General features: G+C 67.0%; 55 protein-coding genes (2 of these 55 cut by a window edge). 34 read left to right on the plus strand and 21 right to left on the minus strand.

Going from position 1 to position 56343, the window contains the following annotated elements:
- The 6 genes from KEC55_RS29735 to KEC55_RS29760 all read left to right on the plus strand — a co-directional run.
- Window positions 1-158, plus strand: partial view of an aromatic ring-hydroxylating oxygenase subunit alpha gene (locus KEC55_RS29735; protein ID WP_282508639.1) — the final stretch only. 1084 nt of this gene lie to the left of the window's left edge; the window shows 158 of its 1242 coding nt (coding positions 1085-1242); its start codon lies beyond the left edge, outside the window; the stop codon is at window positions 156-158.
- Window positions 159-187: 29 nt separating this feature from the next.
- Complete coding sequence (locus KEC55_RS29740; protein WP_282508640.1) at window positions 188-1336, plus strand: hybrid-cluster NAD(P)-dependent oxidoreductase; 1149 nt, start codon at window positions 188-190, stop codon at window positions 1334-1336.
- Window positions 1337-1470: 134 nt separating this feature from the next.
- Window positions 1471-2334: a glycine betaine ABC transporter substrate-binding protein gene (locus tag KEC55_RS29745; protein WP_282508641.1), complete on the plus strand. Its 864-nt coding sequence runs from the start codon at window positions 1471-1473 to the stop codon at window positions 2332-2334.
- A 178-nt stretch (window positions 2335-2512) separates the two neighbouring features.
- A complete protein-coding gene (locus KEC55_RS29750; protein ID WP_282508642.1) occupies window positions 2513-4168 on the plus strand; it encodes an APC family permease in 1656 nt (551 codons plus the stop codon).
- Window positions 4169-4382: 214 nt separating this feature from the next.
- Window positions 4383-4994, plus strand: a complete 612-nt coding sequence (locus KEC55_RS29755) for a TetR/AcrR family transcriptional regulator (RefSeq protein WP_282508643.1) — start codon at window positions 4383-4385, stop codon at window positions 4992-4994.
- Between the two features lie 167 nt (window positions 4995-5161).
- On the plus strand, window positions 5162-6154 hold the full coding sequence (locus KEC55_RS29760; protein WP_282508644.1) for a DMT family transporter: 993 nt from the start codon (window positions 5162-5164) through the stop codon (window positions 6152-6154).
- Between the two features lie 21 nt (window positions 6155-6175).
- On the opposite strand, the gene purU is transcribed toward KEC55_RS29760, so the two are convergent.
- Complete coding sequence (purU, locus tag KEC55_RS29765) at window positions 6176-7060, minus strand: formyltetrahydrofolate deformylase (RefSeq protein WP_282508645.1); 885 nt, start codon at window positions 7058-7060, stop codon at window positions 6176-6178.
- A gap of 260 nt (window positions 7061-7320) precedes the next feature.
- Window positions 7321-8226 (minus strand): choline sulfate utilization transcriptional regulator, encoded by a 906-nt coding sequence (locus KEC55_RS29770; RefSeq protein WP_282508646.1) that lies wholly within the window; start codon window positions 8224-8226, stop codon window positions 7321-7323.
- Between the two features lie 239 nt (window positions 8227-8465).
- Between KEC55_RS29770 and betC the strand changes: the two genes are divergently transcribed.
- From betC to KEC55_RS29790, 4 genes are all read left to right on the plus strand, one after another.
- On the plus strand, window positions 8466-10001 hold the full coding sequence (gene betC / locus KEC55_RS29775) for a choline-sulfatase (protein WP_282508647.1): 1536 nt from the start codon (window positions 8466-8468) through the stop codon (window positions 9999-10001).
- 44 nt (window positions 10002-10045) lie between these two features.
- On the plus strand, window positions 10046-11011 hold the full coding sequence (gene choX, locus KEC55_RS29780; RefSeq protein WP_282508648.1) for a choline ABC transporter substrate-binding protein: 966 nt from the start codon (window positions 10046-10048) through the stop codon (window positions 11009-11011).
- 258 nt (window positions 11012-11269) lie between these two features.
- Entirely contained in the window at window positions 11270-12409 is a 1140-nt protein-coding gene (locus KEC55_RS29785) for a porin (protein WP_282508649.1), read from the plus strand.
- 242 nt (window positions 12410-12651) lie between these two features.
- Window positions 12652-13902 (plus strand): MFS transporter, encoded by a 1251-nt coding sequence (locus tag KEC55_RS29790; protein ID WP_282508650.1) that lies wholly within the window; start codon window positions 12652-12654, stop codon window positions 13900-13902.
- 6 nt (window positions 13903-13908) lie between these two features.
- Here the strand turns inward: KEC55_RS29790 and KEC55_RS29795 are convergent, their stop codons facing one another.
- The 5 genes from KEC55_RS29795 to KEC55_RS29815 form a co-directional block, all read right to left on the minus strand.
- Window positions 13909-14271 carry a YbjQ family protein gene (locus KEC55_RS29795; protein WP_282508651.1) on the minus strand — a complete coding sequence of 121 codons (363 nt, stop codon included), beginning with the start codon at window positions 14269-14271 and terminating at the stop codon, window positions 13909-13911.
- A gap of 175 nt (window positions 14272-14446) precedes the next feature.
- Entirely contained in the window at window positions 14447-15700 is a 1254-nt protein-coding gene (locus KEC55_RS29800; RefSeq protein ID WP_282508652.1) for a M20/M25/M40 family metallo-hydrolase, read from the minus strand.
- A gap of 79 nt (window positions 15701-15779) precedes the next feature.
- Entirely contained in the window at window positions 15780-17492 is a 1713-nt protein-coding gene (locus KEC55_RS29805; RefSeq protein WP_282508653.1) for a M36 family metallopeptidase, read from the minus strand.
- A 483-nt stretch (window positions 17493-17975) separates the two neighbouring features.
- Window positions 17976-18920: a GlxA family transcriptional regulator gene (locus KEC55_RS29810; RefSeq protein WP_282508654.1), complete on the minus strand. Its 945-nt coding sequence runs from the start codon at window positions 18918-18920 to the stop codon at window positions 17976-17978.
- Window positions 18921-19045: 125 nt separating this feature from the next.
- The gene (locus tag KEC55_RS29815; RefSeq protein WP_432626319.1) at window positions 19046-19990 is read right to left on the minus strand and encodes a helix-turn-helix domain-containing protein; all 945 of its coding nucleotides are present in this window, start codon (window positions 19988-19990) and stop codon (window positions 19046-19048) included.
- Window positions 19991-20252: 262 nt separating this feature from the next.
- Between KEC55_RS29815 and KEC55_RS29820 the strand changes: the two genes are divergently transcribed.
- From KEC55_RS29820 to KEC55_RS29850, 7 genes are read left to right on the plus strand one after another with little or no spacing between them, the layout of a single operon-like run.
- The gene (locus tag KEC55_RS29820; RefSeq protein ID WP_282508656.1) at window positions 20253-21410 is read left to right on the plus strand and encodes an amine dehydrogenase large subunit; all 1158 of its coding nucleotides are present in this window, start codon (window positions 20253-20255) and stop codon (window positions 21408-21410) included.
- Between the two features lie 7 nt (window positions 21411-21417).
- Window positions 21418-21972 carry a MauE/DoxX family redox-associated membrane protein gene (locus KEC55_RS29825; protein WP_282508657.1) on the plus strand — a complete coding sequence of 185 codons (555 nt, stop codon included), beginning with the start codon at window positions 21418-21420 and terminating at the stop codon, window positions 21970-21972.
- On the plus strand, window positions 21969-22595 hold the full coding sequence (gene mauD / locus KEC55_RS29830; protein ID WP_282508658.1) for a methylamine dehydrogenase accessory protein MauD: 627 nt from the start codon (window positions 21969-21971) through the stop codon (window positions 22593-22595). The genes KEC55_RS29825 and mauD overlap by 4 nt, the downstream gene beginning before the upstream one ends.
- 39 nt (window positions 22596-22634) lie before the next feature.
- Complete coding sequence (locus KEC55_RS29835; RefSeq protein WP_176048352.1) at window positions 22635-23171, plus strand: methylamine dehydrogenase light chain; 537 nt, start codon at window positions 22635-22637, stop codon at window positions 23169-23171.
- Window positions 23168-23668, plus strand: coding sequence for a c-type cytochrome (locus tag KEC55_RS29840; protein WP_282508659.1), 501 nt, complete (start codon window positions 23168-23170; stop codon window positions 23666-23668). The genes KEC55_RS29835 and KEC55_RS29840 overlap by 4 nt, the downstream gene beginning before the upstream one ends.
- On the plus strand, window positions 23665-24213 hold the full coding sequence (locus KEC55_RS29845) for a c-type cytochrome (protein ID WP_432626304.1): 549 nt from the start codon (window positions 23665-23667) through the stop codon (window positions 24211-24213). The genes KEC55_RS29840 and KEC55_RS29845 overlap by 4 nt, the downstream gene beginning before the upstream one ends.
- 33 nt (window positions 24214-24246) lie before the next feature.
- Entirely contained in the window at window positions 24247-25752 is a 1506-nt protein-coding gene (locus KEC55_RS29850; protein ID WP_282508660.1) for an aldehyde dehydrogenase family protein, read from the plus strand.
- 68 nt (window positions 25753-25820) lie between these two features.
- On the opposite strand, the gene KEC55_RS29855 is transcribed toward KEC55_RS29850, so the two are convergent.
- Window positions 25821-26264, minus strand: a complete 444-nt coding sequence (locus KEC55_RS29855) for a DMT family transporter (protein ID WP_282508661.1) — start codon at window positions 26262-26264, stop codon at window positions 25821-25823.
- A 121-nt stretch (window positions 26265-26385) separates the two neighbouring features.
- Here KEC55_RS29855 and KEC55_RS29860 point away from each other — a divergent pair, with 121 nt between their 5' ends.
- Window positions 26386-27267 carry a LysR family transcriptional regulator gene (locus KEC55_RS29860; RefSeq protein WP_282508662.1) on the plus strand — a complete coding sequence of 294 codons (882 nt, stop codon included), beginning with the start codon at window positions 26386-26388 and terminating at the stop codon, window positions 27265-27267.
- 36 nt (window positions 27268-27303) lie between these two features.
- On the opposite strand, the gene KEC55_RS29865 is transcribed toward KEC55_RS29860, so the two are convergent.
- A complete protein-coding gene (locus KEC55_RS29865) occupies window positions 27304-27471 on the minus strand; it encodes a hypothetical protein (RefSeq protein WP_282508663.1) in 168 nt (55 codons plus the stop codon).
- A 337-nt stretch (window positions 27472-27808) separates the two neighbouring features.
- On the opposite strand from KEC55_RS29865, the gene KEC55_RS29870 reads away from it, so the two are divergent.
- From KEC55_RS29870 to KEC55_RS29895, 6 genes are all read left to right on the plus strand, one after another.
- Window positions 27809-28762, plus strand: coding sequence for a choline ABC transporter substrate-binding protein (locus KEC55_RS29870; protein ID WP_282508664.1), 954 nt, complete (start codon window positions 27809-27811; stop codon window positions 28760-28762).
- A 61-nt stretch (window positions 28763-28823) separates the two neighbouring features.
- Window positions 28824-29753, plus strand: coding sequence for a 3-keto-5-aminohexanoate cleavage protein (locus KEC55_RS29875; protein ID WP_089448200.1), 930 nt, complete (start codon window positions 28824-28826; stop codon window positions 29751-29753).
- Window positions 29754-29839: 86 nt separating this feature from the next.
- Window positions 29840-30805 carry an L-carnitine dehydrogenase gene (locus KEC55_RS29880; RefSeq protein ID WP_282508665.1) on the plus strand — a complete coding sequence of 322 codons (966 nt, stop codon included), beginning with the start codon at window positions 29840-29842 and terminating at the stop codon, window positions 30803-30805.
- Window positions 30806-30815: 10 nt separating this feature from the next.
- Window positions 30816-31304: a thioesterase family protein gene (locus KEC55_RS29885; protein WP_282508666.1), complete on the plus strand. Its 489-nt coding sequence runs from the start codon at window positions 30816-30818 to the stop codon at window positions 31302-31304.
- A 50-nt stretch (window positions 31305-31354) separates the two neighbouring features.
- Complete coding sequence (locus tag KEC55_RS29890) at window positions 31355-32311, plus strand: alpha/beta hydrolase (RefSeq protein WP_282508667.1); 957 nt, start codon at window positions 31355-31357, stop codon at window positions 32309-32311.
- A 22-nt stretch (window positions 32312-32333) separates the two neighbouring features.
- A complete protein-coding gene (locus KEC55_RS29895) occupies window positions 32334-33533 on the plus strand; it encodes a TauD/TfdA family dioxygenase (protein ID WP_282508668.1) in 1200 nt (399 codons plus the stop codon).
- Window positions 33534-33725: 192 nt separating this feature from the next.
- Here the strand turns inward: KEC55_RS29895 and KEC55_RS29900 are convergent, their stop codons facing one another.
- From KEC55_RS29900 to KEC55_RS29910, 3 genes are all read right to left on the minus strand, one after another.
- Entirely contained in the window at window positions 33726-34025 is a 300-nt protein-coding gene (locus tag KEC55_RS29900) for a DUF4148 domain-containing protein (RefSeq protein WP_176048343.1), read from the minus strand.
- 215 nt (window positions 34026-34240) lie between these two features.
- Window positions 34241-35227, minus strand: coding sequence for an oxidoreductase (locus KEC55_RS29905; protein WP_282508669.1), 987 nt, complete (start codon window positions 35225-35227; stop codon window positions 34241-34243).
- A 167-nt stretch (window positions 35228-35394) separates the two neighbouring features.
- Window positions 35395-35685 carry a DUF3331 domain-containing protein gene (locus tag KEC55_RS29910; RefSeq protein WP_006484717.1) on the minus strand — a complete coding sequence of 97 codons (291 nt, stop codon included), beginning with the start codon at window positions 35683-35685 and terminating at the stop codon, window positions 35395-35397.
- Window positions 35686-36351: 666 nt separating this feature from the next.
- Between KEC55_RS29910 and KEC55_RS29915 the strand changes: the two genes are divergently transcribed.
- The 9 genes from KEC55_RS29915 (at window position 36352) to KEC55_RS29955 (ending at window position 45566) form a co-directional block, all read left to right on the plus strand.
- Complete coding sequence (locus tag KEC55_RS29915) at window positions 36352-37116, plus strand: SDR family oxidoreductase (protein ID WP_282508670.1); 765 nt, start codon at window positions 36352-36354, stop codon at window positions 37114-37116.
- Between the two features lie 57 nt (window positions 37117-37173).
- Window positions 37174-38016, plus strand: a complete 843-nt coding sequence (locus KEC55_RS29920) for an ureidoglycolate lyase (RefSeq protein ID WP_282508671.1) — start codon at window positions 37174-37176, stop codon at window positions 38014-38016.
- 23 nt (window positions 38017-38039) lie between these two features.
- Window positions 38040-39317: an L-fuconate dehydratase gene (locus KEC55_RS29925; RefSeq protein WP_282508672.1), complete on the plus strand. Its 1278-nt coding sequence runs from the start codon at window positions 38040-38042 to the stop codon at window positions 39315-39317.
- 43 nt (window positions 39318-39360) lie between these two features.
- Window positions 39361-40137 (plus strand): SDR family oxidoreductase, encoded by a 777-nt coding sequence (locus KEC55_RS29930; RefSeq protein ID WP_282508673.1) that lies wholly within the window; start codon window positions 39361-39363, stop codon window positions 40135-40137.
- 12 nt (window positions 40138-40149) lie between these two features.
- Complete coding sequence (locus KEC55_RS29935) at window positions 40150-41688, plus strand: sugar ABC transporter ATP-binding protein (RefSeq protein ID WP_282508674.1); 1539 nt, start codon at window positions 40150-40152, stop codon at window positions 41686-41688.
- A 27-nt stretch (window positions 41689-41715) separates the two neighbouring features.
- Complete coding sequence (locus KEC55_RS29940) at window positions 41716-42753, plus strand: ABC transporter permease (protein WP_176048336.1); 1038 nt, start codon at window positions 41716-41718, stop codon at window positions 42751-42753.
- 77 nt (window positions 42754-42830) lie between these two features.
- Entirely contained in the window at window positions 42831-43772 is a 942-nt protein-coding gene (locus KEC55_RS29945) for an ABC transporter substrate-binding protein (protein ID WP_059239325.1), read from the plus strand.
- Between the two features lie 67 nt (window positions 43773-43839).
- The gene (locus KEC55_RS29950) at window positions 43840-44730 is read left to right on the plus strand and encodes an amidohydrolase family protein (protein WP_282508675.1); all 891 of its coding nucleotides are present in this window, start codon (window positions 43840-43842) and stop codon (window positions 44728-44730) included.
- Window positions 44731-44798: 68 nt separating this feature from the next.
- The gene (locus KEC55_RS29955; protein WP_282508676.1) at window positions 44799-45566 is read left to right on the plus strand and encodes a FadR/GntR family transcriptional regulator; all 768 of its coding nucleotides are present in this window, start codon (window positions 44799-44801) and stop codon (window positions 45564-45566) included.
- A 23-nt stretch (window positions 45567-45589) separates the two neighbouring features.
- On the opposite strand, the gene KEC55_RS29960 is transcribed toward KEC55_RS29955, so the two are convergent.
- Window positions 45590-46831 carry an NAD(P)/FAD-dependent oxidoreductase gene (locus KEC55_RS29960; protein WP_282508677.1) on the minus strand — a complete coding sequence of 414 codons (1242 nt, stop codon included), beginning with the start codon at window positions 46829-46831 and terminating at the stop codon, window positions 45590-45592.
- A 199-nt stretch (window positions 46832-47030) separates the two neighbouring features.
- On the opposite strand from KEC55_RS29960, the gene KEC55_RS29965 reads away from it, so the two are divergent.
- Window positions 47031-47756: an SMI1/KNR4 family protein gene (locus tag KEC55_RS29965; protein WP_282508678.1), complete on the plus strand. Its 726-nt coding sequence runs from the start codon at window positions 47031-47033 to the stop codon at window positions 47754-47756.
- Window positions 47757-47769: 13 nt separating this feature from the next.
- Here KEC55_RS29965 and KEC55_RS29970 read toward each other — a convergent pair whose 3' ends face one another.
- The 8 genes from KEC55_RS29970 to KEC55_RS30005 all read right to left on the minus strand — a co-directional run.
- Window positions 47770-48495, minus strand: a complete 726-nt coding sequence (locus tag KEC55_RS29970) for a maleate cis-trans isomerase family protein (protein WP_282508679.1) — start codon at window positions 48493-48495, stop codon at window positions 47770-47772.
- A gap of 14 nt (window positions 48496-48509) precedes the next feature.
- Window positions 48510-49892, minus strand: coding sequence for an amidohydrolase family protein (locus KEC55_RS29975; protein WP_282508680.1), 1383 nt, complete (start codon window positions 49890-49892; stop codon window positions 48510-48512).
- 87 nt (window positions 49893-49979) lie between these two features.
- On the minus strand, window positions 49980-51353 hold the full coding sequence (locus tag KEC55_RS29980) for a nucleobase:cation symporter-2 family protein (RefSeq protein WP_282508681.1): 1374 nt from the start codon (window positions 51351-51353) through the stop codon (window positions 49980-49982).
- Between the two features lie 61 nt (window positions 51354-51414).
- Window positions 51415-52539: a CobW family GTP-binding protein gene (locus tag KEC55_RS29985; protein ID WP_282508682.1), complete on the minus strand. Its 1125-nt coding sequence runs from the start codon at window positions 52537-52539 to the stop codon at window positions 51415-51417.
- A complete protein-coding gene (locus KEC55_RS29990) occupies window positions 52536-53138 on the minus strand; it encodes a UbiX family flavin prenyltransferase (RefSeq protein WP_282508683.1) in 603 nt (200 codons plus the stop codon). Before KEC55_RS29990 ends, KEC55_RS29985 begins: the two co-directional genes overlap by 4 nt.
- Entirely contained in the window at window positions 53135-54529 is a 1395-nt protein-coding gene (locus KEC55_RS29995) for a UbiD family decarboxylase (protein ID WP_282508684.1), read from the minus strand. The genes KEC55_RS29990 and KEC55_RS29995 overlap by 4 nt, the downstream gene beginning before the upstream one ends.
- 81 nt (window positions 54530-54610) lie before the next feature.
- The gene (locus KEC55_RS30000; protein ID WP_282508685.1) at window positions 54611-55516 is read right to left on the minus strand and encodes an amidohydrolase family protein; all 906 of its coding nucleotides are present in this window, start codon (window positions 55514-55516) and stop codon (window positions 54611-54613) included.
- Window positions 55517-55550: 34 nt separating this feature from the next.
- A protein-coding gene (locus KEC55_RS30005; RefSeq protein WP_006498781.1) for an amidohydrolase family protein crosses the window boundary here: on the minus strand, window positions 55551-56343 show its 3' portion. The gene runs 110 nt beyond the window's last position; 793 of the gene's 903 nt are visible here — the last part of the coding sequence; its start codon lies off the right edge, out of view; the stop codon is at window positions 55551-55553.

Here is a 56343-nt window from a genome sequence, read left to right on the forward strand (position 1 = left end):
CGACCAACGACCAGGATCGCGCGCTCGTCGAGTTCTCGCAGCGCGGCGCGACCAGCAGTGCGTATGAGCCGGGCCCGTATTCGCCGTTCACGGAAGGTCTCGTTGAAAAATTCTCGGCCTGGTACATCGGCCGGCTCGCCGAAAAAACCGGCGAATAGTACTTAGCAGTGTACAAGCGGAGTCAGACATGATGCGAGATGCGGCCAACTTCGAGCCGACGGACAGCCGGGTTACACGCCCGGCGTTCTGGAACGCCCTTCCCGAGCGCTGGACGAGCGACGTCGAGGAAACGCTGGTGTGCTGCCAGGTGCGGCAGGAAACGCACGACGTGAAGAGTTTCTTCTTCCGTTCGCCGCAGGGCCGCTCGTTCTCGTTCGAGCCCGGGCAGTTCCTCACGCTCGAGCTCGACATCGACGGCGAAACGATCAACCGCTGCTACACGATCTCGTCGTCGCCGGCGCGGCCGCACACGGTGTCGATCACGGTGAAGCGCGTGCCGGGCGGCAAGGTGTCGAACTGGCTGCACGACAACCTGCAGCCGGGTGCCCCGGTGCGCGTGCTCGGCCCGGCCGGCGAGTTCACGTGCGCACGTCATCCGGCGCGCAAGTACCTGTTCCTGTCGGCCGGCTCGGGCGTCACGCCGCTGATGTCGATGAGCCGCGCGCACCATGATCTCGCGGAAGATCGCGACATCCTGTTCGTGCACAGCGCGCGCACGCCGGACGACATCATCTTCGCGCGCGAGCTCGACCTGATCGCGTCGAATCATACGAACTTTCGCACGTCGTTCGTCGTCGAGCGCCTGGGCGCGCGCACGAACTGGCCGGGCGTCACGGGCTTCCTGACACTGCCGCTGCTGAAGCTGATCGCACCGGATTTCATGGAGCGCGAGATTTTCACGTGCGGCCCCGCGCCGTACATGAAGGCCGTGCGCGACCTGCTCGACGAAGCCGGCTTCGATCGCCAGCAGTATCACGAGGAGAGCTTCTCGTTCGAGACGCTCGCGCAGACCGCAAGCGACGAGCTGCTCGCCGATCTCGCGCCGCCGGCCGAAGGCGGCGACGCGGACACGAAGCAGTACACGGTCAGCTTCGCGAAGAGCAATCGCGAGATTGCGTGTGGTTCGGAGCAGCACGTACTCGATGCGGCGCGCCAGTCGGGCGTGCGGCTGCCGGCGTCGTGCACGCAGGGCATGTGCGGCACCTGCAAGGTGAAGCTCGTGTCGGGGCAAGTCGAAATGAAGCACAACGGCGGCATCCGCCAGCGCGAGATCGACCAGGGGATGGTGCTGCTGTGCTGCAGCAAGCCGCTGTCGGATCTCGTGATCGACAAGTAGTCGAAGCCCGCCATCGGCTGTCCGGGTGCGTCGCACCCGGACAAGCATCCGTCGGAAAACAACGATACCGCGGATTTGTGGTTGAAGAACCTAGAGAGACAACGCGCACGGTGCGCATATCAAGGAGATCGACCATGAAGCTGTTCGGAAAACTGATGTGGACCGGCGCACTGTCGGCGATGGTGGCACTGAGCGCATCGGCGCTCGCCGATACGAAGCCGACGCTGAAGATCGGTTACGTCGAAGGCTGGGACGACAGCGTTGCGACCTCGAACGTCGCGGCGCGCGTGATCGAGAAGAAGCTCGGTTACCAGGTCCAGCTCGTGCCGGTCGCCGCCGGGATCATGTGGCAGGGCGTCGCGCGTGGCGATCTCGATGCGACGCTGTCCGCGTGGTTGCCGGTCACGCACGGCTCGTACTGGGATGAATACAAGGCCAAGGTCGTCGACCTCGGCGCGAACTTCCCCGATGCCAAGATCGGCCTGATCGTGCCCGCATACGTGAAGGCGAAGAGCATCGACGACCTGAACGCGGAGAAGGGCAGCTTCGGTGGCCGGATCGTCGGTATCGACGCAGGTGCGGGCGTGATGCGCAAGACCGACGACGCGATCAAGAGCTACGGGCTGAGCTACACGCTGATGCCGAGTTCGGGCAGCGCGATGACGGCCGAGCTGTCGCGTTCGGTCAATGCGAACAAGCCGGTGATCGTGACGGGCTGGGCGCCGCACTGGATGTTCGCGAAGTGGAAGCTGCGCTTCCTCGAGGATCCGAAGAAGGTGTTCGGCGGCGCGGAACACGTCGACAGCGTCGTGAATCCGGGGCTCGAAACGAAGGCCAAGCCGGTTGTCGCGTTCCTGAAAAAATTCCAGTGGAAGCCGGGTGAAATCGACAGCGTGATGCTCGCGATCCAGAACGGCTCGAAGCCGGAAGCGGCCGCCGACGCGTGGATTGCGGCGCATTCGGACCGCGTGAATTCGTGGACGGAAGGCGCGCAGTAAGTACCAGACGATACGTCATACGAACCATTAAAGAGACACGCCGGGAGTGGTACGCAGGAATCCGAAATAATCGTGATGCAATGCGGCCACTTCCAGGAATTGTTTTTCTGATTCTGCAAAAAAGCGCGTAAGTTGTTACACTAGCGCCCTTGTGCGGAGTCATCACAGGAGGAATTGGATGAGTCAGGCAGGACTGCGTGCGAACAGCACCAGTGATGTTGAGGCAACCATCTCACATGATTCGACGGGCCACACGCTGCATCGTGGCCTGACTTGGAAAGACGCTTTTTGGGTAACGAGCGGCGTGCCGGCTGGCGTGCTGTTCACGATCGGTGGCGTATGCGCGACGATCGGCCAGCCCGCGTGGGCGATCTGGATCGCCGCGATCACGATGGGGCTGATTCAAAGCGCGACTTATGCGGAAATATCGGGACTATTTCCCCATAAATCGGGCGGCGCGTCCGTGTATGGCGCGATCGGCTGGGTCCGTTACAGCAAGCTGATTGCCCCGGTTTCCGTGTGGTGCAACTGGCTCGCGTGGTCGCCGATGCTTGCGCTCGGCTGCGGCCTCGCGGCGAGCTATGCGCTCACGAGTCTCTTTCCCGCCAACGCGGCGGTGCTGCAATGGCAGCTCAAGATCGCGGATCTCGGGTTCATCAAGCCGGGTCTGTCCCTGCGGATCAATGCGACGTTCATCATCGCGACGATCCTGCTTCTCATCACGTTCAGGCTTCAACACAGTGGCGCATCGAAGGCGGCGCGTACACAGCGCATCCTCGGTATTGCGTCGCTCACGCCGCTGCTGATCGTCGGCATCGTGCCGTTCGTCACCGGCGACGTGCCGATGTCGAACCTGCTCCCGCTGCTGCCGCTCGGCCACGACGCGCACGGCAATCTCACGACCGCGACTTTCGGCTCGTGGAACGGGCAGGGCGTCACGATGGCGCTTGGCGCGATGTTCATGGCCGGCTGGGCGTCGTACGGCTTCGAAACGGCCGTCTGCTACACGCGTGAATTCCGCGATCCGCGCCGCGATACCGCGAAGGCGATCTTCTGGTCGGGCGCGCTGTGCCTCGTCGTGATGACGCTCGTACCGATGGCTTTCCAGGGCGCGCTCGGCACGCAGGCGATGCTCGATCCGTCGATCGGCGACGGCACCGGTGTGGCGGCCGCGATGGCGAAGATCGTCGGCGGCGGCGCGTGGGTCGCGAATGCGGTCGTCGTGATGCTGATGCTGTCGATCCTGTTGATCGTGATGACGTCGATGATGGGCTCGTCGCGCACGCTCTATCAGGCATCGGTCGACGGCTGGCTGCCCAAGTACCTGTCGCACGTGAACGAGCACGGCTCGCCCACACGTGCGATGTGGACCGATCTCGGCTTCAACCTCGTGTTGCTGATGATGTCGGACTACATGACGGTGCTGTCGATCTCGAACGTCTGCTACATGCTGTTCGTATTCCTGAATCTTCAGTCGGGCTGGATCCACCGGATGGATCGCGGCAACTGGGATCGGCCGTTCCGCTGCCCGACCTGGCTGCTCGTCGCAGGCTCGATCTGCGGCTACGCGAACCTCGTCTATGTCGGCGCGGGCGCGAACCTGCAGGGCGACGGCACGCTGCGCAACGGGCTGATCGCGATGCTGCTGATCGTGCCGGTGTTCCTGTTCCGCCACTACTGGCAGGACCGCGGCCGTTTCCCCGCGCAGATGCAGCGCGACATGGAGCTCGAAGTGCCGAAGCGCGCGATGTGGCTGAACCTGATGCCGTATGCCGCACTGATCGGCGCGGGGCTCACGATCTGGTTGTCGTATTACTTCGCGTGGGTGAAGTGACGCATCAGGCCGAGTAACGGTGCGCGCCGCCCGGAAACCGCACACGGGCGTCGCGATCGGGTTCGCGGCAAGCAACGAAGCAACGAAGCCCGACCGGCTTGCTACCGGTCGGGCTTTTGTCGTTCAGGGCCGGCGCCATTGCAGGCGCAGGTCGCGCAAGGAAGTGATCGAGGGCGCTTGATTTTGGGAATGATCGGTTCTAATATCCGGACTCATGAGCCCGACTTCTCCCGGCTCCCGTGACAGGGGGCGTCCACGCGAATTCGACACCGACGAGGTGGTCGATGCCGCCGCACGCGTGTTCTGGGAGCAGGGGTATCACGCGACGTCGATCGACACGCTGTGCGAGGCGACCGGTGTGTTTCGCGGCAGCCTGTACCGGACGTTCGGCGACAAGCACGGGTTGCTGGTCGCCGCATTCGACCGTTACGCGGAAGGCGCGATCGCCCGGCTCAAGGAGCGTCTCGCGGCGGATCTCCCGCCGCGGCAGGCGCTCAGGGAGGCGCTGCTGTACTACACGGAAATCGGCGTACGGCTGTCGGAGCGCCGCGGTTGCTTCATCACGAATTCGGCTGTCGAACTGCTGCCCGGTGACGACGCGTTGCGGCCGTATATCGAATCGACGCTGCTGCGCATCGGTACGCAATTCAGCCTCGCCATCGCGCGCGGCCAGCAGTCGGGCGATTTCGACCGGAATCTCGATCCGGAAGAGGTCGGCCGATTCCTGCTGTGCCTGGTCCAGGGCATGCGCGTGCTGGGCAAGTCGAGCGCGTCGGAGGCGGAGTTGGCCTCGATCGTCGACGTCGCGATGCGGGCGCTGACCTGATTTTTTTTGATTATTTTGAGAATGAGCGGTTTCAAATTGTGCGTATTTGGCGCACGACCGTCGAGACCGTGAAGGGCAGGCAGATTCGGCAAGGAAGTTGAAGCGATCCCGCCGCTACGCGCAGCCGTACCGGCGTCGTTGTTCAATTAATTTGGGAACGATCGGTCATGAATGGTGCAAATTTCGCGGCACCCGCCGCCAGCGCGTACGGGAAAGGCATCGCGGCATGTGTCTGCGCGACGATCCTGATGGGCGTGATGTTTCCGGTGATGACCGACGCGTTGCGGTACATCGATCCGTTCACGTTCACGTCGCTGCGCTATCTGATCGCCGGCACTGCGTTCGTCGTGTTGTTGCGGATCGTCGAAGGGCCGAGCGCATTCCGCCCGGCCGGCGAATCCGTGGCGCTTGCATGGCTGCTCGGCTCGATCGGTTTTTGCGGGTTCGGATCGTTCGTGTTCCTGGGCCAGCAACTGGCCGGCGACGAAGGGGCGCTGAGCGCATCGATCATGATGGCGACGCAGCCGATGATGGGGCTGCTGCTCAACGCACTGGTGCGGCGCGTCGCGCCCGCGCCGGTGTCGGTGCTGTTTGTCGTGTTGTCCTTTGCCGGCGTGGCGCTCGTCATCACGCGCGGCGACGTGATCGCCGCGCTGCACGAACCGCAGCACTACGCGGCCAATGCGCTGATCGTCGTCGGCGCGTTGTGCTGGGTTGTCTACACGTTTGGCGCGGCGCGCTTCACCGGCTGGTCGGCATTGAAATACACGACCTTCACGACGTGCCTCGGCCTGACCACGATCGTCGCAGTCAATCTGGTGCTGATCGTGACGCACGCAATCGCGGCGCCGTCGTGGTCCGCCGTACGCGCGGTGCTGCCGCATCTCGCGTACATGGGGCCGGTGGCCGGCTTCGGCGCGATCCTGCTGTGGATGACGGGCAACCGGATTCTGGGGCCGATGAACGGCGTGCTGTTCATGGACGTCCTGCCGATCACCGCGTTCATCGTGTCCGCGGCGACAGGCGTGGTGCCCAATCGCGCGCAGATCGCGGGCGCCGCGCTGACCGGCGTGGCGCTGATTCTCAACAACCTGTACCTGCGGCGCCGGGCGCGGCGCGTCGCCACGGCGCCCGTGCGCGTGCCGTCGGCTTCCGCATGACGGACGGCCGTGGCCGCCCGGTTACGAAAACACCACCGTCCGGTCACCGTTCAAAAACACGCGCCGCTCGATGAACGCTTTCACCGCGCGCGCGAGCGTGATGGATTCGACATCACGTCCGACCGCGAGCAGTTGCTCGGGGCGCAGCGCATGATCGACGCGCTCGACGACCTGCTCGATGATGGGGCCTTCGTCGAGATCGTCGGTGACGAAGTGCGCGGTCGCGCCGATCAGCTTCACGCCGCGCGTGTGCGCCTGGTGGTACGGCTTCGCGCCCTTGAAGCCGGGCAGGAACGAATGATGGATGTTGATCGCGCGGTTCGCGAGCTTCGCGCTCGTTTCCTGCGACAGCACCTGCATGTAGCGCGCGAGGATCACGAGCTCGGCGCCGCTCGATTCGAAGAAGTCGAGCCACTGCGCTTCCTGCTGCGCCTTGGTGTCGGCCGTGATCGGGAAATGCCGGAACGGCAGCCCGTGCTGCGCGGCGAGCGGCTCGAAATCGGGGTGGTTCGACACGATGCCGACGATGTCCATCTTCAGCTCGCCCATCCGCCAGCGGAACAGCAGGTCCGCGAGGCAGTGCTCGAGCTTCGACACCATGATCAGCACCTTCGGCCGCGCGTTCACGTCGTGGATCGCCCATTGCGTGTCGCCTTCGCCGCCGCCGAGCGCAGCCGCGATCGGCGTGAATTCCTGGCGCAGCGCGTCGATCTGCAGCGTTTCATCCGTCGGATGAAACACGCAGCGCACGAAGAAGTGGTTGCTGAGATCGTCGTCGAACACGTTCAGCGCATCGACATAACAGCGATGGCGCTCGAGAAAGCCGACGACGGCGGCGACCTGGCCGGCCGCGCTCGGGCACGACAGCGTCAGGACGAATTGATCGGGGCGTGAGTCGGCGGTCATGAGATTCCTCGGATGTCGTTGAACGCAACCCGCGCGGTGGCGCGACGGGGCGCCACGCTACGCGGGTAGCGGGAGGCTCAAGTAAATCAGGACGATATGGGCGCGGATAGAACCAACCCGCCGTGTGGCTGGTATCGGCGCGCCAGCGCGGCCGGGCGGCGACGGGGCTTCAAACGGACGCTGGGGGAGGCGTCAGGCGGGGCGGGCGTGGCCGGTCCGGCGGGCGTCAGGCGGGTACCAGCCGGCCGGGCGGCGGCCGTTCAGGCCGGCGCGCACGCGTCGAGCAGCCAGCGCCGGAACACATGCGTTGCGTCCGGCTCGGGCCGCTGCGGCGGGCGCACCAGGAAGTAGCCGCGCGACGTGACGACGGGCGCATCGACGAGTTTCACGAGCTGGCCGGACGCGACGAGCTCGTCGACCAGCGGCGACCAGCCGAGCGCGACGCCTTCGCCGAGCAGTGCCGCATGGATCACGAGCGCGTAGCTGTTGAAGGTCACGCCGCGCGCGGCCGCCGGTGGTTCGAGGCCGTGCGCGTCGAACCAGCCGGACCACGACAGCCAGCGTTCGGGGCGCGTCGGCTGCACGTGCAGCAGCGGCAGCGCGAGCAGGTGGTCGGCGCGTGCGACATGCGGGTGCGCATCGCGGAATGCGGGCGAGCACACGGGCGTGACGGATTCCGGAAAGAGCCGCGCGGCCGTGCACGACGGCCAGTGACCGTCGCCGAACAGGATCGCGATGTCGCCGTGGTCACGCTGCGCGTCGTAATCCTGTGACGTGACCACCCGCACGTCGACGTCCGGCATCACGCGCTTCAACCCGGCCAGCCGCGGCATCAGCCAGTAGGTCGCGAAACCGAAATCGGTGACGATCGTGAGCGCGCCGTGTTCGCGGCGCGCGCGCAGCGTCGCGGTCGCGCCGCGCAGCGTGTCGAGGCTCAGCCGCACCGCTTCGTACAGGCACTGGCCGTCGGCCGTCAGCGTGACGCCGCGCGGGCTGCGGTCGAACAACGGCACGCCCAGTTCGGCTTCGAGCTGGTACACCTGCTGGCTCACGGCCGGCTGCGTCGAGCCGAGCTCGCGCGCGGCGGCCGTGAAGCTCGCGAGCCGGGCGGCCGATTCGAACGCGCGCAGCGCCTGCATCGACGGTAACGGTTCGGATTTCGACATAAGTCTCTCTAATGGCCCCATAAGGGCCGGACGCCTACCCGCGCGAATTCGGGCGGGCGATAGTGCATCGGACGGTACGGCACACGCGCTTCACGGCCGCCACGCAACGCATTCCGCGATTCTAGCCAGCGCGGCGCGCACGCGCGGCACTTTCTGCGGGCCGCTTCCGTCATGCCGGACGTCTCGCTGCCCGAGCGGCGCGCCGTTCCATTCGAACACCGCTTTCCCCACGCACGCCGATGACGAACCCGACACCCAACATCCTGATCCTGATGGCCGACCAGCTCACGCCGTTCGCGCTGCCGGCCTACGGCAACCGCGTCGCGCGCACGCCGACGCTCGACCGGCTCGCCGAGCAAGGCGTGGTGTTCGACGCCGCGTACTGCGCGAGCCCGCTGTGCGCGCCGTCTCGTTTCTCGCTGCTGACCGGCAAGCTGCCGTCGGGGATCGGCGCCTACGATAACGCCGCCGAATTGCCGGCGCAAACGCTGACGTTCGCGCACTACCTGCGCGCGGGCGGCTACCGGACGATGCTGTCCGGCAAGATGCATTTCTGCGGGCCCGACCAGTTGCACGGCTTCGAGGAACGGCTCACGACCGACATCTATCCGGCCGATTTCGGCTGGGTGCCCGACTGGGATCGGCCGACCGAGCGGCCGAGCTGGTATCACAACATGAGTTCGGTGCTGGAGGCCGGCCCGTGCGTACGCACGAACCAGCTCGATTTCGACGACGAAGTCACGTTCGCCGCGAAGCAGAAGCTGTACGACGTCGCGCGTGAGCGCGCGGCCGGGCACGATGCGCGGCCGTTCTGCATGGTCGTGTCGCTGACCCATCCGCACGACCCGTATGCGATCACGCGCGAATACTGGGATCTCTACCGCGACGACGAAATCGACATGCCGGCCGTGCGGCTCGACGCGACTGACAGCGACCCGCATTCGCAGCGGCTGCGCTTCGTCTGCGAGAACGACCGCACGCCGCCGGCCGACGCGCAGATCCGCGCCGCGCGCCGCGCGTACTACGGCGCGACGTCCTACGTCGACGCGCAGTTCGGCAGCGTGCTGGCCGCGCTCGAACAGTGCGGGTTCGCCGACGACACGATCGTGATCGTCACGTCCGACCACGGCGACATGCTCGGCGAGCGCGGGCTCTGGTACAAGATGACGTTCTTCGAAGGCGGCTGCCGCGTGCCGCTGATCGTCCATGCGCCGGGCCGCTTTGGCGCCGCGCGCGTGCGCGGGCCCGTGTCGCACCTCGACCTGCTGCCGACGCTCGTCGACCTGGCCGGTGCCGCGCCGGCCGGCGGCTGGCCGGACCCAGTTGACGGCGCGAGCCTCGTGCCGCACCTGCACGGCACGCCCGCACACGATGTCGCGATCGGCGAATACCTCGCGGAAGGCGCGGTCGCGCCGGTCGTGATGATCCGTCGCGGCGACTGGAAATACGTGCATTGCCCGCTCGATCCCGACCAGCTCTACAACCTGTCGGACGATCCGCGCGAGCTGGCGAACCTGGCCGGCGTGCCGGAAGCCGCCGACGTGCTTGCCGCGTTCCGCGCGGAAGCCGCGCGGCGCTGGGATCTGCCCGAGCTCGACCGGCAGGTGCGTGCGAGCCAGCGGCGCCGGCGCTTTCATTACACGGCGACGACACAGGGCCGAATCCAGGCGTGGGACTGGCAGCCATTCACCGACGCGAGCCAGCGTTACATGCGCAATCACATCGAACTCGACACGCTCGAGGCGATGGCGCGTTTTCCGCGCGTCGGGCGCTGAGCGCCCGCATCGCGAACCCAAACGAACGACGGAGGAAGCGGACGATGAAACGGCAATGCAATGCAGCAATCCGGATCGGCGCGGCGCTCGCCGCGGCCGCGTGCCTGGCGACGGCGCAGGGCGCGCGGGCGGCCGACCCGCAGACGTGCAGCGACGTGAAGATGGCGGCGCCCGGCTGGACCGACATCGACGCGACGAACGCGATGGCGGGCGTCGTGCTGAAGGCGCTCGGCTACCGGCAGGACGTGGCGAACCTGTCGGTGCCGATCACGTACCAGGGCTTGAAGAAAGGGCAGGTCGACGTGTTCCTCGGCAACTGGATGCCCGCGCAGGCGCCGCTCGTGAAGCCGTTCGTCGACGACAAATCGATCGACGTGCTGCACGCGAACCTGAGCGGCGCGAAGTTCACGCTCGCGGTGCCCGACTACGTGGCTGCCGCCGGCGTGCATACGTTCGCCGACCTCGCGCGCTACGCCGAGCGCTTCGGCGGCAAGATCTACGGGATCGAGCCCGGTGCGCCCGCGAACCAGAACATCAAGCGGATGCTCACCGACCACGCGCTCGGCGCGGCGAACTGGTCGCTGGTCGAATCGAGCGAGACGGGCATGCTCACGCAGGTCGAGCGCGCGGTGCGCGACAAGCGCTGGATCGTGTTTCTGGCCTGGGAGCCGCATCTGATGAACACGAAGTTCCATCTGACCTACCTGTCGGGCGGCGATGCGTACTTCGGCCCGAACTACGGCGGCGCGACGGTCAACACCGTCACGCGCTCCGGGTTCGCGGGCCAGTGCGCGAACCTTGCGCGGCTGTTCCGGCAGATGACGTTCTCCGTCGACGTCGAAAACCGGATGATCGCCGACATGCTCGACAACAAGACGTCGCCCGCGCTCGCGGCGCAGCATGCGCTGAAGACCGACCCGGCGCTGGTCGCCGGCTGGCTGGACGGCGTGACGACTGTGGCCGGTGCACCGGGCCTGCCGGCCGTGCGCGCGGCCCTCGACGGTCGCTGATTCCCTCCCTTCTGGCGGCCGGTTTTACCGCGCCGCCTGTCTACGTGTTTTCCCGACCGGTCGCATCGTGACCATTTAGTGTCGCCTTCAGACGGGTGATGCGAAATATGGGTTTGTATTTTTCGCCAATGGCTGCGTTATTGCGAAAAACGAAATGCCGAAGCCAGCGGGCGTATTGAATTCGAATCCACCGGCGCATCGCGGCACGCGCCGGGACGAGATTCTATCCATCGAACGGTTCAGGGAGGGTGGTCGACAATGAAGCACACGAAAGTTGCCGTAGCCGCCGCGCTTGCATGCGCGGCCTGCATTCCCGCCATCGGGCACGCGCAGAGCAGCGTGACGCTGTACGGGATTCTCGACGCGGGCATCACGTACGTGAACAACACGGGCGGCTCGCACGTCGTCAAGTTCGACGACGGCGTCGCGTACGGAAACCGCTTCGGCCTCAAGGGCACCGAAGACCTGGGCGGCGGCCTGAAGGCCGTGTTCACCCTCGAGAGCGGCTTCCGCCTCGGCACCGGGCAACTCGGCTTCGGCGGTTCCGAGTTCGGCCGCCAGGCGTACGTCGGCCTGCAGAACGACTGGGGCACGCTGTCGTTCGGCAATCAGCTCGACATCACGAACGAACTCGTGTCGATCTACAACATCTCGGCGTGGGGCAGCGGCTATGCGATCCACCAGGGCGACTTCGACCGCTTCAACGGCGACCGCCTGCCGAACTCGGTGAAGTTCCTGTCGAACGACCTCAGCGGCTTCAAGTTCGGCGCGATGTACTCGTTCGGCAACGTCGCGGGCAACTTCCACCGCAACAGCGCATGGAGCGCGGGCGCGAGCTACACGAAGGGCGACTTCTCGATCGGCGCCGCGTACACGCGCCTGAACAACCCGAACGGCATCTACGGGTTCGACCCGTACGCGATGATCGGCACGCACACGTTCCTCGGCCAGCAGACGGTGACCGTCGATCCGGCGACCGGCGCACGCACCGACCTGTTCGCGAACACGGCGATGGACGTCGACAGCCAGGGCACGTTCGGCATCGGCTCGAGCTACACGATCGGCAAGCTGACGCTCGACGCCAACTTCTCGTACACGACGATCAAGGGTTTCGGCCAGTCGTCGCACATGCAGGTGTATGAAGGCGGCGGTCTGTACCAGTTCACGCCGGCGTTGAGCCTGATCGCGGGCTACCAGCACACGCGCTTCGAGGGCCATCACTGGAACCAGGGCACGGCGGGCCTGCATTACATGCTGTCCAAGCGCACCGACGTGTATATCTCCGGCGACTACCTGCGCGCGTCGCAGGGTGTCGATGCGGTGATCGGCTACAGCTTCACGCCGTCGACGACGCAGACGCAGGCCGACGTGCGGATCGGGATGCGGCATTCGTTCTGAGCGGGGTGGTGTGGGGCGGCGACGTCCTCAGCGAGGTCTCTCTTTGGCGCGAACCGAGGTTCGCGCTTTTTTTTTGCCGTGCGTCGGGCGGGTACGGTCCGCGGCAGGCATACGGTCCGTTTTTCGAGGTTGGCATATCATCGCGGTTTGGCCGCGCCAGCACCGTCGTCGCGCGCACGCACCGGCGTGCGTCGTCGTTGTCCGAACGGCTGCCGTGCGCAGCGCCGACCGCCCAGACTCCGATGACCGACCCCGTGCCCGACTCCAGTCCTTTATCCCCGTTACCCGCGAACCTGTTCCGCCATGCGCCGTTCCAGCGTTTCTGGGGCACGCGCGTGATGTCTTCCCTGGCTTTCCAGATCCTGTCGGTTGCAATCGGGTGGTACGTCTACGCGCTCACGCACAGCGCGTTCGCGCTCGGTCTCGTCGGCCTTGCGCAGTTCGTGCCGATGTTCGCGCTGACGCTCGTCGTCGGGCAGGTGGCCGACCGCTACGACCGCCGGCGCATCGCGACGATCTGTCAGGGCGTCGAGGCGCTGGCCGCCGGCGTGTTCCTGCTCGGTGCGGTGCAAGGGTGGCTGGCCGCGCCGGCCGTGTATGCGCTCGCGGCGATCGTCGGCACGGCCCGCGCGTTCGAGTCGCCGTCGGTGTCGTCGCTGCTGCCAGCCGTCGTGCCGCGCACCGACCTGCCGCGCGCGACCGCGTTGTCGACGTCCGCGAACCAGGCCGCGCAGATTCTCGGGCCCGCGTTCGGCGGGCTGCTGTATGGCGTCGGCGCGCCCGTTGCGTTCGGCACGAGCGTCGTGGCATTCGCGATCGCGGCGGTGTTGAGCGGCACGATTCCGCTGCGCAGCGCACCGCCCACGCGCGAACCGGTCACGCTCCGGTCGGTGTTTTCAGGCATCGCGTTCATCCGGCGCGAACCGGCGATTCTCGGCGCGCTGTCGCTCGACCTGTTCGCGGTGCTGTTCGGCGGCGCGACCGCGCTGCTGCCGATCTACGCGCGCGACATCCTTCAGGTCGGGCCGTGGGGGCTCGGTGCGTTGCGCGCGGCGCCGGCCGTCGGCGCGCTTGCCGGTACGCTGTGGCTCACGCGTTTCCCGTTGAAAGGACGGCCGGGCCGCGCGATGTTCGGCGGCGTGATCGCGTTCGGCATCGCGACGATCGTGTTCGGGTTGTCGCGCCACTTCGCGCTGTCGCTCGTTGCGCTGGCCGCGCTTGGCGCATCGGATGTGGTCAGCGTCGTCGTGCGCCTGTCGCTCGTGCAGCTGCGCACGCCCGACGAGATGCTCGGGCGCGTGAGCGCGGTCAATTCGCTGTTCATCGGCACGTCGAACCAGCTCGGCGAATTCGAATCGGGCGTGACGGCCGCATGGTGGGGCGCGCCCACGGCGATCGTCGTCGGCGGCGCGGCGACGATCGCGGTTGCGCTTACATGGATGCGGCTGTTTCCTCAGCTCACGAACATGAAGTCGCTCGAGCGCGACGCGTGACTCGTGTCACGCGTTCTGCGTCACGCGCACGGCCGTGCCGTAGCAGATGACTTCCGTGACACCCGAACCGATTTCGGTCGAGTCGTAGCGCATCGCGACGATCGCGTTCGCGCCGAGCTTGCGCGCATCGGTCAGCATCTTGTCGAAGGCCTGCTGGCGCGCTTTCTCGCATAGCGACGTATAGAGCGTGATGTTGCCGCCGAAGATCGTCTGCAGCGACGCGCCGAACGAGCCGACGATCGAGCGCGAGCGTACGACGATGCCCTGCGCGACGCCGAGCGAGCGAACGGTCGTATGGCCGGGCAGGTCGAACGCGGTCGTGACACGCGCGGGCGACAGATCGTCGATGGAATGGGAGAAGTCGGTCATGGCGGGAAGCGCGTAGCGAAGTGGTCGAACGGGGATTCTATCCGGACGAGCCCGCGTTCCCGGTTCGACGACGGGAAAACGCCGCGACTGCGGAGAACGCCTCGTGACGAAAGCGTGTGCAAACCGCGAGCACACGCTTCCGCCCTTTCCGGCCGAACGGTTCGGCCGCGCGCCGTCAGCGCTTCACGGTCGCACTGCCATTCCCGCCGAGATCGACTGCATAGGCCAGCGCCAGCTTGCCGAACTTCAGCGCGTGGTTTGCCTGCCGGTCCGAGTTCTCCAGCGTGTCGTTCACCGTATGGATGTACGGGCTGTCGTTCTGGTCGGCCTCGAACGGGAACGATGCCGGATAGCCCTGCGCATTCCATGACGCGTGATCCGAGCACGCATACCCGCACTGTGACGTGCCGATCGCGAGTTCAGGAAGGTAAGTCTTCGCCAGATTCGTCAAGTACGTGTTCTGCGCCGCGTTCGTGTAGTCGGTGATCAGGTAGATATCCTTCGGATCGCCCTTGTAGTTCGTCATGTCGAGTTGCAGCACGCCGACCACGTTCGCGTTCTGCGTGCGGAACTGCTTCGCGATCGCCTTCGAGCCGAGCAGGCCGGCTTCCTCGGCCGCATATCCGACGAACTTGATCGTCCGTTTCGGCCGGTAGTCGTTCGCAAGCAGCACGCGCAGCGCTTCGGTGAGACTCGCGATGCCCGACGCGTCGTCGTCCGCGCCGGGCGAGCGCGTGTTCTCCGTCGTGCGGCCGACCGTCGAATCGAGGTGACCGCCGAGCACGATCGTGCCGGCAGCCGGATCGCTGCCGCGGATCGTCAGGATCACGGATTTCTGCGGAAAGCCGGTGTGCGCGAACTGCTCGACGGTGATGTCGGCGCGCGAGCCGGCCAGTTGCTTCCACTGCAGCGCGAGCCAGTCCGACGCAGCGACGCCGTGCGACGTCGTGTAGTAGCGGTTCGTGAAGCCGGACAGCGACGTGATCGTGCCGACGATATTGCTGGCCTGCAGCTGCTGGATCCAGGTACCGATCTGCGGCGCGTTCGATACCTTGTACGCAGGCGCCGCGGCCTGTTTCGCGAGTGTCGCCGGCAACGGTTGCAGCGCCTGCCGCGCTTCGTCGAACGAGTCGTGCACGACGTAGCCGGGCCCGTGGCCGCGCGTATGGTGGACGGCGTGGGCCAGCTCGCCGAGCCGTGAATCGTCGATCTCGACGACGTGGACGGTTTCGCGTCGCGTGGCGCCGTCGGCCGTCTTGCCGGCGTCGACGGTCGTGCTGTATTGCGCGGTGGCGCTTGCATCGATGCGCTGAAGCTGGCGGAACGCGGTGTCGCCGAGCGTGATCCAGACGGGTGCCGCGTGCGCGGCGGCGGTCAGCAGCATGGCGCCGAGCGCGGCGCTCAGGCGGGTGAGTTTCAGAGTAGGCATGTTCGATCTCGTGAGGATGGCGATGTCGATGATGGGAGCGCGCCGCAGGTCGTGCGCCACACTCCCGCCTGCTGCGGAATTACGACTTCTGCGGGACGGTCACGCCGTACGTGCAGCTCTTGTTGTATGCGTTGCCGATCGCGGTGAGCTGCGCGTTGCTGTAGCCGAGCGCGGAGGCGGCCGTCAGCACGGCCTGCGCGGCGGCCTTCTGGTTGGTCGAGCTGTTGGTCATCGACAGCCCCTTCAGGAACGCCTTGTCCATCGCCTGCGCGCCGATCGCATCGCGCGCGACGAGGTTGCACGACGCCCAGTATTGGCCGGCCGTATGGATCTCCGCGCCGCGCGCCTGCGCATACGTGCGCCCGACGTTCCAGTTGGTCACGCGGCCGCCCCAGTATTCGTTGTGGCCGTCCCAGTTGTAGACCCAGTGGTACTGCGCATCCGATGGGCTCCACTGGTTGAAGTCGCGGCTGTACGCGGCGGCGAGATAGTCGCCGGTGCCTTCCGACAAGCCTTCCTGTTGCGACAGGCCGCCGTTCGTCACCCAGTCGTGGATGCCGTGGCCGAGCTCGTGGATCACGACGTCCGCATCTTCCGCGTCGTCGACGCCGCCCTGGCCGAAGGTCAGCCGGCCGCTGCTCGACGAGTACGACGAGTTGTCGTCGCCCGATTCGCCGTGCGGGTCGTACTGCACGCCGCCCGTGTACTGATACGGCAGCGCCTTGATGCCGAGCGTCTGGTTCACGTAACGCAGGAACGTGTCGATGTGGTAGTACGCGTTCACGGCCTCGAAATACAGGTTGCCGCGCGTGAATTCGAACGCGGGCGTCGATTGCGCCGGGCATGCGTTGTCGAGCGGCGCATCGAAATCGATGCACGCCGCGTACGGGCCCGTCAGCGTGTAGCGCGAGCCCGACTGCGCGAGATCCTTCAGCGTCACGCGCACGCGCGCGGCCGTGAGCTGCGTCGAATCGGCGTCGTTGTTGTCCTTGTAGCCCGTGCTGCCGTAGCTGCTCTTGGTCGGCGAGAGCGGATCGGGCCGGAACACGAAGCCGGTGCCGTCGGTCGCATAGAACGCCTTGTCCTCGGCGCGCAGCACTTCGCCACTGCCCGAATCGATCAGCAGTTCCCAGTCGCCCTTCGGGCCGTCCTGCGGGCGGCCGCGCACCTTCCACGCGGTGTGCGTGCCGGTCTTGTCGACGAACGCGACGAGCTGCGCATCGAGATTCGCGAAGCCGCTCACGCCAAGATACGCACGGGCGCGGTCGAGCGCCTGCTGCTGGTCGACGGCCTGCGACTTGCGCGTCGTCGCGACCACGCCGTTGATCGTGTTGCTCGCGACGTACAGGATGCGGCCATCCTTCGCGACCGTCACCGCGATGTCGCTGCCGTACACGGGCAGTCCGGCGGCCTGCTGCTGCAGGCGCACGACGGTGAAGTCGGCATCGTTGCGTTCCGACGTGACGACGAGACTCGCGAGCGCGGCCGGGTCGAGCCCGAGCTGCGTCGCCTGCGACGCGACGAAGTCGCGTGCGGTCGCGGCGGGTGTCGAGGCGCTCTTCTTGACGCGATAGGCCGGGTTGTACAGCGTGACGGCGACGCCGTCCGCGCGGTACTGCCCGGCGGCCGTATCGGCCTTCGCGGCCGGCGGCGCGACGCCGCGCGTCAGGCTTTCGCGCAGGCTCGCGGCCTGCGGGTTCGAGACTTTCGTATCGGCCAGGGTGCCGCCGACGATGCCGAAACCGAGCGCGAGACCCAGGGCGAGCGGCAATGCTTTGCGTGATGTCTGCATACGTGATCCTCATCTCAACGGTTGGACACGCCCGCGCGCTCGTGGCGCGCAGGCACGACACGGCCCGCGCGCCGGTTCGATGGAACCGGTGCGGCGAAGCGGTGTTGGGAGTATCGACTGACTAAGGAATCCTGAATGTCAGGTCGAAAAGAAACAGGCGGGCGAAGAGGGGGACGCGGGAGACGCGCGTGAAGGGAAGCGAACGGCAGGCAGGTGCGGCGACGGCGAAGCGAGCATCGTCATGTCATACCCCTCGGATCGAATCGATATCGGTTGGCAGCCCGCCGGGATGCGGCATGCATGTCGTTAGGCTGCCTATCTAACTTTTTTTGATATGTTACAGAATATTTTCAACGACATTCCAATTTATTTTCGACGATCACTTCGGTTGGCAGATCAATCGCCGGCATTGTTCAGCGAGCGGCGGGAAACGCTGCCGGAACGCGCAATACCGCGCCGGATTGTGATTAAAAGCCGCGACGATCAGCGCGTTGCACGCCGGTCGCTGCGCGGGCTCACGCCGAATCGCGTGCGATACGTGCGCGAGAAATGCGACGGCGATTCGAACCCGCATGCGACGCACACCGACGTGATGCTCATGTCGGTCTGCTGCAGCAGTTCGCGCGCGCGATCGAGGCGCAGGTTCAGGTAGAAGTGCGTTGGCGTGTCGTTCAGCGTCGCGCTGAACAGCCGTTCGAGCTGACGCCGCGTGATCGACACATCCTGCGCGAGCGCGTCGGAGCCGAGCGGGTTTTCCATGTGCTGCTGCATCGTGCCGATCACCTGGATCAGCTTGCGGTTGTGCACGCCGTAGCGCGCGGCGATCTCGAGCCGCTGGCTGTCCGAACGCTGCCGGATGCGGCTGACGACGAACTGCTCGGAGATGGCGGCCGCGAGGTCGGCGCCGTGCCGGCGCCCGATCAGGTCGAGCATCATGTCGATCGATGCGGTGCCGCCCGCGCACGTGATGCGCCGGTCGTCAATCTCGAACAGCTCCTGCGTCGCGTTCAGGCCCGGATAGCGCTCGCGGAACGCGGCCAGCGCCTCCCAGTGCAGCGTGAGCGGTTGCGACGTGTCGAACAGCCCGGCTTCCGCGAGCACGAAGCTGCCCGTGTCGATGCCGCCGAGCGTTGCACCATGCCGGTGCTGGCGGCGCAGCCAGTCGGCGAGCGTGCGCGTGTAGCACACGAGCGGATCGAAGCCCGCGACGACGAACACGGTGTCGACCTGTTCGACGTCCGCGCACGCGGCTTCGGCGGCCACCGGAATGCCGTTGCTCGCGGCGACGGGCGCGCCGTCGGCGCTGATTACGTGCCAGCGATAGAGTTCGGTGCGAAAGCGGTTCGCGACGCGCAGCGGCTCGACCGCCGACATGAAGCCGAGCGCGGAGAAGCCGGGCAGCAACAGGAAGTGGAAATCCTCGGGCATCGGAGCAGGGGATCGAATCCGGTGGTCGTCACGTGTCGCACGAGGCGGCGATCGGTCCGGCACGCGCCGCGCCGGTTCGCACGCGCCGAACGGTCAGCGGGAGATTATCGCGGGTTTTGCGCGCGTCAGCGCGTTTTTGCGCCGCGCACGGAACGGCGCGCGGTGGTCGACGGCAGTTCGCCGAATTGCGCCTTGTACGCGTTCGCGAAATGACCGAGATGGATGAAGCCCCAGCGCGCGGCCGCGTCGCTGATCGGCAAGTCGGCCTGCCGCGTGTCGAGCAGCATTCGCCGCACCTGCGACAGGCGCAGCGAGCGCACGTAGTGCAACGGGCTCGTCTGCACGACCGACTGGAAGCTGTTCTGCATCGTGCGCCGGCTCACGCGCAACTGCGCGCACAGGCTCAGCACGTCGATGGGCGCTTCCGGATGCTCGATCACGTAGTCGTGCACGCGGCGCACGATGTCGGCGCGGCATGCGTGCGTGAGCCGGTTCGACGGCGCGGGCATCCGGTACGTGAGGAGATCGACGAGTACGTTGCCGACTTCGCCGCGCAGCTCGCGCTGCACGCGTGCGTCGGCGTACGTTTCGGGCGAGGACAGCACGCGTTCGAGCTGCGTCGCGATCTGCACGCTCGCGCGCATCAGCACGGCGGTCGGCATGTCGACGACACCGCGCCGCAGCGTCGTATCGTCGAGCCGCACATCGGCCGCATCCTCGACCTGCTGCAGCAGGTCGCCATCGACGACGACACCGATCAGCGACATGTCGTCGGGCGAATGCAGTTCGAACGGGGCGCCGCCGCGCGCCATCACCATCGTGCCGCGTTCGATACGCGCGCCGCCGAACGCGAACGCGCCCGAGCCGGTGAGCGGCATGCCGAACACCGTATGGCCGGGCGGCAGCCGGCCGCGCTGGATGATGCGCACGTTCGCGGCTTCCTGGAACAACTGCAGGCCGTCGAGCACCGCGTGCTTGACCGCGCTGCGGTACGAGCCCGGACCGATCTGGTCGTAGCGCTGGTTCCAGCCGCGCAGCGCCTCGGCATGCCGGTCCGCGTCGTCGAACATCTCGTGAAACACGAACACAGCGCCTCCGGGGGTATCGAGCAGGACCGCGAAAGATTAAACCGACCGAGCGGTCGGCGCAATAAGGGGGAGCGCTATTCCGCGGGCATTCTTCAGAGGGTCGGAAGGCGCTTGGCCATGAGGCTTTCACGCGCATTTCCAATATCCCGAATCGGCACGCACGCGTTGCCGGTCCGGGTGCTGACCGGATTTATTGTCGAACTACAGTCGCCCCACATTACGTGAATCCCCAACTGGAGGCGACATGAGGACAAGGCGACGAACCGCGGCGCTCGCGGCGACGCTGGCGTTCGCGGCGGCGTGGGCCGGCGGCGCGAACGCGACGGAAAAGCCCGAGGAGCTGGTCGTGCAGAAGATGCCGCCGTGGCATCCGCACGAGGTCTATATCGTCGACATCTCGATGCCGTCGATGACCGACGGGCGCATCTATGTGTACGACGCCGACGCGAAGAAGCTGCTCGGGCAGATCGACGGCGGCTTCGGCCCCGGCCTCGCGATCTCGCCGGACCATAAAACCAGCTTCGTCGCGACGACCTACTTCTCGCGCGGCTCGCACGGCACGCGCACCGATGTCGTCGAGATGACCGACAACACGACGCTCGATCACGCGGGCGAGATCGTGATTCCGCCGAAGCACGGGCAGCATGTACCGTCGCCGTACAACACCGCGTTCAGCGCCGACGGCAAGCGGCTGTACGTCGCGAACATCACGCCTGCCGCATCGATCACGGTGATCGACGCGGTGTCGAAGAAGGTGCTGTCGGAGATCGACACGGCGGCCTGCGTGCTGGCGTATCCGTCGGGCAACGACCGCTTCACCGCGCTGTGCGAGAGCGGCAAGGCGCTGACCGTCACGCTCGACGCGAACGGCAAGGAAGCGAAGCGCACGATGTCGGACGCGTTCATCGATGTCGACAAGGATCCGGCGTTCGTGAACGCGTCGCGCTACAAGGGCGACTATCTGTTCACCACCTACGGCGGCAACGTGCGCAGCGCCGATTTCAGCGGCGACAAGCCGGCGTTCGGCAAGCCGTGGCCGGTGCTGACGGACGCCGAACGCGCCGAAGGCTGGCGTCCGGGCGGCATGCAGCAGACGGCCGTGCAGGCGAAGCAGAACCGCTACTACGTGCTGATGCACAAGGGTACCGACGGCTCGCACAAGGATCCCGGTACGCAGGTGTGGGTGTTCGACCTGAAGTCGAAGCAGCGCGTCGCGCGCTGGGATCTCGCGCAACAGAAGATCGATCCGCTCGTGTCGATCCAGGTGAGCGAGGACGACAAGCCGCTGTTCTACGGGTTGACGGCGACGTCCGACCTCGTCGTGATGGACGCGCGCACCGGCAAGCTGCAGAACGTCGAGAAGCAGATCGGCAATACGTCGTCGCTGCTCGTCAACCCGTGAGGCCGCGATGACCCTCGATCCCGTACTCGCCACCAGCGCGCAGGCCGGCGCGGCCGCCGTCGTGCTGCTCGGCGCCTTCGCGAAGATGCGCCGGCCCGCTGCATTCCGGCAGGCGCTCGCCGGCTACCGGCTGCTGCCCGATGCGCTGACCGCGCCCGTCGCGTTCGCGATTCCGCTGGCGGAAGCGCTCGGCGCCGCCGCGCTGCTGTTTCCCGATACACGCACGGCCGGTGCGACCGGCTTGATCGCGCTGCTACTGGCCTTCGCGGCCGGGCTCGCGATCAACCTGCTGCGCGGCCATACCGACATCGACTGCGGCTGTTCCGGCTTCACCGCCGCGCGCACGGATGCGCCGCGCGGCATCGGCTGGCTGCACGTCGGGCGCGTGCTGCTGCTCGTCGCGCTGACCGCCACCGCGTTCGTCGAACCGGGCGCGCGCGCCGTCGTGTGGTTCGACTACCTGACGCTGTTCTTCTCCGTGCTGCTGATCGTCTGCGCGCTGCTCACCGTCGACGTGTTGCTCGCCAACGTACCGCGCCTTTCCCACCTGAGGAATTCATGATGCAAACCGCTCTCACCGTTTCCACCGCCCTGCTGTGGGTGGCCGTCCTCGCGCTTGGCGCGATCTGCCTCGCGCTGGTGCGCCAGATCGGCATCCTGTACGAACGCATCATGCCGGCCGGCGCGCTGATGATTGACAAGGGGCCGGCGGTCGGCGCGATCGCGCCGACGTTCGAACTGACCGACATTCGCGGCGCGCTGGTGAAGGTCGGCGGCATCGATGCGTCGGGCAAGGCCACGCTGCTGTTCTTCCTGTCGCCGACGTGCCCGGTCTGCAAGAAGCTGCTGCCGCTGCTGCCGTCGCTGCAGGCAAGCGAAGCGACGCCGGTGAACATCGTGCTCGCGAGCGACGGCGATTTCGACGAACACGCGCGCTTCGCGCAGAAGCACGACCTCGGGCGCTTCCCGTACGTGCTGTCGCAGGAGCTCGGCCTTGCATACCAGATCGGCAAGTTGCCGTACGCGGTGCTGCTCGACGAAACCGGCACGGTGCGCGCGAAGGGGCTTGTCAACACGCGCGAGCATCTCGAGAGCCTGTTCGAGGCGAAGGAGCGCGGTGTCGCATCGCTGCAGCAGTTCGTGCACGGCGATCACAGCCACGACGCGCACGCACAGCACGCATGACCGGCCGACCCACTTACAACGTCATGGGAGAACAACGACATGGGCCTGTTTGATTCATGGTTCGAGCGGTCGGCGCGCGGCGTCGCGCAGCACAGTTCGCGGCGCAGCGCGATGGCGAAGCTCGGCAAGGTGCTGGTGGGATCGGCGCTGCTGCCGCTGCTGCCGGTCGACCGCACCGCATACGCGGCCGATGCGGCGTCGGGCGCGTCAGGCGCCGCCGCATCGGGGGCGAGCGACGACCCGATGAGCTGCGACTACTGGAAGTACTGCGCGATCGACGGCTGGCTCTGCAGCTGCTGTGGCGGAACGTCGAGCAGCTGCCCGCCGGGCACGACGCCTTCGCCGATCACGTGGATCGGCACCTGTCGCAATCCGCACGATGGTTCGGACTACATCGTGTCGTACAACGACTGCTGCGGCAAGACTTCGTGCGGCAAGTGTTTCTGCAACCGCAACGAGCGCGAGAAGCCGCTGTACAAGCTGTCGCTGAACAACGACATCAACTGGTGCATGGCGAACGGTAATTCGAATTACCACTGTTCGGTTTCGGTTCTGCTGGGAGCGGCAAAGCAATGAAAGTGAAGCAAGCAGGAAGGATCGCTTTTGCAAGCATGACGGCCGTTGCAGCCCTTGCGTTGGCGGGCGCCGCCGGCGCACAGGAAACCGTGCATTACCCGGCTGGCAAGAGTCTGTTCGACGCGCAGTGCGCGGTGTGCCACCAGGCGGGCGGCAAAGGGCAGGACGGCCTCGCGCCGCCGCTGACCGAGTATCCGGGCAAGTATGCGGCGGCCGAGCCGGGGCGGGCGCAACTGGTCGCGACGTTGCTGCACGGGATGTTCGGTGTGATCAAGGTGCACGACAAGAGCTACAACTTCAAGATGCCGTCGTTCGCGAACGCGAGCGACGACGACATCGCGCACGTGCTCAACTACGTCGTGTTCGACCTCAACGCGCAGCACGGCGACGCGAAGCCGTTCACGGCGGCCGATATCCGCGCGGCGCGCGCGAAGGAGATGGACGGCACGGCCGTGCACGCGCAACGCGCGGTGGTGATCAAGGGGCTCGGCCTGTGAACGGCGCCCGCGCGTCCCGCGCGTCCCGTGCGGACGCCGCCGCGCAGGGTACGCGGGGCGCGTCGTCGTGGCTCGCCGGCATGTCGCGTCGCGTGTCGTCGTGGCTGCTGCTGGCGGGCGCTGCGTGTGTGGTCGCACCGTCCGCGCATGCCGACGGCTTAACCGACGCGACACTCGCGCGGCAGCACTGGGTGCTCAACTGCATGGGCTGCCATACGGCGACGGGCGGCGGCATTCCGGGCAAGGTGCCGCCGCTCGCGAACTCGCTCGGCTATTTCACGCACCTGCCGGCCGGGCGGGAGTACGTGATGCGCGTGCCCGGCGCGTCGAACTCGGCGCTATCGGACCAGGATCTGGCCGACGTGCTCAACTGGGTGCTCACGACGATGAACCGCGATGCGCTGCCGCGTGACTTCAAGCCCTATACGGCCGCCGAAGTCGCCGCGCACCGCCGTCCCGCTTTTGCCGACGTCGCGACCGTGCGCGCCGGGCTCGTCCGCGCGTTGCAGGCGCGCGGGATCGACGGCGTCACGGATCGCTACTGACCGACTCATTCAACGAACCAGGAAAACGTGGACATGGAGACGAACGAAACCTTTCCGTTGCTCGACGCAACGCGTGCGTTCCTCGCGAAGCCGAAGAAGATGCTGATCGGCGCCGAGTGGAGCGACGCCGCATCGGGCCGCCAGTTCGACGTCGTGAACCCGGCCGACGGCACCGTGCTCGCGCGCGTGCCCGAAGCGGACGAACGCGACGTGCAGCAGGCGGTCGCCGCCGCGCGCCGTGCATTCGACGCGGGCCCGTGGCGCACCGCGAAGACCACCGACCGCGAGCGGCTGCTGTTCGTGCTCGCCGACCTGATCGAAGCGAATGCGCGCGAGTTGGCCGAAATCGAATCGCTCGACAACGGCAAGCCGGTGATGGTCGCGCAGGGGCTCGACGTCGCGATGGCGGCGCAGTGCTTCCGCTACATGGCCGGCTGGGCGACCAAGATCGAAGGCAGTGTGATCGACGCCGGCATGCCGTACATGCCCGACAGCGAGATATTCACCTACACGCGCAAGGAACCCGTCGGCGTGGTCGGCGCGATCATCCCGTGGAATTTCCCGCTGTTGATGGCGGCATGGAAGATTGCGCCGGCGCTCGCGACCGGTTGCACGGTCGTGCTGAAGCCTGCCGAAGATACGCCGCTGAGCGCACTGCGCCTGTGCGAACTGATTCAGGCGGCCGGTTTTCCGGACGGCGTCGTCAATATCGTCACCGGCTACGGTCATACGGCCGGCGCGGCGTTGTCGCGCGATCCGCGCATCGACAAGATCGCATTCACGGGTTCGACGCAGACGGGCAAGACGATCGGCCATGCGGCGCTCGACAACATGACGCGCATGTCGCTCGAACTCGGCGGCAAGTCGCCGGTGATCGTGCTGCCCGATGTCGATCTCGACAAGGCCGCGCTGGGCGTCGCGAACGCGATCTTCTTCAACCAGGGGCAGGTATGCACGGCCGGTTCGCGTGCGTATATCCACTCGAAGGTGTTCGACGGCGTGATCGAGCGCGTCGCGAAGATCGCCGCGAACCTGAAGATCGGCCCGGGGATGGACCCGTCGACGCAGATCGGTCCGCTCGTCTCGGCGAAACAGCGCGAGCGCGTGTGCGGTTACATCGACTCGGGGTTCGGCGAAGGGGCGCGCGCCGCGGCGGGCGGCCGTGCGATCGACGGCCCCGGCTTCTTCGTCGAGCCGACCGTGCTGGTCGATACGACGCAGGCGATGCGCGTCGTGCGCGAGGAGATCTTCGGACCGGTGCTCGTCGCGATGCCATTCGACGATCCGGATACGGCCGTGCAGCTCGCGAACGACACGCCGTACGGCCTCGGCGCGAGCATCTGGTCGAACGACCTGTCGGCGATCCACAAGCTGATTCCGCGTATCGCAGCCGGCACCGTGTGGGTCAACTGCCATTCGCTGCTCGACAATGCGTTGCCGTTCGGCGGGATGAAGCAGTCGGGCTTCGGGCGCGAACTCGGCCGCGCGGTGATCGACCAGTACACGGAAAGCAAATCGGTGATGATGAACTACGCGTGAGCGTCGTCGCGGGCGAGCGCGTGCGTGGCCGGCGTATCGGCAACGCACGCGTGCCGGCCGCGACGCCTTCATGCGCGGATCAGCACGACCCCGAGGATCAGGCACGCCGCGCCGGCGATGCGGACCGGGCTGGCCGGATGCTGCGCGATGCCGAGTACGCCGAAGTGGTCGAACACGAGCGCGCCGGTCATCTGCCCGACGACGATCAGCGCGAGCGTCGTGGCCGCGCCCAGTCGCGGCACCATCAATATCGCGACGCCGACGAATACCGCGCCGAAGAATCCACCGGTCCAGCTGAACCACGACCCTGCGCCGGAGACGGTGCTGCTCAGGCGCGGATGCGGCGACAGCAGCGCGATGGCCAGCATCGCGGCCAGGCCGACGAGGTAGCTGACCGACCCGGCCCACCACGGCGAACCGATCTGCGCGCGGAGGTTCGCATTGAGTACCTGCTGCAACGCGACGCTGATGCCGGCCGCCACGACCAGCAGATAGGACAGGAGGGTAGTCACGTCGATCAACGCTCCGTATGAGCGGCCGGAACGGGGACTCCGGCACGGAAGGCTTTCATTCTGCGGAGCGCGACGGTATAACGCAAATATCGAATTCGGCGCGTATCCATCTCGTTTCGGCATGCCATCACTCCGGCAAATCCAGTATTTCCTGACCGTGGCGGATCTCGGCGGCTTCACGCCGGCCGCGGGTGCGCTCCACGTCGCACAGTCGGCGCTCAGCCGGCAGATCGGCCAGCTCGAGGACGAACTCGGTTTCCCGCTGTTCGACCGTGCGCCAAGGGGCGTCCGGCTGACACCGGCCGGCGCGATCTATCGTGAACGCGTCGCGTCGATCCCGGCCACGCTGACGGCGGCTGCCGAAGAAGGCTCGCAGTTGTCGCGCGGCGAGGCGGGCGTACTGCGGCTGCTGCATTCCAGCACCGTCCCCGTCAGCAGCCTGATGCCCGATCTCGATCGCTTCATGAGCGAATGCCCGGGCGCGCGGGTCGATCTCGATCGTGCGTCGTCCGAGGATCAGGTGACTGAAATCGCGAACGGCCGTGCCGATGTCGGGGTCGTCCGCCTGCCGGTGCTGCGGCGCGATGCGCGCGTACGCTTCGTCGAACTGGCGGCCGAGCGCCTGTGCGTGGCGGTGCCTGCCGATCATCCGCTCGCGGGCCGCAAGCGCGTCGCGATTTCGCGGTTGCGGCGGGAGCCGTTCGTGTCGGCCGTGTATCGCGAGCGGGGCGGGCTGGCGCGCGTCGTGATCGATCTCTGCCTGAAACGGGGCTTCGTACCGACAGCGGCCCGGATCGTGTCGCCGAAGACGTCGATGCTGAATCTCGTCGCGGCCGGGCGCGGCGTGGCGATCGTGCCGGAGCGGATGGTGAGTCTCGGTATCGACGGCGCCGTGTTCGTGCCGCTTTCGGATGAAGACGCGAAGTCGGTGTGCGCGTTGGTGCTGCCGGTCGAGCCGACGGTGCTGGCGGAGGCGTTCGTGCGGGTGGTGACGGCCGCTTGAGGCCGGCGCATCGCTACCGTCACGATCCGCGCGACCTCAGACGCGGTATCCCGATTCGCGCATCAACCGGCGCGATATATCGCCGCGCGGGCCTTCCGCGTCGAGTCGTGCGCGAAGCTGCGTGTCGGCCTTGCCGATCACGCCGCGGTGCATGAGCGCAACAAGGGCGAAAACGGCCACGACAAAGAGAGCGGTGAGGATCATGGGGTTCCTGGCTGGCCGGACGTGTTGAGGAGGCCAGCTTAGGGCCGATCCGCGGCACCCGGGGGTATGTCGGAAATCTGTCAGTGTCGCCGGGGCCCAATCGAAAGCCGCACGCCGCATCGGGGCAACCCGATTTCCACTCGAAATCGCCTTAAACCCCCGCCCACCAAGCCTCAAGCAAAACATAGTGGTTTCCACTCATAGTCGCAAATAGTCAAGAACAGGTCGCCGGCGGTCTTCTCGCGGCGAATATGGCTCGTTACTTTTACTCCCACGATGCAGGCCGGCGCACACTCCGCGCACCGGCTGCCGCGAGACCAACCGGGAGAAACGAACCATGAAGTCGACGAAGATCGCCGCGCTTGCCGCGGCCGTGCTGGCGACCGGCGCGTTCACGAACGCGGCGCTGGCCGAGACCGATGCCGCGACCTGCCGCACCGTGCGTTTCGCGGATATCGGCTGGACCGACATCACGTCGACCACGGCGCTCGCGTCGACCGTGTTCGAGGCGCTCGGCTACAAACCGACCACGACGATCGCGTCGGTGCCGATCTCGTTCGCCGGTCTGAAGAGCAAGCAGCTCGACGTGTCGCTCGGTTACTGGTGGCCGGTGCAGCAGAAGCAGTTGCAGCCGTTCCTCGACAGCAAGTCGATCAACGTCGTCGAACCGCCGAACCTGTCCGGCGCGAAGGCGACGCTCGCGGTGCCGAGCTACGAATACCAGGCCGGCCTGAAGACCTTCGAGGACATCGCGAAACACCGCGCGGAACTCGACGGCAAGATCTACGGGATCGAGCCGGGCAGCAGCGCGAACGCGACGATCCAGAAGATGATCGACACGAACCAGTACGGGCTCGGCGGCTTCAAGCTCGTCGAGTCGAGCGAGGCCGGGATGCTGGTGACGGTCGAGCGCGCGATCCGCGAGAAGAAGTGGGTCGTTTTTCTTGGGTGGGAGCCGCACCCGATGAACATCCAGCTCAGCATGAACTACCTGTCCGGCGGCGATGCGTCGTTCGGGCCGAACTACGGCGAAGCGCGCGTGTACACGCTGACGGCGCCCGACTTCATTTCGCGCTGCCCGAACGCGGGCAAGCTCGTCACGAACCTGCGCTTCTCGACGCAGCTCGAGAACCAGCTGATGCAGTCGGTGATGAACAAGACGAAGCCGGCCGAGGCCGCGAAGGCCTACCTGAAGAAGAATCCGCAGGTGCTCGATCCGTGGCTCGCGGGCGTCAAGACGTTCGACGGCAAGGACGGCCTGCCTGCCGTGAAGGCGTATCTCGGCCTGTGATGGCCGGCGCCCGCGCCACCCCTGCAATGCGACACAACCCGAATCAAGCGAGGCACCCAGCATGAACCACGAAGTCATCATCACCTGCGCCGTCACCGGCGCGGGCGATACGGTCGGCAAGCATCCGGCGATTCCGGTCACGCCGAAGGAAATCGCGGCGGCCGCGATCGAAGCCGCGAAGGCCGGCGCCACCGTCGCGCACTGCCACGTGCGCGATCCGCAGACGGGCCGCGGCAGCCGCGACCCGAACCTGTACCGCGAAGTGGTCGACCGCATCCGCTCGGCCGACGTCGACGTGATCATCAACCTGACGGCCGGCATGGGCGGCGATCTCGAGATCGGCCCGGGCGAAGACCCGATGCGCTTCGGCAAGGGCACCGACCTGGTCGGCGGCCTCACGCGCCTCGCGCACGTCGAGGAGCTGCTGCCCGAGATCTGCACGCTCGACTGCGGCACGCTGAATTTCGGCGACGGCGATTACATCTACGTGTCGACGCCCGCGCAACTGCGCGCCGGCGCGAAGCGCATCCAGGAACTCGGCGTGAAGCCGGAACTGGAGATCTTCGATACGGGCCATCTGTGGTTCGCGAAGCAGCTGCTGAAGGAAGGCCTGCTCGACGATCCGCCGCTGTTCCAGCTGTGCCTCGGCATTCCGTGGGGCGCACCGGCCGATACGGGCACGATGAAGGCGATGGTCGACAACCTGCCGCCGGGCGCGCACTGGGCTGGCTTCGGGATCGGCCGCATGCAGATGCCGATGGTCGCGCAGGCGATGCTGCTCGGCGGCCACGTGCGCGTGGGCCTCGAAGACAACATCTGGCTCGATCGCGGTGTGCATGCGACCAACGGCACGCTCGTCGAACGCGCCCGCGAGGTCATCGAACGGCTCGGCGGCCGCGTGCTGACACCGGCCGAAGGCCGCCGCAAGCTCGGCCTGCCGGCGCGCGGCGAGCGTCCGCTCGAACGTCGAGCGATCGCCGAATTCGCGTGAGTTCTTTCGCTGACCGATACGACACGGCGGCATGCGCACCGGCGCGGCCGCCCACCGATTTCCCCTGATTTGAAGGATGCGTTGACATGGCTGTGAAGACCGACATCAAGACGTTCGCCGCCATCGGCACCGGCGTGATCGGCAGCGGGTGGATTTCCCGTGCGCTCTCGCACGGTCTCGACGTGGTCGTGTGGGACCCCGCGCCGGGCGCGGAAGAACGGTTGCGCGCGAACGTCGCGAACGCGTGGCCCGCGCTCGAACGCGTCGGCCTCGCGCCGGGCGCCGACCCCGCACGGCTGCGCTTCGTCGAGACGATCGAGGCGTGTGTCGCCGATGCCGATTTCATCCAGGAAAGCGCGCCCGAGCGCGAGGCGCTGAAGCTCGAACTGCACGAACAGATCAGCCGCGCGGCGAAACCCGACGCGATCATCGCGTCGTCGACGTCGGGGCTGCTGCCGACGGATTTCTATGCGCGGGCGACGCATCCGGAGCGCTGCGTGGTCGGCCACCCGTTCAATCCCGTCTACTTGCTGCCGCTCGTCGAGGTGCTCGGCGGCGCGCGCACGTCGCCGGAAGCCGTGGAAGGCGCGATGGAGATCTATCGCAAGCTCGGCATGCGGCCGCTGCACGTGCGCAAGGAGGTGCCGGGCTTCATCGCCGATCGCCTGCTCGAAGCGTTGTGGCGCGAGGCGCTGCACCTGGTCAACGAAGGCGTCGCGACGACCGGCGAGATCGACGATGCGATCCGTTTCGGCGCGGGCATCCGCTGGTCGTTCATGGGCACGTTCCTGACCTACACGCTGGCCGGTGGCGACGCGGGCATGCGACACTTCATGCAGCAGTTCGGCCCTGCGCTCGAACTGCCATGGACGAAGCTGGTCGCGCCGACGTTGACCGACGCGCTGATCGACAGCGTCGTCGAAGGCACGACCGAACAGCAGGGCACGCGCAGCATCAAGGAGCTCGAACGCTATCGCGACGAGTGCATCACCGAGGTGCTGAAATCGATCGCCGCGGTGAAGGCGCGGCACGGGATGCGATTCGAGGATTAAAGGACAGGCGATGACCGGCGATACCCCGCTGACGATTTACCGCGACGTGGTGCGGCCCGAATGGGTCGACTACAACGGCCACCTGCGCGATGCGTTCTACCTGCTGATCTTCAGCTTCGCGACCGATGCGTTGCTCGATCGCATCGGGCTCGACGACGCCGCGCGTCGCGAGCGGGGGCGTTCGGTCTACACGCTCGAAGCGCACGTGAACTACCTGCACGAGATCAAGGAAGGCACGCAGGTGCGCGTCGATGCGCGCGTGCTCGCGCACGACGCAAAGCGGCTGCACCTGTATCTCGAACTGTTCGCGCAAGGGCATGACGACGCGGTATCGGCGAGCGAGCAGATGCTGCTGCACGTCGATACGCGCGACGGTGCGAAATCGGCGCCGTTCGACGAAGACGTGGCCGCGCGTGTGGCGGCGCTGCATGCGTTGCAGCGCGATTGCGCGGCGCCTGCGTATGCGGGCCGCGTGATCGGCTTGCCGCCGCGCCGCTAGCGGCGATCTTTACCCTTCACCTTTCAACTTTTGACTGCGGAGCGCGCACGATGCTCGAACCGGAAATCGCAGCGTTCGTCGCCGCTGTCGACGCGTGGTATCCGGCCGATGCGGCGGCGCGCTCGCCCGACGAGCAGCGCCGCCTCTACGACCGCTTCGCGGCCGAATGGACGCCGGCCGCGCTGCCGGCCGGCATCGTGCAGCAGGACGCCGTGTGGCACGCGCCGGACGGGCGCGCGATCGCGCTGCGGCGCTACACGTCCGCACACCGCATATCGCGCGGCACGGTGCTGTTTTTTCACGGCGGCGGCTTCGTCGTCGGCTCGCTCGACAGTCATGCGCTGATCACGGCGCAACTGGCGGCCGACACGGAGCTCGACGTGATCGCCGTCGATTATCGTCTGGCGCCCGAACACCGCGCGCCGGCCGCGCTCGAAGATTGCCTGGAAGTCACGCGTGCCGCACGCGACGCACGCTGGCCGTTCGGGCCGTGCGTGCACCCGTTGACGCTCGCGGGCGACAGCGCGGGCGGGATGCTCGCGGCGGCCGTGGCTACCGCGCTGCGCGATGCGGGCGAACGCAACGTCGACGGCATCGCGCTCGTCTATCCGATGCTCGGCTTCGAACCGCAATCGCCCGCCCGCGAAGCGGAAGCGCACGCGCCGATGCTGACGCTCGACGACGTTCACCGCTATCGCGAACTGTACTGGGATGGCGACTTGTCGGACGTGCTGCGGAACGACAACCCGCTGTTGCGCGCGTCGGCGCCGCTGGAAGCGCTGCGTTTCGACGGCTTGCCGCCGGTGCTCGCGATCGGTGCGGAACACGATCCGCTGCGCGACGACGCACGCGTGTACGTCGAACGAATTCGCGCGGCCGGCGGGGTCGCGCATGACTGGATGGGAGAAGGACTGGTGCACGGCTGCTGGCGCGCGCTCGGGACGAGCCCGCAGGCCGCACGCATGCATCGGATGGTCGGCGGTTTTTTGCTCGCACCACACGCGTAGCGGGCGTTTCCGGGAGGCAACGATGCAGGCAGCAGTGCAACACCGTATCGAGGACTGGCGGACGTTTTCGGTCGACGCGGCCATCGCGGCGGCGACGATCGGCAATGGCGCGGTGGACGTCGAGTGGAGCGACGCGCGACGATCGCCGTTCCATTTCGACTGGCTGCGCGACAACTGCCCGTGTTCCGCGTGCGTGCATGCGCTCACGCGCGAGCAAGTGTTCGAGATTGCCGATGCGCGCGAGGATCTGTCGGCGCTCACCGTGCAGGTCGAAACCGACGGTGCGCTGCATGTCGAGTGGAACGACGGGCATCGCAGCGCGTGGTCGCCGGGCTGGTTGCGGGCGCATGCGTACGACGATGCGTCGCGGGCGGAGCGTCTGGCCGCGCACGGGCGGCACGTATGGGCCGGCGACGATGCAACGGCGATCGGCGTATTCGCTTGGCGCGACGTGATGGAGGACGACGGTGCACTGCTCGCCTGGCTCGCCGCGCTGCAGCGCACGGGGCTGACGCTCGTCGAAGGCGTGCCGGCCGAGCGCGGCCGCGTCGACGAGATTGCGCGCCGCATCGGCCTGATCCGCGAAAGCAATTTCGGTGTGCTGTTCGACGTCGAATCGAAACCGCGCCCGGACAGCAATGCGTATACGTCGCTGAACCTGCCGCCGCATACCGACCTGCCGACACGCGAGTTGCAGCCGGGCGTGCAGTTCCTGCATTGCCTGGCCAACGAAGCGACGGGCGGCGACAGCATCTTTCTCGACGGCTTTGCACTTGCCGATGCGCTGCGGCGCGAGCATCCGGCCGATTTCGAACAACTGGCGTCGACGCCGTTCGAGTTCTGGAACAAGAGTGCGAACAGCGACTACCGCTGTTCGGCGCCGGTGATCGGGCTCGATGCGCGCGGCAACGTCACGGAAGTGCGCGTCGCGAACTTCCTGCGCGGGCCGCTCGATGCGCCGGCCGGCTCGGTTGCGGCCGTCTATCGCGCGTACCGGCGGTTCCTCGCGCTCGCGCGCGAGCCGCGCTTGCGTGTACACCGCCGGCTGCGGGCGGGCGACATGTGGGCGTTCGACAACCGGCGCGTGCTGCATGCGCGTACCGAGTTCGATCCGTCGACCGGCCGCCGGCACCTGCAGGGCTGTTACGTCGACCGCGACGAATTGCTGTCGCGCTGGCGCGTGCTGTCGCGATCGGCGTCTGCCACGGCCGCGGTGCGCTGATCGGCGCACCCGGCTTCATCACGCATACCCGACCAGGAAAAAGCACCCGGACGCACAGCGCCCGGGCGAAGCCACCCGCTGCCGGGCGGCGGAGGTATGCGTTTCACAAAAAAGACGAGCCCCGCGAAGGGGCTCGTCCTGACTGCCTTGCTTCATCGCGCGATGCGCGGCGCCCGCCGAGGGCGCATCGGCTTACTGGCCGAAGAAGATCGAGTCGCGTGCGTTCGACGATGCGGCTGCCGGGGCGCCCGAGTGGACGAGCGGAGCCGGCTGAGCGCCGTAGCCGCTGGTGTCGGCACCATGAACACGCGCTTCGGCGCTCTGGATATCGTTCGGGTAATACGGGCTCGACACGCCCGGCTTGTAGCCGGCTTGTTCGAGCTGGACCAGTTCGCCGCGCACTTGAGCGCGGGTCACGGTGCTTTGAGCGAATGCGCCGAACGAAGCGGACAGGGCGACAGCGGCAACAACTGCGGAAACGAGCGATTTCATGGTGACCTCCGGGTGTTTTATTGAGTTCGCTCTCGACTCCATGTCTTAAGCGATTGATCAAATCTTAGTCACCGGAGGGTTCAGGGTAAACGCTGAATTTGACGATAGATTGTTTCCTGCGCGGTAACAGTGGCGCGGCGATTCAGTCTTTCAACGGGCTTTCTTTTCGGTCTGTGCAATAAGTATGAAGAATATTGCGGGCGGCGGCGCGCGGTTCAGCGTGCTTCGGCCGCCGTGTCGAACGGCCGGCCCGCCGCGCGTCCGGCGGGCGCGCCCGAACTGAGGAAGCGCACGCCCGTCGCGGCTTCCGACGCCTCCCACAGCAGCGCCGCCGAGGCCACGTCGCGCGCCGAGCGCGGCACGCTCGCGGCCGCAGGCAGCCCGCGCGACTCGAACCAGCCGGATGGCCCGATGTACGCGCCACCGGCGAGATCGGGTGACGTTGCCGCATGAATCGCGGGCAGCGCACCCTGGTCGGCCGGCTGCGCGAGATAGCGGTTCGCCGCACGCATCAACGCGGCGCGCGCGGGCGAGCTGTCCATCGCTGGGCCCGCGAACTGCAGGTTGGTCGCCGCGTAGCCGGGGTGCGCGGCCACGCTGATTCCCGCGAACGCGGCGCGCTCGAAACGGCGCTGCAGCTCGATCGCGAACACGAGGTTCGCGAGCTTGCTGTCGCAATAGGCGAGATAACGGTTGTAGCGGTGCTCGCCGCGCAGGTCGTCGACGCGAATCCGGCCGCCGCGGTTGAAGCCGCTCGACATCGTCACGACGCGCGCCCGCCGTGCGGCGCGCAACGCGGGCAGCAGATGGCCGGTCAGCGCGAAATGGCCGAGGTGGTTGGTGCCGAACTGCATCTCGAAGCCGTCGCGCGTATGGCGCAGCGGCAGGAACATCACGCCGGCGTTGTTGCAGAGGATGTCGACGCGGCCGTGGCGTTCAGCGATGGTGCTCGCAAAGCGTTCGATCGACGCGAGATCGGCGAGGTCGAGCGGATCGACTTCGACACGAGCATCGGGGTGGCGTTGGCGGATCGCATCGGCCGCCTGGGTGGCGCGCCCGGCGTCGCGGCAGCCCATCACGACCGTCGCGCCTTTCGCGGCCAGCGTTTCCGCGAGCTGCCAGCCGAGACCGCTGTTGGCGCCGGTCACGACCGCGACCTTGCCGCCCTGCGCCGGGACGTGGCGCGCACTCCATGCATGCATGTCTGTCTCCATCGGCACGGCCGAGCGGCCGCGACACGTAATCGTTACATTGCGTGGTGTAACGATAGTGCGGGCGGACGTGACAGACAAGCGGGGGAATTAGACCGGTGCTTCTAGGGCGGGCGCAGTGCGTGGCGCGGTGGGCCCCGGCGCTCGGCCGGCAGGTTTTACCTGCTTCCGGCCAGCGCGAGCACCTCGGCGGCGGAGATCATCGCGGCTGCATTCGCGGGCGCCGGGCGTTCGGCCGGGCGGAACACTTCGTCGCCGCGGTGGATGACCTGGCGCGACAGCGCGCAGGTGCCGGTGCGTTGCGCGAAGCGGCGGCGCCAGCGCTGTTCACCGTAATGACAGCGGCCGGGCTCGACCCAGCGGACGACGAGCAGCGTATCGGAACGTTCGAGAATTTCGACGTGGACGTCGGCGGGATCGAGCGCAGGCAGGGATTTGGAGGCCTTCATTTTGCCGTTTCCTAAAGCTCGTGCGGTTTCGGCCGTGGCAGTGGATGTCACTACCCGATGGCGAATCCGTAGCGGTTTCCATGAGTGGTGCGCTAAATGTAAGCGTCTGTGACCGGAAAAAACATCCTGTCTGGCTCAAATTACCTTTTGCCGATTTAGAAACAATCCAAGCTTATTTTCTTGGAAACCACGGACAAAAACGCCCCGGACGGGAAGTCCGGGGCGGAAAATCGGCCCGCGCACCGTGTCTGCTCGCCCAGTCACGGAGTCCATCGCCGGGGGACGGAGGTGCCCGCAGGGACCGAAAGCGGGCGGGGAGGCGATGGTTGAAAAGCGCGGTCCGGCAACGCCATGATCGCGCGCTCATCCCGTTGAGACCCTGACGTGAACATGACTTTTTTGTCAGTTTGGCGTGGGCGCGGCGTCGCGCGAATGCGCCAAACCAGCCGGGCGGCCCGCCGGTATTGGGTTTGCGCGGCCCCCGGCGCATCCTTCCCGTGCCCGTCGAGCAGCGGATTTTTCTCCGCCGGCCCGATTTCCCCACCCGGGTAAATACTGAATCCCGATTTCGTGACAAACGCGCGATCACTTCCTATGATTGGTTGGACCTTTAGTCCTTTGTGCCAATCGGCCGATGGATGGCCGGCTTTTTCGGGAGACGTGCTCATGAGATTGCAGGGCAAACGCGCGCTGGTGACGGCGGCCGGGCAGGGCATTGGCCGCGCGACCGCGCTGCGGTTCGCGAGCGAGGGCGCCGATGTGCTGGCGACCGACATCAATGAAGCCGCGCTCGTGCGGCTCGAGGCCGACGCCGAACGCGCGGGCGGCAGGCTGACCACGCGGCGGCTCGACGTCACCGATGCAGGCGACGTCGCGGCGCTCGCCGCGGGCGAACGCGCCTTCGACGTGCTGTTCAACTGCGCGGGCTACGTGCACCACGGCTCGATCCTCGACTGCGACGACGACGCGTGGGCGTTCTCGATAAACCTGAACGTCACGTCGATGTACCGGCTGATCCGCACGCTGCTGCCCGCGATGCTCGAAGCCGGCGGCGCGTCGATCATCAACATGGCGTCGGCCGCGTCGAGCGTGAAGGGCGTGCCGAACCGCTTCGTCTACGGCACGACCAAGGCGGCCGTGATCGGGCTGACCAAGGCGGTCGCCGCCGATTTCGTCGAGCGCGGCATCCGCTGCAACGCGATCTGCCCGGGCACGATCGAATCGCCGTCGTTGGAGCAGCGGATCGCGGACCAGGCGCGCACGCGCCACGTGTCGGCCGACGAGGTACGCCAGGCGTTCGTCGCGCGCCAGCCGATCGGTCGCATCGGCAGCGCGGACGAAGTGGCCGCGCTCGCGCTGTACCTGGCCTCCGACGAAGCGTCGTTCACGACCGGCGCGATCCACCTGATCGACGGCGGCTGGTCAAACTGACCGTGTTGAACTGACCGCGCCTGCCCATTCACTTTCCGTTTCCGTTCCGACAACGCTATGAAACTGCTCAGATTTGGCGACAAACACCATGAAAAACCGGGCCTGCTCGATGCGCAGGGCCAGCTTCGCGACCTGTCCGGCGTGATCGACGACATCGCCGGCGATGCGCTGACGCCCGCGTCGCTCGCGCGGCTGCGCGACATTCCGCCGTCGTCATTGCCGCTCGTCGAAGGCACGCCGCGGCTCGGCGCCTGCGTCGGCCGTGTCGGCAAGTTCATCTGCATCGGGCTCAACTATTCCGACCACGCGGCCGAATCGGGGATGGAAGTGCCGAAGGAGCCCGTCGTATTCGGCAAGTGGACGAGCGCGATCTCGGGCCCGAACGACGACGTCGAGATTCCGCGCGGCTCGGAGAAGACCGACTGGGAAGTCGAGCTCGGCGTGGTGATCGGCCAGGGCGGTCGTTATATCGCGGAAGCCGATGCGCTGTCGCACGTCGCCGGCTACTGCGTCGTCAACGACGTGTCGGAGCGCGAATTCCAGCTCGAGCGTGGCGGCACGTGGGACAAGGGCAAGGGCAACGACACGTTCGGCCCGCTCGGCCCGTGGCTCGTGACGGCCGATGAAGTACCCGATCCGCACGCGCTGCGGCTGTGGCTCGACGTCGACGGCCACCGCTACCAGAACGGCACGACCGCGACGATGGTGTTTCGCGTGCCGCACCTGATCAGCTACCTGAGCCGCTTCATGAGCCTGCAGCCGGGCGACGTGATCTCGACCGGCACGCCGCCGGGTGTCGGCCTCGGGCAGAAGCCACCCGTCTACCTGCGTGCCGGACAGGTGATCACGCTCGGTATCGACGGGCTCGGCGAGCAACGCCAGCGCACCGTGCAAGCCTGATTTCCTTTAACGGACGGTTCGTCATGCCTATCATTCGATCGATGCGCGTCCTCGACGTGCGCTTCCCGACCTCGCGCCAGCTTGACGGCTCCGATGCGATGAATCCGGACCCCGATTATTCGGCGGCCTACGTCGTGCTCGAAACCGACCGCGACGGGCTCGAGGGTCACGGGCTCACGTTCACCATCGGGCGCGGCAACGAAATCTGCTGCGCGGCGATCGACGCGATGCGTCACCTTGTCGTCGGCCTCGACCTCGACTGGATCCGCGAGGACATGGGCCGCTTCTGGCGGCACGTGACGTCGGACAGCCAGTTGCGCTGGATCGGCCCCGACAAGGGCGCGATCCACCTGGCGACGGGCGCCGTCGTCAACGCGGTGTGGGATTTGTGGGCGAAGGCCGTCGGCAAGCCGCTGTGGCGGCTCGTCGCCGACATGAGCCCCGAGGAGCTGGTACGCGCGATCGACTTCCGCTATCTGACCGACTGCCTGACGCCGGACGAAGCGCTCGAGCTGCTGCGCCGGCAGGCGCCCGGCAAGGCCGCGCGGATCGCGGCGCTCGAGCGCGACGGCTACCCGTGCTACACGACGTCGGCCGGCTGGCTCGGCTACAGCGACGACAAGCTGCGCCGGCTGTGCCGCGAGGCGGTGGACGCCGGTTTCGACTACGTGAAGCTGAAGGTCGGCGCGAACCTCGAGGACGATATTCGTCGCGTGACGATCGCGCGCGAAGTGATCGGCCCCGATCGCAAGCTGATGATCGACGCGAACCAGGTGTGGGAAGTCGACGAGGCGATCGACTGGGTGCGCGAGCTCGCGTTCGCGCGGCCGTGGTTCATCGAGGAGCCGACGAGCCCCGACGACGTCGAAGGGCATCGCAAGATCCGCAAGGCGATCGCGCCCGTGCAGGTCGCGACCGGCGAGATGTGCCAGAACCGCGTGCTGTTCAAGCAGTTCATCGCACGCGGCGCGATCGACGTCGTGCAGATCGACGCGTGCCGGCTCGGCGGCGTGAACGAAATTCTCGCGGTGATGCTGATGGCCGCGAAGTACGGGCTGCCCGTGTGTCCGCACGCGGGCGGCGTCGGGCTGTGCGAGTACGTGCAGCACCTGTCGATGATCGACTACGTGTGCATTTCCGGCACGAAGGAAGGGCGCGTGACCGAATACGTCGATCACCTGCACGAGCATTTCGTCGAACCGTGCGTCGTGCGCGGCGCGGCGTACATGCCGCCGACGGCGCCCGGCTTCTCGATCGAGATGAAACCCGAATCGCTGGAGCAGTACCGGTTCCGCGGCTGAAGCAGGGTGGGCGTGCCGACAACATGAACGACGGAGACGCGAAGTGGATTTGAATCTGCAAGACAAGGTCGTGATCGTGACCGGCGGCGCATCGGGCATCGGCGCCGCGATCTCGATGCGGCTGGCCGAAGAAGGCGCGATTCCGGTGGTGTTCGCGCGCCACGCGCCAGACGATGCATTCTGGCGCGAACTCGTGCGGAAGCAGCCGAACGCCACGTGCGTGTCCGTCGAATTGCAGGACGACACGCAGTGCCGCGATGCGGTCGCGCAGACCATCCAGCGTTTCGGTCATCTCGACGGCCTCGTCAACAACGCGGGTATCAACGACAGCATCGGGCTCGATGCGGGGCGCGACGCGTTCGTCGCGTCGCTCGAGCGCAATCTCGTTCACTACTACGTGATGGCGCACTACTGCGTGCCGCACCTGAAGGCGGCGCGCGGCGCGATCGTGAATATCTCGTCGAAGACGGCCGTGACCGGGCAGGGCAACACGAGCGGCTATTGCGCGTCGAAGGGCGCGCAGCTTGCGCTGACACGCGAATGGGCCGTCGCATTGCGCGACGACGGCGTGCGCGTGAACGCGGTGATTCCGGCCGAGGTGATGACGCCGCTGTACCGGAACTGGTTGGCGGGCTTCGACGATCCCGACGCGAAGCTCGCCGGCATCGCGGGCAAGGTGCCGCTCGGCCAGCGCTTCACGACGGCCGACGAAATCGCCGATACGACCGTGTTCCTGCTGTCGGAACGCGCTTCGCACACGACGGGCCAGTGGCTGTTCGTCGACGGCGGCTACACGCATCTCGACCGTGCGATCAGCTGAGGGCCGCGATTCATGCAACCCGACCTGAACCCGAACACCACGCCGCCGCTGATTGCGTTGACCGGCATCGGCAAGCGCTTCCCCGGTGTGCAGGCGCTCGACGATTGCCGTTTCGACCTGCGCGCCGGCGAGGTGCATGCGCTGATGGGCGAGAACGGCGCCGGCAAGTCGACGCTGATGAAGATCCTCGCGGGCGTGTACCAGCGCGACGACGGCGAGATCCGGATGGACGGCCGCGCGGTCGAGATCGCCGATCCGCGCGCCGCGCAGGCGCTCGGGATCGGCATCATCCATCAGGAACTGAACCTGATGAACCACCTGAGCGTCGCGCAGAACATCTTCATCGGCCGCGAGCCGCGCGGCCGCTTCGGCGTGTTCGTCGACGAAGAGACACTCAACCGCGATGCGGCCGCGATCTTCCGGCGGATGCGGCTCGATCTCGACCCGCGCACGCCGGTCGGCCGGCTGACGGTCGCGAAGCAGCAGATGGTCGAGATCGCGAAGGCGCTGTCGTTCGACTCGCGCGTGCTGATCATGGACGAGCCGACCGCCGCGCTCAACAACGCGGAGATCGGCGAGCTGTTCCGCATCATCCGCGACCTGCGCGCGAACGGCGTCGGCATCGTCTACATCTCGCACAAGATGGACGAGCTGCGCCAGATCGCCGATCGTGTGACCGTGATGCGCGACGGCAAGTACGTCGCGACCGTGCCGATGGCCGGCACCTCGATGGATACGATCATTTCGATGATGGTCGGCCGCCAGCTCGAATCGGAATCCCGCACGCCGCCCGATACGTCGGCGAACGATATCGCGCTCGAAGTGCGCGGGCTGTCGCGCGGCCGTGCGATCCGCGAGGTCGGCTTCACGCTGCGGCGCGGCGAGATCCTCGGATTCGCCGGGCTGATGGGCGCGGGCCGCACCGAGGTTGCGCGCGCGGTGTTCGGCGCGGACCCGGTCGATGCCGGTGAAATCCGCGTGCACGGCAAGACCGTGACGATCCGCACGCCGGCCGACGCGGTGAAGCACGGGATCGGCTACCTGTCCGAGGATCGCAAGCACTTCGGGCTCGCGGTCGGGATGGACGTGCAGAACAACATCGCCTTGTCGAGCATGCGTCGTTTCGTGCGCCGTGGCGTGTTCCTCGATGCGCGCGAGATGCGCGACACCGCGCAGGCGTACGTGCGGCAGCTCGCGATCCGCACGCCGTCGGTCGCGCAGCCCGCGCGCCTTTTGTCGGGCGGCAACCAGCAGAAGATCGTGATCGCGAAGTGGCTGCTGCGCGACTGCGACATCCTGTTCTTCGACGAACCGACGCGCGGCATCGACGTCGGTGCGAAAAGCGAGATCTACAAGCTGCTCGACGCGCTGGCCGCCGACGGCAAGGCGATCGTGATGATCTCGTCGGAGCTGCCCGAGGTGCTGCGCATGAGCCACCGGATTCTCGTGATGTGCGAAGGCCGCGTGACCGGCGAATTGCGCGCGGCCGACGCCACGCAGGAAAAGATCATGCAGCTCGCGACGCAGCGCGAGTCGACCGTGTTGTCCTGATTTCCTGATACAGACGCTGACCCGATCATGTCCAACGATACGCATCCCGTCCCGCCCCTCGCTTCCGGCGACACGCCGGCCGCCGCATCGAGCCTGAAGTCGCGCTTTTTCAATCCGGCCGCGCGGCAGAAGCTGCTCGCGTTCGCGAGCCTCGTGCTGCTGATCGTGTTCTTCAGCTTCGCGTCGCCGAACTTCCTCGAAGTCGACAACCTCGTCACGATCCTGCAGGCCACCGCCGTGAACGGCGTGCTGGCCGTCGCGTGTACGTACGTGATCATCACGTCGGGCATCGACCTGTCGGTCGGCACGCTGATGACGTTCTGCGCGGTGATGGCCGGCGTCGTGCTGACCAAGTGGGGCATGCCGTTGCCGCTCGGGATCCTGGCCGCGCTGCTGTTCGGCGCGCTGTCGGGCTGCGTGTCGGGCTTCGTGATCGCGAAGATGAAGGTGCCGCCATTCATCGCGACGCTCGGCATGATGATGCTGCTCAAGGGGCTGTCGCTCGTGATCTCCGGCACGCGGCCGATCTACTTCAACGACACGCCGGGCTTCACGGCGATCGCGCAGGATTCGCTGATCGGCAACCTGATTCCCGCGCTGCCGATTCCGAACGCGGTGCTGATCCTGTTCCTCGTCGCGATCGGCGCATCGATCGTGTTGAACCGGACGATCTTCGGCCGCTATACGTTCGCGCTCGGCAGCAACGAGGAGGCGCTGCGGCTGTCCGGCGTGAACGTCGACGCGTGGAAGATCGCCGTCTACACGTTCAGCGGCGCGGTATGCGGGATTGCCGGCCTGCTGATCGCGTCGCGGCTGAATTCCGCGCAGCCGGCGCTCGGCCAGGGTTACGAGCTCGATGCGATCGCGGCCGTCGTGATCGGCGGCACGTCGCTGTCGGGCGGCGCGGGCAGCATCGTCGGCACCATCATCGGCGCGTTCATCATGAGCGTGCTGACCAACGGCCTGCGCATCATGTCGGTCGCGCAGGAGTGGCAGACGGTCGTGACGGGCGTGATCATCATCCTCGCCGTGTACGTCGACATCCTGCGCCGGCGCCGCCGCTGACGCCCGCCTGCACGCAGGCATCCGCTTCACCGCCGGCCCGGCCGGCATCCAGAAGAGTCCAACCAAGGAGACGCGAAGTGATCAGGAGCAAGGTGTTGAACGCGATCGTCGGGCTGACGTTCGCCGTCGGCGTCACGGCCGGCGCGCAGGCGCAGGAAGCCTATATCCCGCTGATCTCGAAAGGCTTCCAGCATCAGTTCTGGCAGGCCGTGAAATCGGGCGCGATGCAGGCCGCGAAGGACTACAAGGTGAAGGTGACGTTCGAAGGGCCCGAAACCGAGGCGATGGTCGACAAGCAGATCGACATGCTGTCGGCCGCGATCGCGAAGAAGCCGGCCGCGCTCGGCTTCGCGGCGCTCGACAGCAAGGCCGCGCTGCCGCTCCTGAAGAAGGCGCAGGCCGAGAAGATCCCGGTGATCGCGTTCGACTCGGGCGTCGACAGCGACATCCCCGTGACGACGGCCGCGACCAACAACAAGGCCGCCGCGGCGCTCGCGGCCGACAAGCTTGCCGCGCTGATCGGCGACGAAGGCGAGGTGGCGGTGGTCGCGCACGACCAGACGAGCCGCACCGGCATCGACCGCCGCGACGGCTTCCTCGAGCGGATGAAGTCGGCGCACCCGAAGGTGCAGGTCGTGACCGTGCAGTACGGCGAAGGCGACCAGCTGAAGTCGACCGAGGTGACGAAGTCGATCCTGCAGGCGTATCCGAAGCTCAAGGGGCTGTTCGGCACCAACGAAGGCTCGGCGATCGGCGTGGTCAACGGCGTGCGCGAAATGAAACGCAAGGTCGTGATCGTCGGCTACGATTCGGGCAAGCAGCAGAAGGACGCGATCCGCAGCGGGCTGATGGCCGGCGCGATCACGCAGAACCCGATCGGGATCGGCTACAAGACCGTCGAGGCGGCCGTGAAGGCGACCAAGGGCGAGAAGCTGCCGAAGGTCATCGATACCGGTTTCTACTGGTACGACAAGACCAATATCGACGATCCGAAGATCGCGGCGGTGTTGTACGACTGAACGTTGCGCATGAGCGGCGGCGATGACGCGCGCCGCCGCCGCCGAGGCAACTGAACACGAGGGCACCATGGGCGCAGTGCGTATCGATTCCCATCAGCACTTCTGGCGTTATCGCGCGGCCGACTATCCGTGGATCGGCGCCGGGATGGGGGTGCTCGCGCGCGACTACCTGCCCGACGCGCTGTGGCCGCAGATGCATGCGCAGGCGCTCGGCGCGTCGATCGCGGTGCAGGCGCGCGCCGGGCGCGACGAGACGGCGTTCCTGCTCGATCTCGCGCGCGACGACGCACGTATCGCGGCGGTGGTCGGCTGGGAGGATCTCGGTGCGCCGGCGCTTGCCGATCGGGTCGCCGAGTGGGGCAGCCCGAAGCTGCGCGGCTTTCGTCATCAGGTGCAGGACGAGGCCGACGTGGCCGCGTTCGTCGCGGATCCCGGTTTCAATCGCGGCGTTGCCTGGCTGCAGGCGAACGGCTACGTGTACGACGTGCTCGTGTTCGAACGGCAGTTGCCCGACGTGCGCGTGTTCTGCGCGACGCACGATGCGCACTGGCTCGTGCTCGATCATGCCGGCAAGCCCGCGCTCGCCGAGTTCGGGCGCGACGACACGGCGCTCGCGCGCTGGCGCGCGTCGCTGCGCGAGCTGGGTGCGCTGCCGCATGTCGCGTGCAAGCTGTCGGGGCTCGTGACCGAGGCCGACTGGCGGCGTGGCCTGCGCGCGCAGGACATCCGGCACATCGAACAGTGCCTCGATGCGGCGCTCGACGCATTCGGGCCGCAGCGGCTGATGTTCGGGTCGGACTGGCCCGTGTGCCTGCTGGCGGCGTCGTATGACGAAGTGACGTCGCTCGTGGAGCGCTGGGCCGAATCGCGGCTGTCGGCGGCCGAGCGCGGCGCGTTGTGGGGCGGCACGGCCGCGCGTTGCTACGCCGTGCCGGGCGATGTGAAGCGCGGCATATAAAATAGGCGCGAACGGTCTGTTCGATTCGTCAGACCGTCCGGAACGAAACCGATTACCAGCGTCAACGTATGTCCATCCAGCCGATTCAGAACCGCCGCCTCTACCAGCAGATCGCCGACAAGCTCAGTGCGATGATCGAGTCCGGCGATTTTCCGCCGGGCAGCTATTTGCCGCCCGAGCGCGAACTGGCCGAACAGTTCGGCGTGTCGCGCACGTCGGTGCGCGAAGCGCTGATCGCGCTCGAAGTGAGCGGGCTCGTCAGCGTGCGTGTCGGCGACGGCGTGAAGGTGCGCCATCCCGAAGCAGCTGCGGTGCCCGAGCCTGCACCCGAACCCGCTGCGAAAGTCGCGCCGTTCTCGATCGTCGAGATCGATCCCGAACTCGGCATCGCGCTCGACCTCGACACCGAAATCCCGCCGTTCGCCTTGTTGCAGGCGCGCCGGCTGATCGAGCCGGAAGCCGCGGCGCTTGCGGCAAGGCACGGCTCCGACGCGCAGATCGAAGGGATTCACGAAGCGTTCCTGCGCAACCAGGAAGACAACCGCAGCGGCTCGCTCACGCACCCGGGCGACCGGCTGTTCCATATCCGTATCGCGGAAGCGAGCGACAACGCCGCGTATGCGCTGATGATCAAGCAGCTGCTCGCGCACAAGTACGACCTGATGTTCCAGCGGCTGCAGTCGCTGTACATGCCGAACGACATGCCGCACCGGTCGGAACTGGAACACCGCGCGATCCTCGACGCGATCCGTGCCCGTGATCCCGAAGCCGCGCGCCGTGCGATGGCCGAGCATCTCGACGAAGTCATCCGGATTTTCGGCCGCGCGCTCGACTGAGCGCGCGTTGACGCGCTATCCGCTCAGAACCGGTCCGCGCGATACGGCGCCGGATCGGTGAACGGCGCTTCGCCCGTCATCATCTCGGCCAGCAGCCGGCCGGTCACGGGGCCGAGCGTGAGTCCGTGGTGGTTGTGCCCGAACGCGAACCACAGCCCGCGATGGGCGGGCGCGGGGCCGATCACCGGTCGCATGTCCGGCGTGCACGGCCGGAAGCCGAGCCACGGCTGCGGGTCGAGCCGTTCGCCGAACCCGAACACGGGCCGCGCGACGCGTTCCGCGCGTTCGAGCTGTACGCCGGTTGGCGGCACGCGGCGCCGCGCGATCTCGACACCCGTCGTCAGCCGCAGCCCGCGCCGCATCGGTGCGATCACGTAACCGTATTCCCGATCGACGATCGGCGCCGACGGCACGCCGCGCGCGGACGGCGCGTAGTGCATGTGATAGCCGCGTTTCTCGCGCAGCGGGATCTTGTAGCCGAACTTGCCGAAGACGGTGTCGGACCACGGGCCGAGCGCGACGACGACGGCCGGTGCGGCGGCCGGGCCGTCCTGCGTGTGAACCTGCCAGCCGGGAGATAGCGCGTCGAGGCTCGCGGCGTCGCCTGTCAGGAGCGTGCCACCGCCTTGCACGAACAACTGCGCATACGCTTTGACGAGCGCGGACGGATCGACGACGCTTTTCGGGTCGAGCCAGTGCAGCGCGCCGCAAAAGCCCGGCGCGAGGCTTGGTTCGTGCGCGAGCAGTGCGGCCGCGTCGAGCGGCGTGATGCCGAGCCCGTGGCGGCGCGCGGTAAGGCCGGCCTCGGCCACGCCGCGTTCGAATGCGGCGGGCGTGCGGAACGCTTCGAGCCAGCCGTTCGCACGGATCAGCTCGCCGGCGCCGGCCCGCGCGATCAGCGCGTCGTGCTCGACGATGCAGCGCTCGATCAGCGGCAGCATGTCGCGCGACGCGGCCGCATGGCGCAGCGGCGCCGATTCCCACCAGAACCGCGCGAGCCACGGCGCGAACGCGGGCAGCGACGCGCTGTGCCAGTAGAGATCGGTCGAGCGGTTCAGCGCATAGCGCATCAGCGTGAACGGGCTGCGAGGGAACGGATACGGCTCGACCGACGAGCGCTCGATCAGCCCTGCGTTGCCGAAGCTCGTGCCTTCGCCGGGTGCGCCGCGATCGACGAGGGCGACCTTGCGCCCGCGATCCTGCAGATGCAGCGCGGCCGAGACGCCGACGATGCCGGCGCCGAGAACGATGACGTCGAAATCCATCGATGGTGATTGACGGTTGGCGGTGTGCGCGCCCTGGTTGGAGATCGTTCGAACTGCAAGCATACTCGCGGCGGCGCGGGGGACCAAGAGGGCGCGTGCGGCCGCTTTGTTGCAGGTGGCCCGTACGCGACGATTCCGGACGGCCGTGACGAGGCGGGCAGTAGAATGCGCGAGTTCCGGCATTCGGGGGTGACGCGCGATGATCGAGTTGTCCGCACAGGTTTATGCGGCGGAGTTGAGACGATTCAGGTCGATCGGCTGCGTGTGGCTCGCGGCGGACGAGATTCCGGCCGATATTGAGGTGCCGGCCGGCTGGCGCGAATTGCTCGCCGTTCCGGACGATATGCTTGCCGACAGGCTTATGCAGATGTGGGCCGGCGTCATCGATCGCTTGCCCGCCATTGCGCGGTTCTTTCGCGACAAGCTCGCGCGGCCGGCCGTGTTCCGCAACGACGGCGGCGAGGTCATGCTGTTGTATCCGTACACGGTGGAGCAGGACGATCTGAATTTCTTCATCGGCCGCGCGCCGTTGCGCGAGCGGGCGCCGCTCGACGAACCGGTTTGGCGCGCGCTGCCCGGTGACTTGCAGCGCTTCCATCAGGCCGTGCACGACGGCTGGACATTCTTTCCGGCCCGTTCGATGGGCCCGCTGCCGCTCGGCGATCAGACCACGCTGACGGACAAGCTCGACCTGACGCCGGCCGAGACGCGCAAGCTCGGCGTGAACCCCGATCTCGTGCGCACCGTGCTTCACAACGGCGGCGGCGATTATCTGTGCGTCGACCTGCGCGACAGCGCCGGCGATGGCAGCCGGGCGGGGCGGATCTGGTGGCACGAGCAGCCGGCACGGCTTGAACCCGTGGATTTCTGGGCGGCGATGAATGCGTGGTTCGACATCTTCGTCGAGGACGCCGACGAGCGCTGAACGCGCGTGTGCATCAACTCATCGCGAACAGCTTCCCCCACCGCGCCAGCACGCGCGTATCGACACCGGCCATCCTCAACGCCTTCCACACCACCGTCGACACGGTGTCGTAAGCCGCGATCCCCGTCGCCTGCTCGAACGGCGCGGCCAGATGCGCGGCATGCAGGTTCGTGCAGAACGTCACGACCGCATCCGGTCGCGCCTGCGCCGTCTTGCGCATCAATGCCGCCAACTGCGTATCGGGCACTTCGGCAAAGCTGTAGTTGTCGCGCAGCCCGAGATGCTGCTCGGCCACGCAATCGATGCCGAGCTGCGCGTACTGGCGCACGATCCGCTGCTGCACGTCGTCGAGATACGGCGTGACGAGGCCGAGCCGCCGCACGCCGGTGCGTTCGAGCAGCTCATTCAGCGCGAGCACCGATGTCGTCGCCGGGATGCCGGTCGCCTTCGCGATGCTCCGGCACAGCGCGGCGTCGCGTTCGAAACCGAGCCAGCCGGCCGACGTGCCGCTCCAGCCGATCACGTCGACACGGGCATCGGCAAGCTGCCGCGCCGCGACGAGGATGTGTTCCGCGTCGAACTGGTCGAGCGCGGTCGCGCTCAACGCGATCTCGGTCACGGTGAAGCGCGCGAAATGGACGCTGACGTTCGGAAGATCGGCGACGATCGCGGTCGTGAGCGGTTCAAGTGCGGTGTTCGATGACGGCGTGAGAATGCCGATGCGGATGCGTGGATTCATCGCATGATCTCCGTTCAGTCGAGCAACTGCCGCACGGCATCGACTGCGGCGCGGCGCAGTGCAGCCAGGTCGAGGCCGGGAATCTCTCCGTTATCCACGACGACGCGGCCATTCACGATGTTGTACTTCACCGGCGCCGGTTCGCCGGCCGTGACGGGTGCGATTGCGTAGTCGTGGAAGCCGTTGAAGCGCGGGCCGCTTACGTCGTACAGCACGAGATCGGCGGCCTGTCCGGCACCGAGTGTGCCGACCGCATCGAGCCCGAGCACGTTTGCACCGCCTTGCGTCCCCCAGTGCAGCACGTCCTCGACCGTGGTGGCCGACGCACCGTGCGCGGCGCGATGGACGAGCCACGCGAAATTCGCTTCGTGCGTCATGCTGCCCGATTCGTTCGATGCGACGCCGTCGACGCCGAGCGACACCGGCACGCCGGCCGCGGCCATGCGCGGTGCGGGCGCGATGCCGCTGCCGAGCCGTGCGTTGCTGACGGGGCAGTGCGAGCAGCCGGTGCCCGTTTCCGCGAGCATCGCGATCTCGCTCGCTTCGAGATGGACCAGGTGCGCGAACCACACGTCGTTGCCGAGCCATTCGTGCTCGGCAACGAATTCGACGGGCAGCTTGCCGAATCGCTCGCGGCAGAAATCGACATAACGCGTCGTTTCCGACAAATGCGAGTGCAGCCGCAGGCCCATGCCGCGCGCCGCACGCGCAACTTCGGGCAGCAGGCCGGGCGGCAGCGAGAAGGTCGGTGTCGTCGGTGCGACGACCACGCGGCGCATCGATGCCGGGCCAGCGTCGTGATAGCGCGCCTTCAGCCGCTCGATATCCGCGAGCATCTGGTCGAGCGTTTCAGGCTGCAGCGCGGTACCGGCGAAGCCCGGATGATCGCCGGCCGCCTGCAATGCGCCGCCGCGGCACAGCACGAAGCGCATGCCGAAGCTGGCCGCTTCGTCGAACAGCAGGTCGCCGGTTTCGGTCGTGCCGCCTGCGTGATACAGGTAGTGATGGTCCGCGCAGGTCGTCACGCCGGACAGCAGCAGTTCCGCGAAGCCGAGCCGTGCCGCGATGCGCGCGAGTTCCGGCGTGAAGCGCGCGATGCGCGGGTACGGCACGGCCGCGAGCCATTCCTGCAGGTCGGCGTTGATGCCGGCCGGCACGCCTTTCAGCAGATTCTGGAACAGGTGATGGTGCGTGTTGACCCAGCCGGGATAGACGACGCAGTTGCTCGCATCGATCACGCGTTCACCGGGCAGCGGCGCGAGACCGGGCGCGATCGTCTCGATCCGGCCGTCGCGGATGCGCAGGTCGGCCTGGCCGAGCCGCGCGGCATCGCCGGCGCGGCCGCTCATGACCGCGATCGGGTTGCAGATCAGCAGCGAAGAAGTAGGAACGCTCATGGTCGGGTCTCCTCGGATTCGGATAGTCGGGTCGTTGTTCGTCAGGCGCCGCACGCAGGCTCGATGCCGCGCGCGGCAGGAAGCCGGTCAGTCGTACTCGCGCGCCATCCCGCTGCCGTGCGCGGCGTCGGCATGGACGTGCGATTCGACGGGTTCCGCCGCCGGCACGCCGTTGAGCAGCGCATTGAGCAGGACCGACACGAGGCACGCGAGCACGACGCCGCTATGCAGGAACGGCTGCGTCCAGTCGGGCATGTGCGCGAACACCTTCGGCGCCATCACCGGAATCAGCGCGGTGGCGATCGTGAAGCCGACGATCAGCACGTTGTAGCGGTTGTTCTCGAAATCGACTTTCGCGAGCGTTTGCACGCCGGCTGCAACGACCACGCCGAACATCGCAATGCCCGCGCCGCCGAGCGCGGCCGACGGCGTCGACGCGACGATCGCGCCGATCTTCGGCACGAGTGCGACGATGCACATCAGCGCGCCGCTGACCGCGACGATCCAGCGGCTGCGCACGCCGGTCAGGATCACGAGCCCGACGTTCTCCATGAACGCGATGAACGGGAACGCGGCGAACGTGCCGGCGATCGCGCTCGCGATGCCGTTCGCACGGAGCCCGCGCACGACATCTTCCTCGCTGACCTGCTTCTCGACGATGTCGCCGATCGCGACGAACAGGCCCATCGATTCGACCATCTGCACGATCATCACGACGACCATCGTCAGCACCGGCACGATCGCGAACACCGGCGTGCCGAAGTGGAACGGGTAGGGCACGGTGAACCACGGTGCGGCCGCCACGTTCGTGAAGTTGCCCATCCCGAGCGCGATCGCGAGCAGGCTGCCGGCGACGAGCCCGATCAGCACCGACAGGTTGCGCAGGAACGCGTTCGCGAAACGGTTGACCGCGAGGATCACGACCGCGACAACGAGCGCGACCGCGAGGAACGACAGTTCGCCGAACTGCAGCTTCGCCGCGTCGCCGCCGCCGGCCCACTGGTACGCGACCGGAAACAGCTGCAGCCCGATCACGGTGACGATGCAGCCCGTCACGACCGGCGGGAACAGGCGGCGCAGCCGGCCGATCAAGGGCGCGGCGAAGGTCGTGATGATGCCCGCGCCGATCACCGCGCCGCACACGCCGGCGAACCCCACGCCCGGCGTCAGCCCGATCGCGATCACCGGCCCGACGCTGCTGAACGCGACGCCCTGCAGGATCGGCAGGCGCACGCCGAGCTTCCAGATGCCAACTGTCTGCAGGATCGTCGAGATGCCGGAACAGAACAGCGCGGTGCTGATCAGCACGGTCGTGTCGGCGGGCGACATCTTCAGCGCCGATGCGACGATCAGCGGCACCGCGATCGCGCCGATATAGGCGACGAGCATGTGCTGCAGGCCGAGCGTCAGCATCTGGCGGCGCGGCAGGACCCGATCGACGGGATGTGAAGCAGAGTTCATGGGCGTGTCTCCTGAGGTTCGTTATCTGGCGGGCGCGTGGCGCGCCCGCCTGGCGTGCCCGTCAGGCCGCGACCGGCGCGGCGAGGCAGGCATGGAAACGGTCGGTCAGCGCGGCGCGATCGAGATCGCGGCCGATGAAAACGATGCGCGACGAGCGCGGTTCGCACCCCCACGCCAGCGCGGCGCGCAGTTCGATCACGCCGTGCACGCCCTGCAGCACGTAGCGCTGCGCGCGGCCCTGCACGGCGAGAATGCCCTTCATCCGGAACAGGTTCGCGGTGTCGGCACGGCGCAGCTCGCCGAGCCATGCTTCGAGCGCGTCGAGATCGACGTCCGAGTCGACTTCGATGCCGACCGACGACACGCTTTCGTCGTGCTCGTGATGGTCGTGGTCCTCGTCGTGTGCGTGCGCGGCGTGACTGTCGTGCGCATGGTCGTCGTGGTCTTCGTGTTCGTCGTGGCCGTGCGCGTGCGCGTCCGCATGCGGCGCATCGGCGTGCAGCCCGTCGCTCTCGACGAGGATCTGCGCGAATTCGTTCGCGCCGATCCCGAGGATGCGGTCGAGATCGACCTGCGCATAGCTCGACGTGACGATCTCGGCCGTCGTGTTCAGCTCGCGCAGCCGAGCGGTCAGCGCATCGACGTCCGGCGTGTCGACGAGATCGACCTTGTTGATCACGATCCGGTCCGCGCAGACGATCTGGTCGACGGCCTGGTTGTCGCGGCCGTCGAGCACGAGATCGTCGAGGTGCGCGCGAATATGTTTCGCATCGACCATCGTGACGACCGCGTCGAGTGCGACTTCCTTCGCGATCGGATCGTCGAGGAAGAAGGTCTGCGCGACCGGATAAGGATCGGCGAGCCCGCTCGTCTCGACGATGATGTGATCGAGCCGGTCGGGGCGCGCGACCAGCATTCGCACGATCCGCACGAGATCCTCGCGCACCGCGCCGACGCAGCACACGCAGCCGTTCGTCATCTCGTAGATCTCCTCGGTCGATTCGAGCACGAGCCCGCCGTCGATGCCGATCTCGCCGAACTCGTTCTCGATCACCGCGATCTTGCGGCCGTGCTTCTCGCGCAGGATGTAGTTCAGCAGCGTGGTCTTGCCCGCGCCGAGAAAGCCCGTGAGCACGGTAACCGGAATCTTCTCGACGTCGCTGTGGGTGGTGTGGATGTGGGTCATGATGCGTCTCCGTTGAGTCGGTTGGGCTGAGATTCGCTTTCTTTCCAGCGATGGACGGTGCGTGAATCGAGGTCGAACAGGTCGAGCACGCGGCCGAGCGTGTGGTCGATCATCTGGTCGAGCGAGGCGGGGCGCGCATAGAACGCCGGCACGGGCGGCGCGACGATCGCGCCCATCTCCGTGACGGTGGCCATGTTGCGAAGGTGTGTGAGCGTGTACGGCGTCTCGCGGGCGAGCAGCACGAGCCGGCGGCGCTCCTTCAGCACGACGTCGGCCGCGCGCGAGATCAGGCCGGATGACAGGCCGCTGGCGATCTCGGCAAGCGTCTTCATCGAGCACGGCGCGACGATCATCCCGAGCGTGCGGAACGAGCCGCTCGAGATCGACGCGGCGATGTCGTCGCTCCGGTACAGCACGCTTGCGCGTGCGGCGATGTCCGATAGCTTGAAATCGGTCTCGTGCGCCATCGTCAGCGCGGCGGCACGCGACACGACCACGTGCGTCTCGATGTCGAGCTCGCGCAGCAGCGCGAGCAGCCGGATCCCGTACACGAAGCCGGATGCGCCGCTGATGCCGACCACGAGCCGCCGCGTGCTCATCGCGAAGCTCCGCCGAGTTGCGCGATGACGTGCGCCGCACGCTGCATCGCGGCGTCGCCCACCCGCGCGCGCACGCCGTCGAAGCGCGAGCCGCGCGTCGCATCGATGCCCATCCGCGACGTCGTGCCGTCGGCCGACGACGACGGATCGAGCGGGCTGCCGGGCAGGCCGTCGACGACGAACAGGTCGCGGTGCGGCTGGAAGTGCGTCGCGATCGCCCACAGCACCTGCGCGTCGTCGGTGATGTCGACGTCGGCGTCGACCGCGACGACGTTCTTCAGGTACGGATCCCAGCCGAGCAGCGCGAGCATGATCTGGCGCGCCTCGCCGTCGCGCGACTGTTTCAGCGCGACATAGCAGTGAAAGTGCGTGCCGGAGTTCGGGTAGTGAATGGCGGTGACCGAAGGAAAGCGCGCCTTCAGCTTCTCGCTCATCTCGGCTTCGCGCGGCAGCCGAGCGAGCGTCAGGTGCTCCGCGTACGGGCCGCCGACCACGTCGACGAGCCACGCATCGTTGCGCCGCATCATCGCGTCGATGCGCAGCACGTTGTTGGTCGAGCGGTCCGACGAGTAGCCGGTGAATTCGCCGAACGGGCCTTCTTCGGCATGGGCGTCGGGATCGATCGTGCCTTCGAGCACGAACTCGGCGGCGGCGGGCACGCCGATGCCGTGACGCGGTGTGCGCACGAGCTGCAGCGGCGCGCCGAACAACCCGCCGGCGATCGCACGCTCGTCCGCACCGAACGGCACGCGCGCGGCGGCCGCGAGCATGAACAGCGGATGCGCGCCAATCACCATCGCGACTTTCAGCGTGTCGCCGCGCGTCTTCGCGGTCTGCAGCATTCGCCACAGATGGCCGCGCGAATGCAGGCTCGTCGCCAGCGCATTGCGAGCATGCGGCATCGAGCGGTGGTAACTGAGGTTCGCGACGCCCGTCACCGGATCTTCGGCGACGATCACCGCGTTGGTCACGTACGGCCCGCGATCGGTCTCGAAGTGGCGGATCATCGGCAGTTGCGCGAGATCCACCGCGTCGCCTTCGGTCACCTGATCGAGCACGGGGCCATGCGGCACGACGACCGGCGCGACCGGCGCGTTCGCGCGCTGCTGCCATGCGTCGAACAGCCCGTTCGCGTCGACGCCGAACAGTCGGCCGATGCGCGTGCGGGAAGCAAATACGTTGGTGACGAGCGGCGTCGAAAGTCCGTCGACGCGCTCGCAGACGAGCATGTCGTGCCGGCCGCGCGCGGCGAGCGACGCGACGACGGCCGTGACGTCCTGGTCGGCGGACAGCGGCTGCGCGATCGTCAGCACATCGTCCGGAAAGCGATCGCGATACGCGTTCGCGAAGTGGTGGAAATCCTGCTGCTCGGCGAAAAGGCTGGACGCCATGATGCACTCCGTCGGATGCGGAAGAGGAAAGGCCGGATCGCGCGCATCACTGCGGCGGCACGCGATCCGGCAAGCGGCGCGTTACACGTAGGTCGCCGTCAGTCGCTTGTGCGCTTCGTCGAGATCTTTCGGCGGTTTGGTCGGCTCGATGCCGACGAGGCGGGCGATGTTGTTGCCCATGTAATCCTCGAGGCCGTCTTCGTCGAGATCCATCCCCTGCGGCGCGGGCCCGCACAGCATCTCCAGCTCGCGCAGCCACATTCCGGGCTCGTTCGGCGGCGAATCGGTGCCGAACACGATCTTGTTGCGCGGCAGCTCGCGTGCGAATTCGACGATCCGCGACTGGTAGCACCAGCCCGATTCGCAGTACACGTTCGGCGTGTCCATCGCCATCCAGAACGCTTCGAACGAGTAGTTGCCGCCCGTCTGGATGCCGAAGTGGCCGATGATGAAGTTCACCATCGGAAACTCGCGGATGATCGGGTAGAACTGCGTCGGGATCGTGTACGGCCCGTCGCCGGTGTGAATCAGCACGACGATGTTGTACTTCGCGCAAACCTTCATCGCCGGGCGCAGCCAGTCGAGCGCACGATCGGGCCGATAGCCGTGCATGTTCGCGTGCAGCTTCACCATCTTGAAGCCGTACTCCTTGATGTGGAATTCGAGCTCCGCCGCGCCGTTTTCCGGGCCCCAGCGCGGGTTGTACGTGAAGTTGCCGATGAAGCGGTCGGGGTACTTCTGCGTGAGTTCGGCGATGTACGCCATGTAGTCGCGGATGCCGTCGCGGCCGCGGCGGTTGCCGTCGCGATAGCCGGTGTTGCCGGGCGGCGGCTGGATGAAGCCCATGTCGATGCGGCGCGGCTTGCCGTTGATGATGTACGGGCCGTCCATCATCTTCAGCAGGCGTTCGCCGGTAAACGGTTCGCCGGTGTGGCGCCACGCCTCGTCGACGAGGTTGGTCGGGTGCAGGTGCGTATCGATGATCATGCAATGCTCCGGAATCGGGAGAGAGGGGCGCGCGTCACGCGGCGAGCAACGCTTTCGCTTCGTCGACGGTGCGCGGCGCGGGCGTCGGTTCGAGACCGATCATCCGGGCCGTGTTGTTGCCGAGGTAATCCTCGAGCGTGTCCTCGTCGAGATTCATCCCTTGCGGCGGATCGAAGCAGAGCACTTCGAGCAGGCGCAACCACATGCCCGGTTCGTTCGGCGGCGTGTCGGAGCCGAACAGGATCTTGTGCTTCGGCAGCACCTTCGCGAACTCGACGATGCGCGACTGCAGGCACCAGCCCGATTCGCAGTACACGTTCGGCAGATCCATCGCAAGCTGGAACGGCTCGAAGCAGTAGACGCCGCCCGTCTGCACACCGAAGTGCGCCATGATGAAATTGACGGTCGGGAATTCCTTGATCATCGGCACCCACTCGGTCGGGATGCTGTACGGGCCGTCGCCCGTGTGCAGCTTCACGAGCACGCCGAGTTCCGCGCATTTCTTCAGCGCGGGGCGCAGCCAGTCGAGCGCGCGATCGGGGCGGTACGCGTGCATGTTGGCCTGGAACTGCACCATCTTGAAGCCGAGCTTGCGCACGTAGTGATCGATCGCATTGACGCCGTTCTCCACGCCGCAGCGCGGGTTGTAGACGAAGCAGCCGATGAAGCGGTCGGGGTGCCTGCGCACCATCTCGACCGTGTACGCCATGTAGGCGTCGATCGATTCGGTGCCCGACTTTTCGCCGTCGGTATAGGTATAGATGGTGTTGCCTTGCGGCGGCTGGATGAACGCCTTGTCGACGCGGCGCGGCTTGCCGTTGATGAGG

The organism is Burkholderia cepacia, from assembly GCF_029962485.1.
GTDB lineage: Bacteria > Pseudomonadota > Gammaproteobacteria > Burkholderiales > Burkholderiaceae > Burkholderia.

Coding starts and splice junctions, on each gene's coding strand:
- KEC55_RS29980 (WP_282508681.1), bottom strand. CDS start 51,353: ATGAACTCTGCTTCACATCCCGTCGATCGGGTCCTGCCGCGCCGCCAG.
- KEC55_RS29800 (WP_282508652.1), bottom strand. CDS start 15,700: ATGCCTACTCTGAAACTCACCCGCCTGAGCGCCGCGCTCGGCGCCATG.
- choX (WP_282508648.1), top strand. CDS start 10,046: ATGAAACGGCAATGCAATGCAGCAATCCGGATCGGCGCGGCGCTCGCC.
- KEC55_RS29820 (WP_282508656.1), top strand. CDS start 20,253: ATGAGGACAAGGCGACGAACCGCGGCGCTCGCGGCGACGCTGGCGTTC.
- KEC55_RS30000 (WP_282508685.1), bottom strand. CDS start 55,516: ATGATCATCGATACGCACCTGCACCCGACCAACCTCGTCGACGAGGCG.
- KEC55_RS29955 (WP_282508676.1), top strand. CDS start 44,799: ATGTCCATCCAGCCGATTCAGAACCGCCGCCTCTACCAGCAGATCGCC.
- KEC55_RS29990 (WP_282508683.1), bottom strand. CDS start 53,138: ATGAGCACGCGGCGGCTCGTGGTCGGCATCAGCGGCGCATCCGGCTTC.
- KEC55_RS29880 (WP_282508665.1), top strand. CDS start 29,840: ATGGCTGTGAAGACCGACATCAAGACGTTCGCCGCCATCGGCACCGGC.
- KEC55_RS29995 (WP_282508684.1), bottom strand. CDS start 54,529: ATGGCGTCCAGCCTTTTCGCCGAGCAGCAGGATTTCCACCACTTCGCG.
- KEC55_RS29975 (WP_282508680.1), bottom strand. CDS start 49,892: ATGAGCGTTCCTACTTCTTCGCTGCTGATCTGCAACCCGATCGCGGTC.
- KEC55_RS29940 (WP_176048336.1), top strand. CDS start 41,716: ATGTCCAACGATACGCATCCCGTCCCGCCCCTCGCTTCCGGCGACACG.
- KEC55_RS29965 (WP_282508678.1), top strand. CDS start 47,031: ATGATCGAGTTGTCCGCACAGGTTTATGCGGCGGAGTTGAGACGATTC.
- KEC55_RS29900 (WP_176048343.1), bottom strand. CDS start 34,025: ATGAAATCGCTCGTTTCCGCAGTTGTTGCCGCTGTCGCCCTGTCCGCT.
- KEC55_RS29750 (WP_282508642.1), top strand. CDS start 2,513: ATGAGTCAGGCAGGACTGCGTGCGAACAGCACCAGTGATGTTGAGGCA.
- KEC55_RS29895 (WP_282508668.1), top strand. CDS start 32,334: ATGCAGGCAGCAGTGCAACACCGTATCGAGGACTGGCGGACGTTTTCG.
- KEC55_RS29835 (WP_176048352.1), top strand. CDS start 22,635: ATGGGCCTGTTTGATTCATGGTTCGAGCGGTCGGCGCGCGGCGTCGCG.
- KEC55_RS29860 (WP_282508662.1), top strand. CDS start 26,386: ATGCCATCACTCCGGCAAATCCAGTATTTCCTGACCGTGGCGGATCTC.
- KEC55_RS29870 (WP_282508664.1), top strand. CDS start 27,809: ATGAAGTCGACGAAGATCGCCGCGCTTGCCGCGGCCGTGCTGGCGACC.
- KEC55_RS29875 (WP_089448200.1), top strand. CDS start 28,824: ATGAACCACGAAGTCATCATCACCTGCGCCGTCACCGGCGCGGGCGAT.
- KEC55_RS29850 (WP_282508660.1), top strand. CDS start 24,247: ATGGAGACGAACGAAACCTTTCCGTTGCTCGACGCAACGCGTGCGTTC.
- KEC55_RS29950 (WP_282508675.1), top strand. CDS start 43,840: ATGGGCGCAGTGCGTATCGATTCCCATCAGCACTTCTGGCGTTATCGC.
- KEC55_RS29795 (WP_282508651.1), bottom strand. CDS start 14,271: ATGACCGACTTCTCCCATTCCATCGACGATCTGTCGCCCGCGCGTGTC.
- mauD (WP_282508658.1), top strand. CDS start 21,969: ATGATGCAAACCGCTCTCACCGTTTCCACCGCCCTGCTGTGGGTGGCC.
- KEC55_RS29910 (WP_006484717.1), bottom strand. CDS start 35,685: ATGAAGGCCTCCAAATCCCTGCCTGCGCTCGATCCCGCCGACGTCCAC.
- KEC55_RS29925 (WP_282508672.1), top strand. CDS start 38,040: ATGCCTATCATTCGATCGATGCGCGTCCTCGACGTGCGCTTCCCGACC.
- KEC55_RS29785 (WP_282508649.1), top strand. CDS start 11,270: ATGAAGCACACGAAAGTTGCCGTAGCCGCCGCGCTTGCATGCGCGGCC.
- KEC55_RS29810 (WP_282508654.1), bottom strand. CDS start 18,920: ATGCCCGAGGATTTCCACTTCCTGTTGCTGCCCGGCTTCTCCGCGCTC.
- purU (WP_282508645.1), bottom strand. CDS start 7,060: ATGACCGCCGACTCACGCCCCGATCAATTCGTCCTGACGCTGTCGTGC.
- KEC55_RS29960 (WP_282508677.1), bottom strand. CDS start 46,831: ATGGATTTCGACGTCATCGTTCTCGGCGCCGGCATCGTCGGCGTCTCG.
- KEC55_RS29840 (WP_282508659.1), top strand. CDS start 23,168: ATGAAAGTGAAGCAAGCAGGAAGGATCGCTTTTGCAAGCATGACGGCC.
- KEC55_RS29920 (WP_282508671.1), top strand. CDS start 37,174: ATGAAACTGCTCAGATTTGGCGACAAACACCATGAAAAACCGGGCCTG.
- KEC55_RS29770 (WP_282508646.1), bottom strand. CDS start 8,226: ATGTCGAAATCCGAACCGTTACCGTCGATGCAGGCGCTGCGCGCGTTC.
- KEC55_RS29825 (WP_282508657.1), top strand. CDS start 21,418: ATGACCCTCGATCCCGTACTCGCCACCAGCGCGCAGGCCGGCGCGGCC.
- KEC55_RS29790 (WP_282508650.1), top strand. CDS start 12,652: ATGACCGACCCCGTGCCCGACTCCAGTCCTTTATCCCCGTTACCCGCG.
- KEC55_RS29985 (WP_282508682.1), bottom strand. CDS start 52,539: ATGACCCACATCCACACCACCCACAGCGACGTCGAGAAGATTCCGGTT.
- KEC55_RS29815 (WP_432626319.1), bottom strand. CDS start 19,990: ATGTTCGACGACGCGGACCGGCATGCCGAGGCGCTGCGCGGCTGGAAC.
- KEC55_RS29760 (WP_282508644.1), top strand. CDS start 5,162: ATGAATGGTGCAAATTTCGCGGCACCCGCCGCCAGCGCGTACGGGAAA.
- KEC55_RS29755 (WP_282508643.1), top strand. CDS start 4,383: ATGAGCCCGACTTCTCCCGGCTCCCGTGACAGGGGGCGTCCACGCGAA.
- KEC55_RS29905 (WP_282508669.1), bottom strand. CDS start 35,227: ATGCATGCATGGAGTGCGCGCCACGTCCCGGCGCAGGGCGGCAAGGTC.
- KEC55_RS29970 (WP_282508679.1), bottom strand. CDS start 48,495: ATGAATCCACGCATCCGCATCGGCATTCTCACGCCGTCATCGAACACC.
- KEC55_RS29935 (WP_282508674.1), top strand. CDS start 40,150: ATGCAACCCGACCTGAACCCGAACACCACGCCGCCGCTGATTGCGTTG.
- KEC55_RS29885 (WP_282508666.1), top strand. CDS start 30,816: ATGACCGGCGATACCCCGCTGACGATTTACCGCGACGTGGTGCGGCCC.
- KEC55_RS29890 (WP_282508667.1), top strand. CDS start 31,355: ATGCTCGAACCGGAAATCGCAGCGTTCGTCGCCGCTGTCGACGCGTGG.
- KEC55_RS29915 (WP_282508670.1), top strand. CDS start 36,352: ATGAGATTGCAGGGCAAACGCGCGCTGGTGACGGCGGCCGGGCAGGGC.
- KEC55_RS29865 (WP_282508663.1), bottom strand. CDS start 27,471: ATGATCCTCACCGCTCTCTTTGTCGTGGCCGTTTTCGCCCTTGTTGCG.
- KEC55_RS29740 (WP_282508640.1), top strand. CDS start 188: ATGATGCGAGATGCGGCCAACTTCGAGCCGACGGACAGCCGGGTTACA.
- KEC55_RS29805 (WP_282508653.1), bottom strand. CDS start 17,492: ATGCAGACATCACGCAAAGCATTGCCGCTCGCCCTGGGTCTCGCGCTC.
- KEC55_RS29745 (WP_282508641.1), top strand. CDS start 1,471: ATGAAGCTGTTCGGAAAACTGATGTGGACCGGCGCACTGTCGGCGATG.
- betC (WP_282508647.1), top strand. CDS start 8,466: ATGACGAACCCGACACCCAACATCCTGATCCTGATGGCCGACCAGCTC.